50 protein-coding genes and 3 riboswitches (2 of these 53 only partly in view) are annotated in these 56,776 nt (G+C 63.9%); of the genes, 32 read left to right on the top strand and 18 right to left on the bottom strand.

The features are described from left to right. Positions 1–187, bottom strand: partial view of a sugar porter family MFS transporter gene (locus tag HGQ17_RS05165; RefSeq protein ID WP_168886906.1) — the 5' end (the start) only. It extends 1,256 nt beyond the left edge of the window; only the first 187 of its 1,443 coding nucleotides appear in the window; its start codon is at positions 185–187; the stop codon falls past the left edge of the window. Positions 188–383: 196 nt separating this feature from the next. Here HGQ17_RS05165 and HGQ17_RS05160 point away from each other — a divergent pair, with 196 nt between their 5' ends. Next, positions 384–524, top strand: coding sequence for a hypothetical protein (locus tag HGQ17_RS05160; protein WP_168886905.1), 141 nt, complete (start codon positions 384–386; stop codon positions 522–524). Here the strand turns inward: HGQ17_RS05160 and HGQ17_RS05155 are convergent. Beyond that, positions 508–999 carry a flavin reductase family protein gene (locus HGQ17_RS05155; protein WP_324615192.1) on the bottom strand — a complete coding sequence of 164 codons (492 nt, stop codon included), beginning with the start codon at positions 997–999 and terminating at the stop codon, positions 508–510. The two genes, HGQ17_RS05160 and HGQ17_RS05155, sit on opposite strands and share 17 nt — an antisense overlap. Positions 1,000–1,039: 40 nt before the next feature. Then, a riboswitch (SAM riboswitch) is annotated at positions 1,040–1,139 on the bottom strand. 85 nt (positions 1,140–1,224) lie between these two features. Here HGQ17_RS05155 and HGQ17_RS05150 point away from each other — a divergent pair. Together HGQ17_RS05150 and HGQ17_RS05145 are read left to right on the top strand one after the other, a co-directional pair. Next, positions 1,225–2,007 (top strand): hypothetical protein, encoded by a 783-nt coding sequence (locus HGQ17_RS05150; protein ID WP_168886903.1) that lies wholly within the window; start codon positions 1,225–1,227, stop codon positions 2,005–2,007. A 35-nt stretch (positions 2,008–2,042) separates the two neighbouring features. Then, positions 2,043–3,263, top strand: a complete 1,221-nt coding sequence (locus tag HGQ17_RS05145) for a hypothetical protein (RefSeq protein ID WP_168886902.1) — start codon at positions 2,043–2,045, stop codon at positions 3,261–3,263. 11 nt (positions 3,264–3,274) lie between these two features. Here the strand turns inward: HGQ17_RS05145 and HGQ17_RS05140 are convergent, their stop codons facing one another. Beyond that, entirely contained in the window at positions 3,275–3,715 is a 441-nt protein-coding gene (locus HGQ17_RS05140; protein ID WP_168886901.1) for a hypothetical protein, read from the bottom strand. 179 nt (positions 3,716–3,894) lie between these two features. Between HGQ17_RS05140 and HGQ17_RS05135 the strand changes: the two genes are divergently transcribed. After that, positions 3,895–5,292, top strand: a complete 1,398-nt coding sequence (locus tag HGQ17_RS05135) for an aspartate aminotransferase family protein (RefSeq protein WP_168886900.1) — start codon at positions 3,895–3,897, stop codon at positions 5,290–5,292. A 1-nt stretch (position 5,293) separates the two neighbouring features. On the opposite strand, the gene HGQ17_RS05130 is transcribed toward HGQ17_RS05135, so the two are convergent. Further along, entirely contained in the window at positions 5,294–6,490 is a 1,197-nt protein-coding gene (locus tag HGQ17_RS05130; RefSeq protein WP_168886899.1) for an MFS transporter, read from the bottom strand. A 247-nt stretch (positions 6,491–6,737) separates the two neighbouring features. Here HGQ17_RS05130 and HGQ17_RS05125 point away from each other — a divergent pair, with 247 nt between their 5' ends. The 11 genes from HGQ17_RS05125 to HGQ17_RS05075 all read left to right on the top strand — a co-directional run bounded on the left by HGQ17_RS05125 (position 6,738) and on the right by HGQ17_RS05075 (position 21,049). Then, positions 6,738–7,964 (top strand): ABC transporter substrate-binding protein, encoded by a 1,227-nt coding sequence (locus HGQ17_RS05125; RefSeq protein WP_168886898.1) that lies wholly within the window; start codon positions 6,738–6,740, stop codon positions 7,962–7,964. Continuing rightward, positions 7,964–9,091, top strand: coding sequence for an ABC transporter ATP-binding protein (locus tag HGQ17_RS05120; protein WP_168886897.1), 1,128 nt, complete (start codon positions 7,964–7,966; stop codon positions 9,089–9,091). The genes HGQ17_RS05125 and HGQ17_RS05120 overlap by 1 nt, the downstream gene beginning before the upstream one ends. Continuing rightward, entirely contained in the window at positions 9,091–9,996 is a 906-nt protein-coding gene (locus HGQ17_RS05115; protein ID WP_168886896.1) for an ABC transporter permease, read from the top strand. Before HGQ17_RS05120 ends, HGQ17_RS05115 begins: the two co-directional genes overlap by 1 nt. Next, positions 9,996–10,811, top strand: a complete 816-nt coding sequence (locus tag HGQ17_RS05110) for an ABC transporter permease (protein ID WP_168886895.1) — start codon at positions 9,996–9,998, stop codon at positions 10,809–10,811. Before HGQ17_RS05115 ends, HGQ17_RS05110 begins: the two co-directional genes overlap by 1 nt. A gap of 136 nt (positions 10,812–10,947) precedes the next feature. Then, positions 10,948–12,363, top strand: coding sequence for an NAD-dependent succinate-semialdehyde dehydrogenase (locus HGQ17_RS05105; RefSeq protein ID WP_168886894.1), 1,416 nt, complete (start codon positions 10,948–10,950; stop codon positions 12,361–12,363). Between the two features lie 119 nt (positions 12,364–12,482). Beyond that, the gene (locus HGQ17_RS05100) at positions 12,483–13,874 is read left to right on the top strand and encodes a flavin monoamine oxidase family protein (RefSeq protein WP_168886893.1); all 1,392 of its coding nucleotides are present in this window, start codon (positions 12,483–12,485) and stop codon (positions 13,872–13,874) included. A gap of 8 nt (positions 13,875–13,882) precedes the next feature. Further along, positions 13,883–14,956 carry an agmatine deiminase family protein gene (locus HGQ17_RS05095; protein ID WP_168886892.1) on the top strand — a complete coding sequence of 358 codons (1,074 nt, stop codon included), beginning with the start codon at positions 13,883–13,885 and terminating at the stop codon, positions 14,954–14,956. A gap of 14 nt (positions 14,957–14,970) precedes the next feature. Then, positions 14,971–16,725 carry an amidase gene (locus HGQ17_RS05090; protein ID WP_211090448.1) on the top strand — a complete coding sequence of 585 codons (1,755 nt, stop codon included), beginning with the start codon at positions 14,971–14,973 and terminating at the stop codon, positions 16,723–16,725. 128 nt (positions 16,726–16,853) lie between these two features. Next, positions 16,854–18,464: an amidohydrolase gene (locus HGQ17_RS05085; RefSeq protein WP_168886891.1), complete on the top strand. Its 1,611-nt coding sequence runs from the start codon at positions 16,854–16,856 to the stop codon at positions 18,462–18,464. A 51-nt stretch (positions 18,465–18,515) separates the two neighbouring features. Beyond that, complete coding sequence (locus tag HGQ17_RS05080; protein WP_168886890.1) at positions 18,516–19,853, top strand: APC family permease; 1,338 nt, start codon at positions 18,516–18,518, stop codon at positions 19,851–19,853. Between the two features lie 8 nt (positions 19,854–19,861). Further along, a complete protein-coding gene (locus HGQ17_RS05075) occupies positions 19,862–21,049 on the top strand; it encodes an MFS transporter (RefSeq protein ID WP_168886889.1) in 1,188 nt (395 codons plus the stop codon). Here HGQ17_RS05075 and HGQ17_RS05070 read toward each other — a convergent pair. Next, a complete protein-coding gene (locus tag HGQ17_RS05070; RefSeq protein ID WP_168886888.1) occupies positions 21,046–22,458 on the bottom strand; it encodes an aspartate aminotransferase family protein in 1,413 nt (470 codons plus the stop codon). The genes HGQ17_RS05075 and HGQ17_RS05070 overlap by 4 nt on opposite strands. A 131-nt stretch (positions 22,459–22,589) precedes the next feature. On the opposite strand from HGQ17_RS05070, the gene HGQ17_RS05065 reads away from it, so the two are divergent. The 3 genes from HGQ17_RS05065 to HGQ17_RS05055 are packed head-to-tail and all read left to right on the top strand — an operon-like array spanning position 22,590 to position 25,958. Next, on the top strand, positions 22,590–24,029 hold the full coding sequence (locus tag HGQ17_RS05065; protein WP_168886887.1) for an aminobutyraldehyde dehydrogenase: 1,440 nt from the start codon (positions 22,590–22,592) through the stop codon (positions 24,027–24,029). Next, positions 24,029–25,453 carry an NAD(P)/FAD-dependent oxidoreductase gene (locus HGQ17_RS05060; RefSeq protein ID WP_168886886.1) on the top strand — a complete coding sequence of 475 codons (1,425 nt, stop codon included), beginning with the start codon at positions 24,029–24,031 and terminating at the stop codon, positions 25,451–25,453. The genes HGQ17_RS05065 and HGQ17_RS05060 overlap by 1 nt, the downstream gene beginning before the upstream one ends. Positions 25,454–25,487: 34 nt before the next feature. Next, positions 25,488–25,958: an Lrp/AsnC family transcriptional regulator gene (locus tag HGQ17_RS05055; protein WP_168886885.1), complete on the top strand. Its 471-nt coding sequence runs from the start codon at positions 25,488–25,490 to the stop codon at positions 25,956–25,958. A 23-nt stretch (positions 25,959–25,981) separates the two neighbouring features. Here HGQ17_RS05055 and HGQ17_RS05050 read toward each other — a convergent pair whose 3' ends face one another. From HGQ17_RS05050 to HGQ17_RS05030, 5 genes are all read right to left on the bottom strand, one after another. Then, the gene (locus tag HGQ17_RS05050) at positions 25,982–26,419 is read right to left on the bottom strand and encodes an MBL fold metallo-hydrolase (RefSeq protein ID WP_168886884.1); all 438 of its coding nucleotides are present in this window, start codon (positions 26,417–26,419) and stop codon (positions 25,982–25,984) included. A gap of 418 nt (positions 26,420–26,837) precedes the next feature. Then, the gene (locus HGQ17_RS05045) at positions 26,838–29,453 is read right to left on the bottom strand and encodes an HAD-IC family P-type ATPase (RefSeq protein ID WP_168886883.1); all 2,616 of its coding nucleotides are present in this window, start codon (positions 29,451–29,453) and stop codon (positions 26,838–26,840) included. Positions 29,454–29,483: 30 nt separating this feature from the next. After that, positions 29,484–30,641: a hypothetical protein gene (locus tag HGQ17_RS05040; protein WP_168886882.1), complete on the bottom strand. Its 1,158-nt coding sequence runs from the start codon at positions 30,639–30,641 to the stop codon at positions 29,484–29,486. An 8-nt stretch (positions 30,642–30,649) separates the two neighbouring features. Then, positions 30,650–31,228: a dCTP deaminase gene (gene dcd, locus HGQ17_RS05035; RefSeq protein WP_168886881.1), complete on the bottom strand. Its 579-nt coding sequence runs from the start codon at positions 31,226–31,228 to the stop codon at positions 30,650–30,652. A gap of 64 nt (positions 31,229–31,292) precedes the next feature. Then, a complete protein-coding gene (locus HGQ17_RS05030; RefSeq protein WP_324615198.1) occupies positions 31,293–32,651 on the bottom strand; it encodes an MFS transporter in 1,359 nt (452 codons plus the stop codon). On the opposite strand from HGQ17_RS05030, the gene HGQ17_RS15205 reads away from it, so the two are divergent. From HGQ17_RS15205 to HGQ17_RS04995, 8 genes are all read left to right on the top strand, one after another. Beyond that, positions 32,578–32,769, top strand: a complete 192-nt coding sequence (locus HGQ17_RS15205) for a hypothetical protein (protein WP_229503325.1) — start codon at positions 32,578–32,580, stop codon at positions 32,767–32,769. The genes HGQ17_RS05030 and HGQ17_RS15205 overlap by 74 nt on opposite strands. 73 nt (positions 32,770–32,842) lie before the next feature. Then, positions 32,843–35,869 carry a Na+/H+ antiporter subunit A gene (locus HGQ17_RS05025; protein WP_168886879.1) on the top strand — a complete coding sequence of 1,009 codons (3,027 nt, stop codon included), beginning with the start codon at positions 32,843–32,845 and terminating at the stop codon, positions 35,867–35,869. Continuing rightward, positions 35,866–36,363, top strand: a complete 498-nt coding sequence (locus tag HGQ17_RS05020) for a Na(+)/H(+) antiporter subunit C (RefSeq protein WP_168886878.1) — start codon at positions 35,866–35,868, stop codon at positions 36,361–36,363. The genes HGQ17_RS05025 and HGQ17_RS05020 overlap by 4 nt, the downstream gene beginning before the upstream one ends. Then, positions 36,363–38,123, top strand: coding sequence for a Na+/H+ antiporter subunit D (locus HGQ17_RS05015; RefSeq protein ID WP_168886877.1), 1,761 nt, complete (start codon positions 36,363–36,365; stop codon positions 38,121–38,123). Before HGQ17_RS05020 ends, HGQ17_RS05015 begins: the two co-directional genes overlap by 1 nt. Then, on the top strand, positions 38,123–38,782 hold the full coding sequence (locus HGQ17_RS05010; RefSeq protein WP_168886876.1) for a Na+/H+ antiporter subunit E: 660 nt from the start codon (positions 38,123–38,125) through the stop codon (positions 38,780–38,782). The genes HGQ17_RS05015 and HGQ17_RS05010 overlap by 1 nt, the downstream gene beginning before the upstream one ends. Then, positions 38,779–39,297 carry a monovalent cation/H+ antiporter complex subunit F gene (locus tag HGQ17_RS05005; RefSeq protein ID WP_229503324.1) on the top strand — a complete coding sequence of 173 codons (519 nt, stop codon included), beginning with the start codon at positions 38,779–38,781 and terminating at the stop codon, positions 39,295–39,297. Before HGQ17_RS05010 ends, HGQ17_RS05005 begins: the two co-directional genes overlap by 4 nt. After that, the gene (mnhG, locus tag HGQ17_RS05000; RefSeq protein ID WP_168886875.1) at positions 39,294–39,689 is read left to right on the top strand and encodes a monovalent cation/H(+) antiporter subunit G; all 396 of its coding nucleotides are present in this window, start codon (positions 39,294–39,296) and stop codon (positions 39,687–39,689) included. The genes HGQ17_RS05005 and mnhG overlap by 4 nt, the downstream gene beginning before the upstream one ends. A gap of 24 nt (positions 39,690–39,713) precedes the next feature. Next, the gene (locus HGQ17_RS04995; protein WP_168886874.1) at positions 39,714–39,881 is read left to right on the top strand and encodes a hypothetical protein; all 168 of its coding nucleotides are present in this window, start codon (positions 39,714–39,716) and stop codon (positions 39,879–39,881) included. Positions 39,882–39,891: 10 nt separating this feature from the next. On the opposite strand, the gene HGQ17_RS04990 is transcribed toward HGQ17_RS04995, so the two are convergent. Next, positions 39,892–40,155, bottom strand: coding sequence for a DUF4235 domain-containing protein (locus HGQ17_RS04990; protein ID WP_168886873.1), 264 nt, complete (start codon positions 40,153–40,155; stop codon positions 39,892–39,894). 106 nt (positions 40,156–40,261) lie between these two features. Here HGQ17_RS04990 and HGQ17_RS04985 point away from each other — a divergent pair, with 106 nt between their 5' ends. After that, a complete protein-coding gene (locus HGQ17_RS04985) occupies positions 40,262–41,080 on the top strand; it encodes a carbon-nitrogen hydrolase family protein (protein ID WP_168886872.1) in 819 nt (272 codons plus the stop codon). 37 nt (positions 41,081–41,117) lie between these two features. Here the strand turns inward: HGQ17_RS04985 and HGQ17_RS15680 are convergent, their stop codons facing one another. Continuing rightward, complete coding sequence (locus HGQ17_RS15680) at positions 41,118–43,496, bottom strand: ATP-binding cassette domain-containing protein (RefSeq protein WP_168886987.1); 2,379 nt, start codon at positions 43,494–43,496, stop codon at positions 41,118–41,120. A gap of 20 nt (positions 43,497–43,516) precedes the next feature. After that, positions 43,517–44,158: an ECF transporter S component gene (locus tag HGQ17_RS04975; protein WP_168886871.1), complete on the bottom strand. Its 642-nt coding sequence runs from the start codon at positions 44,156–44,158 to the stop codon at positions 43,517–43,519. Further along, positions 44,149–44,255, bottom strand: a riboswitch (TPP riboswitch). Its footprint overlaps the gene before it by 10 nt. Positions 44,256–44,354: 99 nt before the next feature. Next, a riboswitch (TPP riboswitch) is annotated at positions 44,355–44,469 on the top strand. 14 nt (positions 44,470–44,483) lie between these two features. Here HGQ17_RS04975 and HGQ17_RS04970 point away from each other — a divergent pair. Then, the gene (locus HGQ17_RS04970; RefSeq protein ID WP_168886870.1) at positions 44,484–45,278 is read left to right on the top strand and encodes a 3-oxoacyl-ACP reductase; all 795 of its coding nucleotides are present in this window, start codon (positions 44,484–44,486) and stop codon (positions 45,276–45,278) included. A 55-nt stretch (positions 45,279–45,333) separates the two neighbouring features. Here HGQ17_RS04970 and HGQ17_RS04965 read toward each other — a convergent pair whose 3' ends face one another. Then, positions 45,334–46,290, bottom strand: coding sequence for an aminotransferase class IV (locus tag HGQ17_RS04965; RefSeq protein WP_168886869.1), 957 nt, complete (start codon positions 46,288–46,290; stop codon positions 45,334–45,336). An 80-nt stretch (positions 46,291–46,370) separates the two neighbouring features. Between HGQ17_RS04965 and cls the strand changes: the two genes are divergently transcribed. Next, a complete protein-coding gene (gene cls / locus HGQ17_RS04960; protein ID WP_168886868.1) occupies positions 46,371–47,879 on the top strand; it encodes a cardiolipin synthase in 1,509 nt (502 codons plus the stop codon). Between the two features lie 20 nt (positions 47,880–47,899). Continuing rightward, positions 47,900–48,760, top strand: a complete 861-nt coding sequence (locus HGQ17_RS04955; RefSeq protein WP_168886867.1) for a hypothetical protein — start codon at positions 47,900–47,902, stop codon at positions 48,758–48,760. Positions 48,761–48,835: 75 nt separating this feature from the next. Here HGQ17_RS04955 and HGQ17_RS04950 read toward each other — a convergent pair whose 3' ends face one another. Next, a complete protein-coding gene (locus tag HGQ17_RS04950; protein WP_168886866.1) occupies positions 48,836–51,637 on the bottom strand; it encodes an MMPL family transporter in 2,802 nt (933 codons plus the stop codon). A gap of 116 nt (positions 51,638–51,753) precedes the next feature. Next, positions 51,754–52,455, bottom strand: coding sequence for a TetR/AcrR family transcriptional regulator (locus tag HGQ17_RS04945; RefSeq protein ID WP_229503323.1), 702 nt, complete (start codon positions 52,453–52,455; stop codon positions 51,754–51,756). On the opposite strand from HGQ17_RS04945, the gene HGQ17_RS04940 reads away from it, so the two are divergent. Next, the gene (locus HGQ17_RS04940; protein ID WP_229503322.1) at positions 52,454–53,890 is read left to right on the top strand and encodes an anthranilate synthase component I family protein; all 1,437 of its coding nucleotides are present in this window, start codon (positions 52,454–52,456) and stop codon (positions 53,888–53,890) included. The two genes, HGQ17_RS04945 and HGQ17_RS04940, sit on opposite strands and share 2 nt — an antisense overlap. A gap of 5 nt (positions 53,891–53,895) precedes the next feature. On the opposite strand, the gene pdxR is transcribed toward HGQ17_RS04940, so the two are convergent. Beyond that, a complete protein-coding gene (pdxR, locus tag HGQ17_RS04935; RefSeq protein ID WP_407670752.1) occupies positions 53,896–55,323 on the bottom strand; it encodes a MocR-like pyridoxine biosynthesis transcription factor PdxR in 1,428 nt (475 codons plus the stop codon). A 104-nt stretch (positions 55,324–55,427) separates the two neighbouring features. Here pdxR and HGQ17_RS04930 point away from each other — a divergent pair, with 104 nt between their 5' ends. Next, complete coding sequence (locus tag HGQ17_RS04930) at positions 55,428–56,186, top strand: GNAT family N-acetyltransferase (protein ID WP_168886862.1); 759 nt, start codon at positions 55,428–55,430, stop codon at positions 56,184–56,186. Here the strand turns inward: HGQ17_RS04930 and HGQ17_RS04925 are convergent. Beyond that, on the bottom strand, positions 56,178–56,776 hold the 3' portion of the coding sequence (locus HGQ17_RS04925; RefSeq protein WP_267873141.1) for a DMT family transporter. It continues 343 nt past the right edge of the window; 599 of the gene's 942 nt are visible here — the last part of the coding sequence; its start codon lies beyond the right edge, outside the window — the gene reads right to left on this strand; the stop codon is at positions 56,178–56,180. The genes HGQ17_RS04930 and HGQ17_RS04925 overlap by 9 nt on opposite strands.

The raw sequence follows: 56,776 nt of genomic DNA, 5'->3' as shown, positions 1-56,776 counted from the left end.
GAGCGGAGGAGACCACGAAACCGGTCACCAGCCCGCTGAGCGCAAACTCGGTCTCGATGGAATCCACCGCACCATTGATCACGGCAGTGTCGAAACCGAAGAGGAAACCGCCGAAGGCGGCCACAATGACAACCCAGGCAACAGTGCCCACGGCGGGGTCCTGCATGCGGGCAGCAGGTGAGCTCATGATGAAGAAGTCCTTTTGTGCTGAGAATAAGAGCCTGACCTCGCTCATCTGAGCCAAGGCCGGGATAGATTATGCGCGGTCACGTCGCCCAACACAATTCCGGCGGGTCAGAGCACTCTGAAGCGGCAGAACCGCCTCCTGAAGCCGCACAGCAACCATCCAGAGACCAGAGAGCCGCCAGGAAAGCAGCGATGCGTTGTGGGAAGAGGGCAAGCAGGTCTTCGAGTCCGAGGATCTGACCGGATTCCACCATGAAGCCTTCATCGAATACGGTGGCTTCCAGCCCAATTCGGTGATCATGCGTGTGGAGGACACACGGACTAGGGCAGAGGTGTGAAGCTGCTGCGGTGGAAGACCAGACCGGGAACCGTCTCATCCACTCCCAGATCCAGAAGTTCCAGAACCACGATGTCGTGGTCCCCGGCGGTGAACTCGTTATACACCCGGGTTTTCAGCCACAGGGGAGCATGATCGAGGACCAGAGAGCCGTCGTCGTCGGCGGTGTAAGCCACCCCCGCGAAGCGCTGGGTCCGATCCTTACCCGCAATCTGACGGGCCAGGGGGCCGCCCTCTGACCCCAGCAGTGAAACCCCCAGATGGGTGGCACCATCCCGAAGGCGCGGCCAGGTCGAGGAGCTGTGCTGAACCGCAAAGGTCACCAGCGGCGGCTCCAGGGAAACCCCCGCAGTGAAAGTTGAGGCGACCAGCGCCTCCGGGGCGCCGTCAACCTCAGCACCCACAATCACCACCGGCTGGGGGACCTGCGCAAAGGCAGCCCGCAGGCTCAGCGGTTCCAGTGCTGAAGTGCTCACATCAGGCCTCGTCAGTGTGGCAGTGGCTGAACTCATAACGCTCCCATCGGTCCTGGCGTTAGCACCCGGCAGAACGACTCGGCACCCCCGGGTTGCTGCGGCGTCAACAAGCCAGATCTCTCGGCCGCTCGGGATGGACTCTCCCCACGCTACGCCGCACCGATTAGGCCCAGCAAGGGCGATGTCACATTTCGAGATATTCAATCCAGCTATCCTTGAGGAGCTATGCCCACCGAAGACGCCCCTGTTGCGGAGACTCCTGAAGAGCAGCCCCTGACGCCGGCCGCCCTTGCCGCTGAACTGCGCAGTCTGCAGCAGCAGGCTCCAGCCCGACCCCAGCCACTGCCGACCTCGGCCGCGCTGCTGGGCCGGGCCCTGTCCACCCGACGGATCACCACACGGAAGGTCACCGAGGGACGCTGGGTCTTCGAATTCGCAGGTACGGTCATCGGCGGCTACTCCACCATCCGGCGGCCCGGACAGGAGGAGGACAGCCAGGGCGGAGTCACCACCCTGGTGCCGGCCCACGCCCGGCGGGTACTGGATGACCCGGCAGCAGCCTGGGCCCATCTGGATCTGATGGAAATCCCCCATGCCAATGCCGGAGCCTCAGCCGAGGACCCCGCGCAGCCGATGCTTCCCTTCGAAGTCAACCCCGGAAAAGGCCCCGCCGGAGAACTGAAACTCCAGGCCTACTGTGTAGGCAAAGAGCCCATCAGCGTGCTGGCCGTCCTGCCCGAAGGGGAGAGAACCGTGATTGCCGATGTCACCGCGCACGCCACAGAAGACCTCAAGGACCTCGCCGTGGACGCCATGCGCGCCATCCCCGGACTGATGGCCGCCGGGGTCAATATCCAGGCCCGTGCCTTAGATGCGGCCGAAGGCGCCTTCGTGGTCGGCATCGATGAGACTGCCAGCATTCGGCTGCACCACTATCCACCCCTGGGGCCGGGCCAGCCGGTGGCAGAGGCCCTGGCCGAACAGATCCTCTTCACCGCCGCGTTATAGGCCGATAACCGGTTCCACGCGCTATCCTGACACCCATGCCCGAGCGATACTTCCCGGCCGGCAAGAGGCCCGGCCGCACCCGGCCACAGGCCCCGGCGCCTCCACCGCCGCCGGCCAGGACATCCTCGGCGACCACCAGCGCGCAACCCGCGGTTGCGCAGGGAGCGGCGCAGCAGGTGCCACCACGGGCGAAGGTGAAACTGAGCAAAGAAGCCTCGGCCACCGAACGGTTCATCGCCGAATACGTTGAGCCGCAGTACGATCAGCTGCGGAAATGGTCATCCACCCTCTCCCACGCCGACCTCCTGCAACGGGCAGCGCGGCGTAAACGGATGACCCTGAAGAAGATCACCGAATCCAACCAGCTGTTCTTCCTCTCCGGAGTCCTAGTCGGCGGTATGGACGGGATCATCACCTCACTGGTCAGCCACCAGGCACGCAGGGTCTCCCGATCTAAGGCGATGACCAAGCGCTATCTGAACTCCGCGGAGATCCCTACCCCCAAGGGCAAGGCGATCAACCCCACCGACTTCGCCCGAGCGGTGAAATACATGAAGTCCCTGGGCAAAGAGGTCACGGTCAAGCCCTCCTCAGGGCGTGCGGCCAAAGGCATCACCGTCAATGTCACCCGGGAGTCGGAACTGCGGGCCGCCTGGCAGGCAGCAATGGCCGCCCGATCGGCCACCAGTGACTCCCGCTACCTCATCGTTCTGGAGGAATACGCCCCCGGACTGGATGTGCGCTGCTATGTAGTCGGCGGCGAGGTCGTCGGCGCGGTGGCGCGGTTGCCGCTCTACATCGTCGGCGACGGGGTCACCAGTGTCGGTGCGCTGGCCGATGCCGAACTGGCGCGGCGGAAGAACAGCGAATACCTCAAAGCCCGGCAGTCGGAGATCACCGATGGGTTCCTCTCCGCTGTGGGACTGACCCGCGCGACGGTACTGCCCGAAGGCCAGCTGCAGCCGCTGACCCCCATTGCCGACACCACCCGAGGAGGCGGCATCGCCGTCGATGTCCTCGATGAACTCAGCGAGGAGCTCAGAGAACTCGCCGTCGAGGGGCTCTGGGCAATCCCCGGGCTGGGGGCAGCCGCCGTGGACCTCCTGGTCCCGGACCTGACCACCCCAGAGGGCGCAGTGGTCCTGGAGGTTAACCCCTACGCCAACATCATGCAGTTCCACTACCCCAGCTACGGGCAGCCGCGGAAGATCAATGACGCGGTGATGGAGGAAATCCTGGAACGCGCCTCCCGGTAGGCAAGCGGAGCTTAGGGCTTCGCCCCGCCCTCATTGGCCCAGTCAGTGCCCTTACGCTCAGTGGACTGACCGGGATCGGAGATCACATCCCCGTTATAGGTCGTCTTAGTCTGCGGGGCCCGGAACTCCTCAGCCTTCTCGGCAACGGTCTCCTCGGCCTCATCGACGACATCGGCAACCTTCTCCTCGGCGTCGTCGGCCTTCTCCGCAGCCTTCTTCAGAGAGTCCGATGCCACCGAGGCGGCCTTCTTCGCACTCTCGGCCACATCATGGCTGACCTTGGTGGCCGTATCCGAGGCCTTGGCCACGAAGTCCTGGACATCTTCACGCTCCCAGGTCTGCTGTGCAGTCTGCTTTGCCCGGTCGATGCCGGCGTCGAGCTTTTCCTTACCGGTCTTTGTGCCGAGGAAATAGCCGATGGCAACTCCGGCGCCCAGTGAAACCAGTCCCATGTTGCGCTCCTGTCCTTGATGAAGTGACGTCCTGTCACGTTGAGCCAGTGCTTCAAACCTAACGGGGCCATACCCGCTCTGTCACGGGGGTGATGCCCTGAATCAACCCTGAAAACGCTCTGAAACCACTGAAGGGAGAGCCCCTGACATGGCCCTGATTCCGTCGTATAGTAATTGTCATGACAAACTCAGCTGCGGGGAACCAGAAGGACAGCCGGATCAGCGAAGAACAGATCGCAGCCGGGCGCAAAGCCTATGAACTGGACCGGGCCCATGTCTTCCACTCCTGGTCTGCCCAGGGGTCCCTGGACCCGATGACCGTGCTGGACGCTGAAGGCTCCTGGATCTGGGACGGTGACGGCAATAAGCTGCTGGACCTCACCGGCCAGCTGGTCTTCACCAATGCCGGACATAAGCACCCCAAGATCGTCGCGGCGATCAAAGAGCAGGCCGAGAAACTGCCCACTATCGCCCCACAGCATGTCAACGAGGCCCGCTCCGAGGCCGCAAGGCTGATCACCGGACTCGTGCACGAGAAGCTCAACCACGTCTTCTTCACCAATGGCGGGGCTGATGCCAATGAGCACGCCGTGCGTATGGCCCGGCTGCACACCGGCAAACGCAAAGTCCTCTCCGCCTACCGCTCCTATCACGGCGGCACCCAGCTGGCCGTGAATCTCACCGGCGACCCCCGTCGGATCGCCAATGACGACGACGCCGGGGTCACCCACTTCTTCCCCGCCTACACCTACCGCTCCCATTTCCGTCCCGCCGACGCCCAGGAATGGACCGAAGCCCAGGAGGCCGAGCGCGCCCTGGCCCATCTGCGCGATGTCATCCAGCTAGAGGGCCCCGCCCAGATCGCCGCGCTGATCCTAGAGGCCATCCCCGGCACTGCCGGAATCTACGTGCCCCCGGTGGACTACATCAAGGGCGCCCGCGAACTCTGCGATGAGTTCGGACTGGTGCTGATCATGGATGAGGTCATGGCCGGATTCGGCCGCAGCGGCAAATGGTTCGCCCACCAGCACTTCGGCGTCGAACCGGATCTGGTCACCTTCGCCAAGGGCGTCAACTCCGGATACGTGCCCCTAGGTGGTGTGATCATCAGTGATGAGATCTACGCCAGCTTCACCGACCGGGTCTACCCCGGCGGGCTGACCTACTCCGGCCACCCCCTGGCCGCTGCCGCCGCGGTGGCAACGATCAACGCGATGACCGAAGAGTCCATGGTGGAGAACGCCGCACGGATCGGCGAGGAGATCATCGGCCCCGGCCTGGAGAAGATCAAGGCCAATCACGCCAGCGTCGGCGATGTCCGGGGCGTCGGGGCCTTCTGGGCCATCGAGCTGGTCCGGGACAAAGCCACCCGGGAGCCGTTGGCCCCCTACGGCCAGACCCCGCCGATCATGAACGAGCTGGTCTCCGCGGCCAAGGCCAAGGGAGTGCTGCCGTTTATGAATATGACCCGGCTGCACCTCTGTCCGCCACTGAACGTCACCGAGGATGAGATCCGATTCGGCCTCGAGGTGCTCGATGAGGTGCTCACCCTGGCCGATGAGCATATCGGAGCCTGACTCAGCGCAGCTGTCGGTTCCGGCTGGCCAGATGACCTGAGGTGCCCAAGAGCAGCACGATGCCGACCACACACCACAGCACCGGTGTCCAGGAGTCGGCGGCCTGATACAGGGCACCGGCGGCCAGGGGGCCGCAGGCAGCCAAGAGATACCCGACACCCTGGGCCATCCCAGAAAGCTTGCCGACCTTTTCGATACTGCCTGCCCGCACGGAGACCAGGGTCAGGGCAAGCAGCAGTGACGTACCGGTGGACAGGCCCAGACAGACGGCCCATACCGGCATCAACGACGGCGCAAACATGATCCCCAGAATTGCGGTGAGCATAAAGGCTGTGATCACTGCGGAGAACAGACGCTGATCGGGCATACGCTGAAGCACCGGGCCGATCAGCAGATTCGCCACAACTCCCACTGCCTGGAAGATGCCCAGCCACATACCGGCACTGGCCTCCGGGATGCCATGGGAGGTCTGAATCGCCGGGAACCAGGTCAGCATGATGAAGAAGACTGTGGACTGCAGGCCGAAGAAGGCAGTGACCTGCCAGGCCAGCGGCTGCGACCAAACCGAATTGGGCACGCTGTGCCCACCGGGCAGCGGCACTGACGTGTGCTGATGCCGGTCACTGCGCCTGCTGCGGCGCATCAGCCATGCAGCAATGGCCAGCAGGGTCAGCGCGGCCGGGGCCGCCAGCGTGTTCTCCCAGCCCAGAGTGTCAGCCACCGGAACAGCGACCCCGGAGGCCAGGGCGGCCAGGGCGATCATCACCGAGGTATAGAGCCCGGTCATCACCGCGACCTTATCCGGGAAGTCACGTTTGACCACTGCCGGAACGAGGACGTTGCCCACGCCGATAGCCGCCGCCAGAAGGGCGGTTCCGGCATACAGGGAGATCCAGGTCGGCATCAGAGCCTCGCCATAGGAACGCAGCAGGGTCCCACCGGTGAGAACCAGCAGGGCGGCGAAGATCGTGCGGTCCAGGCCAAGCCTCGTGCCCATCAGATGCACAAAGGGAGAGACGAAGCCGAAAACGAAGATCGGAATCGAACCCAGGGCGCCCAGGGCCAGGGGATTGAACCCGGTATCGACCCCGATCCGCTCCACCAGCGGGCCCACCACGGTGATGACTGAGCGGAGATTTGCCGCCACCAGCAGGACTGTGACAAGCAGCAGAAGCCTGCTGGAGCTGCGCGAAGACATGGATATCAGCTTAGTCTGATTCCGCACTGCGGATGTTCTGCGAAAAAAGCGGCATCTCACCCTTCCAGAACTTCTGAATCTGTCGTATTGTGTGACTCTAACTACGGATCGAGTTTCGTGAATGTAAATTTTTCGCGCAAAACGTGCATTCCAGAGCTTGAAGGAGGTTTACTGGATTTCACGCTCGACCAGCCCTGGGCCATCGCACCGCCACAGGGACCAACGCCTTGAAGGAGCTACGACCATCATGACACCCCGCAGACTCCATAAGCCGCTTCCCGCCGATCCCAGGGTCCGGCGTCTTATCACCTCCCGACTGGCCAGCCGCCGCATCTCCCGGCGCAACCTGCTGGCCGCCGGCGGAGCAGCCGGCCTGCTGGGCACTCTGGCCGCCTGCGGAACCCAGGGCACCGGCACCGGTGGAGGATCAAATGGCGGAGGCAATGGCGACTCCGATGAACTCTTCTGGGCCAACTGGAGCCTCTACCTCGACTACGACGCCGACACCGGCAGCTACCCCACCCTGGACCGCTTCCAGGAGGAGACCGGCATCAACGTCACCTATGCCGAGGACATCGACGGCAACGAGTCTTACTACGGCACCATCCAGGGGCAGCTGGCCCAAGGGCAGAACTTCGGCCAGGACCTCATCTGCTTCACCGACTTCATGGCCGCCCGGCTCATCCAGGACGATCAAACCCAGGAACTTGACCACGGCAATATCCCCAACCTCGGAAATCTGCTGCCCAGCCTCCAGGAGGTCGAATTCGACCCGGGCCGCAACCACACGGTGACCTGGCAGTCCGGTCTCACCGGTATCGCCTGGAATACCGATGCCGTTCCCCAGGGGGTGCACAGTGTCGAGGATCTGCTCACCGACCCCGAACTGCACGGACGGGTTCTGGTCCTCGGCGAGATGCGCGACACCGTCGGGCTGATCATGATGGACCAGGGTGTGGACATCACATCCTTCGACGACGACGATTTCGAAAACGCCCTGGACAAACTCTCCGCGGCGCTCTCCAGCGGACAGATCCGCCAGGTGGAGTCCAGCTATATGGAACACCTCGTCTCCGGTGACGCCCTGGCCTGTATGGCCTGGTCGGGTGATATCACCCAGCTGAACTTCGAAGAAGGCGACCGCTGGGACTTCGCCATCCCCGAGGCCGGAGGCAATCTCTGGTCAGATAACCTCCTGATTCCCTCCGGGGCGGAGAATAAAGCCAATGCCGAGGCCCTGATGAACTTCTACCTCGACCCCGAGGTCGCCGCCGAGGTGGCTGCCTATGTCAACTACGTCTGCCCGGTCGAAGGCGCCCAGGAGGCCATGGAGCAGATCGATCCCGAACTGGCTGAGGATCCGCTGATCTTCCCCACTGACGAGACCCTCTCCAATGTCCAGGTGATCCGCTCCATGGACGTCGAGGAGGAGAACGAACTCCAGAGCCGTTTCCAGTCGGTGATCGGCAACTGATGGCAGCAAGCGGCAAAGATCTGGTCCTAGAAGGCATCACCAAACGCTTCGGGGACTACACAGCAGTCGATGACCTCAGCCTCCATGTCCCCGCCGGTCGGTTCTTCGCCCTGCTGGGGCCCTCCGGATGCGGAAAGTCCACCACCCTGCGGATGATCGCCGGTCTGGAACACCCCACCTCAGGGCGGGTCTACATCGGCGATGAGGATGTCACCGCCACCAAGGCCCATCAGCGTGAGGTCAACACCGTCTTCCAGTCCTATGCGCTCTTCCCGCATCTGAGCATCCTGGAGAATGTGGCCTTCGGACTGAAGCGCAAAAAAGTCCCCGACGCCGTCGAACAGGCCAAAGCCGCCCTGGAGCTGGTGGAGCTGGCGCATCTTGCCCAGCGCAAACCCGCACAGCTCTCCGGCGGCCAGCAGCAGCGGGTCGCCCTGGCCCGAGCAGTGGTCAACCGGCCTCATGTGCTGCTGCTGGATGAGCCACTGGGCGCATTGGATATGAAACTTCGCCGGCAGATGCAGACCGAGCTGAAGACCATCCAGGACGAGGTGGGCGTGACCTTCATCCACGTCACCCACGACCAGGAAGAAGCCATGACCATGGCCGATACCGTCGCGGTGATGAACGCCGGGCGGATCGAGCAGATCGGGCCCCCGGATGAGCTCTATGACCTACCGGCAACAGCCTTCGTAGCTAACTTCCTGGGCAAATCCAATCTCTTCGAAGCAACAGTCACCGAATCCAACGGCGACTGGCTCTCGCTGAGCTTCGCCGGGACCACCACCGGCCTGGCCGCCTCCAGAGCAGTCCAGACCACCGGAACCATCGTGGCCGGGATCCGACCGGAGAAGATCATCGCAGCCCCTGCGGGTCAGCCCCCGGCATCAGCAGGGAGCGGCTGGGCAAAAGTCCCCGGCGGACGGGTCACCTCAGTCTCCTATACCGGTGTCTCCACCGAATACGAGATCGCCGTGCAGGGCCTCGGTGAGTTCACCGTCTTCGCGCAGAATCTGCACAGCACCGGCTTCACCGAAGGGGACCAGGTGGACCTCTGGTGGGAGGAGTCGAACCTCTTCGGCCTGGCCGGAGACGCCGATACCGAGGCCGGCATCGAGGAGGTCTGATGAGTACTGCAGTCCAGACCTCCGCCGAGGAGAAGAGAGCCTGGCGGCTGCGGGGCCGGATGGGCATGCTGCTGGTGCTGCCCGGCTTCCTGTTCATCGTGGTGTTCTTCGCCATCCCGGTCTTCTCCATGCTCTCGATGTCGCTGTACACCCAGCCGGAGGGAGCAGCCACCGGAGTCTTCGAACCGGGACTGAACTTCGGCACCTACAGCGCGATGATGAGCACCTACTGGGACACCTTCATCCGCTCCTTCGGCTTCGCGCTGATCGCTACAGTCGCCGCGCTGATCATCGGCTACCCCATGGCCTATCTGGTCGCCGTGCGACTGCGCGGCCGGCCGCTACTGCAGGGACTGCTACTGGTGGTCATCATCGCCCCCTTCTTCTCCAGCTTCATCCTGCGCGTGCAGTCCTGGCGGTTCATCCTCGCCGATGAGGGATTCGTCGTCTCCACCCTGGAGACCCTGTCGATCCTTCCGGAGGGAACCCGGCTGACCGCCACCCCATTCGCCGTCGTCGCCGGTATGACCTACCTCTATCTGCCACTGATGACCCTGCCGATCTACGCCAACCTCGAACGCATGGACTCCCGGCTCATCGAAGCCGGCGGGGATCTCTACGCCAGCGGCTCACAGACCTTCATGCGGGTGACCCTGCCGCTGTCGATGCCCGGAATTATGGCCGGGACCCTGCTGACCTTCATTCCGGCAGCCGGTGACTATGTCAACGCGGTCATGCTGGGCAATAACGTCAACACCACCATGGTCGGCCAGGTCATCGACTCACGGTTCTTCCAATCCGTGGACTACCCCGGGGCCGCGGCCCTCTCCTCGGTGCTGATGGTGATCATCCTGATCGTGGTGATGGCCTATGTGCGCCGCTTCGGCACCAAGGAGATCGTGTGATGAAACAACTGGCACACCGTATCGATATCAGCCGATGGTTCGTACCCGTCGTCGCCGGTCTGAGCTTCTTCTACCTGCTGGTGCCGATCGTCTACATCCTGATCTACTCCTTCAACGACTCCGGGCGGACCAACCTCACCTGGCGCGGCTTCACGCTGAGCAACTGGCAGAACCCCTGCAGACCCGCCGGGCTCTGCGATGCCTTCATCAACTCCCTGCAGGTGGCCCTGATCGCCACGGTGGTCGCCACCGTGCTGGGCACGATGATCGCCTTCGGCCTGGAGCGGTTCCGGTTCAAATTCGCCGGATCCGCCAACCTGCTGGTCTTCCTGCCGCTGACTGCACCCGAGGTGGTCCTCGGGGCCAGCCTGCTCTCCCAGTTCCTCAACCTCGGGGTGCAGCTGGGGATGACCACCACCGTGCTGAGCCACATCATGTTCTGCATCAGCTTCGTGGTGGTGACCATCCGGGCCCGGATCGCCACCCTGGATCCCAAACTGGAGGAGGCCGCTGCCGATCTCTACGCATCAGCCAGCACCGCATTCTGGAAGGTCACCTTCCCGCTGCTGATCCCCGGGATCGCAGCCGCGGCCCTGCTGAGCTTCGCGATCAGCTTCGATGACTTCATCGTGGCCAACTTCAACTCCGGGTCCTACACCACCCTGCCGCAGTTCATGTACGTCGCCGCTCGCCGCGGAATCCCCGCTGAGGCCAATGTGATCGGCTCCTTCATGTTCCTGCTGGCGGTCAGCCTGGTAGTTGCCGTCCAGGTCTGGCGCTACTGGCGGCGGCGGTCCCTGGAACGCGCCGTCTGAACGCGCCCTGTGCACCCCGCCGGCCGGACCGGAATCCATCAGCCGACCTCAGCGGGTGGTTCCGGTTATCCGGCAACGGTGAAAGACTGGTGAGTACGGCAGATGTCCGTAACCCCAAGAGAAGGAAAGGCATTCGATGACGACTGCAGTAGACCCCGCGGCAGAGACCGGTTTCCGCACCCAGAACCCGGAGTCCAATGAAGTCGAGGAACGCTTCGACTACATCTCCGACGCCGAGGTGGAACAGGCCCTGGCCGCCGCCCACCAGGAATACCGCAGCTGGTCCGCCCGGCCGATGTCCGAGCGGGTAGAGATCGCCCGGCGGATCGCGGACACCTTCGAGGAACAGCGCGGTGAGCTGGCCGAGATCATCTCCACCGAAATGGGCAAACCGCTCAACGAGGCCAAGGCTGAGATCTGGACCTGCGTGAGCATCTTCCGCTACTACGCAGACAACGGCCCAGAGCTGGCCGCCGATAAGGTCATCAAGCATGAGGGCGGGTTCAAAGCCGTTCTGCAGTCCCGCCCGCTGGGAGCACTGCTGGGCATCATGCCCTGGAACTTCCCCTTCTACCAGATCGCACGCTTCGCCGCCCCGAACCTCATCCTGGGCAACACCATCCTGCTGAAGCATGCAGAGACCTGCCCCCAGTCCGGACTCGCAGTGGAGCGGGTCTTCCGGGAGGCAGGCCTGCCCGATGGCGCCTACCAGAACGTGTTCATCACTCACGACCAGGTGGAGCCGATCATCGCTGACGCCCGTATCCAGGGCGTCTCCCTGACCGGTTCCGAACGTGCCGGTGCCGCCGTGGCTGAGATCGCCGGACGCCACCTGAAGAAGGTTGTGCTGGAACTCGGCGGCTCCGATGCTCATATCTACCTCAACGCCGATGACGCCCGGGCGGCAGCCCAGAAGGCCTTCGGCAAGCGGATGTACAACATGGGCCAGGCCTGCACCTCCAATAAGCGGCTGCTGGTGGCCGAGCATCTCTACGATGACTTCCTCGATGAGGTCACCCGGGCTGCCGGCGAACTGGTTCCGGGCAATCCCCTCAAACCCGCCGAGGGTAACTACTACCCGCTGTCCTCCGAAGCTGCTGCGGTGCGGCTGAATGAGCAGATCCAGCGGGCCGTGGACCAGGGAGCGACCCTGCATGCCGGCGGCGGACGGCCTGATCAGCCCGGTGCCTATGTGGAGCCCACCGTGCTCTCCGGGATCACTGAGGAGATGGATGCCTACCACGAGGAACTCTTCGGTCCGGTGGTGATGGTCTATAAGGTCAAGAACGCCGAAGAGGCCCTGGCCATCGCCAACAGCTCTCCCTATGGCCTGGGCGGTGCTGTCTTCTCCTCCGACCGGGATGAGGCCCAGGCAGCAGCCGAGCAGCTCGAGACCGGTATGACCAATGTCAATGTCGGCGGCTCCGAGGCAGCCGATATGCCCTTCGGCGGTGTGAAGCGCTCCGGTATGGGCCGCGAGCTGGGACCCCTGGGAATGGACGAGTTCGTCAATAAGCGACTGCTCTACATCAACGAGAACGAGACTCCCTGATCTCGCCGCGGCGAGGGATTTCGAACACCAACGTAACTTTTCCGTGACGATACGTTAAATATCTGCGATATTCGTAGCGTTAGGAAGAATTTGCAACGAAATACGCATATGCTGCTGCTATGAGTGAGTTGCGAACCATTGGTAGTCCGGAATCCCTCCGCCGTGATGTCGTCGTCGTAGGAGCCGGACCCGCCGGTCTCATGGCCGCCCGCCGGCTCTATGAGGCGGGCCAGAGTGTGGCAGTCCTGGAAGCCCGCGATAGGGTCGGGGGCCGCACCTGGTCCGCCGAGGTCGACGGCGCCTTCCTGGAGCTCGGCGGCCAATGGGTCTCACCCGACCAGACCGAGCTGCTGGGCCTGCTCGATGAACTGGGCAAGGAGACCTACCCCCGCTACCGGGACGGGGCCAGTGTCTATATCTCCCCGGCAGCCGGTGAGCGCCATGTCTATGAGGGGGAGTCCTTCCCCGTGACGGAGTCCACCGCCGCGGAGATCGACCGGCTCACCGAACTGCTGGACGAACTGGCCGCCGAGATCGGCGCCGAACAGCCCTGGGCCCACCCCCGCGCACGGGAGCTGGACACCGTCTCCTTCCAGGACTGGCTGCGCAGCCACTGCGATGACGAGCTGGCCTGCCGCAGCGTCGGCATCTTCATCGCCGGAGGCATGCTGACTAAACCGGCCCACTCCTTCTCCGCCCTGCAGGCAGTGCTGATGGCCGCCTCTGCCGGATCCTTCACCAACCTCACCGATGAAGACTTCATCCTCGACCGCCGCGTCATCGGGGGTATGCAGTCAGTCTCCCAAGCCCTGGCCGCCGAACTGCCTGAGGACACTGTCATCCTCAACAGCCCCGTCCGCACCATCAGCACAGAGCCCGAGGGTGGGGTCACCGTCTGGTCCGATAACGCCACCGTGCACGCCGAACAGGCTGTGATCGCAGTGCCGCCGAACCTCTACAGCAGGATCACCTTCGAACCCCCGCTGCCCCGGCTGCAGCACCAGATGCACCAGCACCAATCCATGGGGCTGGTGATCAAAGTCCACGCCGTCTACGACCGTCCCTTCTGGCGTGAGAAAGGCCTCTCCGGCACCGGCTTCGGCCCCGATGAGCTCTGCCAGGAGGTCTACGACAACACCAACTACGGGGATGAGCGCGGAACCCTGGTGGCCTTCGTCAGTGACGAGAAGGCCGACGCCGTCTTCGCACTCAGGGAGTCCGAGCGTCGCAGGAAAATCCTGGAATCCCTGGCCAACTACCTCGGTGCCGAAGCCCTGACCCCGGAGGTCTACTACGAATCCGACTTCGGTTCCGAGGAATGGACCCGGGGAGCCTATGCCGCCAGCTATGACCTCGGCGGACTGCACCGCTACGGAGCCCACCAGCTGGAACCGGTCGGCCCCCTGCACTGGGCCTGCTCGGACCTTGCCTCCGCCGGTTACCAGCATGTCGACGGCGCCCTGCGCCAGGGCCGCCGCGCAGCCGAGGAAATCCTGGACAAAACCACCTAAGGAGATCGATGCTGGACCCCACAGTGCAGCCCCAGGGCGTTATGCCCCCGGAATGGGCACCCCATAGCCGCACCTGGATGGCCTTCCCGCCGGCCAATGGGACCTTCGGCCAGCCCGGCTCAGAAACCCTGCAGCGGGCACGGCAGGCCTGGGCGGCAGTGGCCAATACAGTCATCGGCTATGAACCGGTCAGTCTCCTGGTAGACCCCGCTGACCTCGCCGTCGCTGGTGAACTGCTCCACCCGAACATTGAGATCCAAGAGGCCAATCTCGACGACGCCTGGCTGCGCGACTCCGGACCCACATTCGTCCACACTGCCGAGTCTGACGGAGCTGGCGTGGCCGCAGTGGACTGGGTATTCAACGGCTGGGGCGCACAGAACTGGGCCGAGTGGGACAACGACAGCCGGCTGGCCAGCCATATCGCGGAGCTGACCGGGGCCCCGATCAGCAGCAGCAAGCTGGTCAATGAAGGCGGCGGCATCCACGTCGACGGCCGCGGCACAGTCCTGCTGACCGAGACAGTCCAGCTGGACCCCGGCCGCAATCCCGAACTGAGCAGCTCAGCCACCGGCAAAACCGAGGTCGAAGCCGAGATCCACCGGCAGCTGGGGACAACCAAGGCCATCTGGCTGCCCCGCGGACTCACCCGCGACTACGACGAATTCGGCACCAAGGGGCATGTGGACATTGTCGCGGCCTTCACCGGCAGTGGAGCCCTGCTGCTGCATACCCAGCAGAACCCCGACCACCCCGACTACGAGGTGTGTCGCGAAATCCGTCAGGCCCTGCAGAACAGCACCGACGCCGAGGGCAATCCCCTGCGGATCGTAGAGGTGCCGGCACCGGCGGTGCTCCAGGATGAGGAGGGCTGGGTCGACTACTCCTATATCAACCACTATGTGGCCAATGGCGTAGTCGTCCTCTGTGCCTTCGGCGACCCCCAGGACGAGGTGGCCGCAGAGATCCTGGCCCAGGAATACCCCGATCGCAGCATCGAATTGGTAGAGGCCCGGGATATCTTCGCCTTCGGCGGCGGTATCCACTGCATCACCCAGCAGCAGCCGGCCCCACTGCACTAAGAAGGCACTCCATCATGATCGACGTCGTCGAAACTGGAATCCGGCAACTGCGTGAGGCCCTGGAGCGCGGGGAGGCCACCAGTGAGCAGCTGGTCACCGAGTATCTGCGCCGCATCGTTGCCTACGACCGGCCCAGTACGAATGACCCCAAGCTCGCCCCGGCAGGTGGGATCCCGCTGAACTCAGTCATCGTGGACAATCCCGAGGTCTTGGCCGAGGCCCGGGCCTCCGATGAACGACGACGCCGCGGAGAGACCCTGGGGCGACTGGACGGTATCCCCTATACCGCCAAGGAGAGCTTCCAGGTCCGCGGACTGACCGTCTCAGCAGGCTCCCCGGCCTTCGCCGAACTGGTGGCCGGACAGGATGCCTTCACCATCGAACGGCTCCGGGCAGCCGGGGCTGTGCTGATCGGACTGACCACTATGCCCCCGATGGCCAACGGGGGGATGCAGCGGGGGCTGCGCGGCCGGGCAGAGAGCCCTTATAACCCCGCTTACCTCACCTCCGCCTTCGCCTCTGGATCCTCCAATGGCTCCGGAACCGCAACTGCGGCCAGCTTCGCCGCCTTCGGCCTGGGGGAGGAGACCTGGTCCTCCGGCCGGGCCCCGGCCTCCAATAATGGGCTCTGCGCCTACACCCCCTCCCGCGGGGTGATTTCCGTGCGCGGGAACTGGCCGCTGGTGCCGACTATGGACGTCGTCGTTCCCCATACCCGCACTATGGCGGACATGCTCGAGATCCTGGAGGTGATCGTCGCCGATGACCACACCAGCCGCGGCGATTTCTGGCGGGCCCAGCCCTGGGTGAGCCTCCCCAAAGCATCTGAGGTCCGACCGGCCAACTACCTCGCATTAGCTCCGGAGAGCCCCGAGGCTGCCACTGAGACCCTGGCCGGACTGCGCCTGGGGGTTCCCCAGATGTACATCGGCACCGATCCTGAGGCAGGCATCGGGGACAGCCCCGGGATCGGTGGTGCCACCGGCCAGCGGATTGAGGTCCGCCCGAGTGTGCTCGAGCTTTGGGAACAGGCCCGGGAAGCATTCACGGCGGCCGGAGCCCAGATCACCGAGACCGACTTCCCCGTGGTCTCCGGCTACGAGGGGGACCGGCCGGGAGTCCCCAATCTCACCACCCGGGGTCTGGTCAGCAAGGAGTATCTGCAGCGTGAGATCCTCGATCTCTCCGCCTGGACCTGGGATGATTTCCTGGCCGCCAATGGGGACCCGCAGCTGAACCGGCTCGCCGATGTCGACGGCGCCCAGATCTTCCCGCATCCCGAAGGTGCCCTGCCCGACCGTTACACAGGGTTCGACGACGATATTGCCAACTATCCGGAGTTCATGGCCGAACGCGGGGACTTCAGCCTCGAGGAGATCCCGGAGCTTCCGGAGGGGCTCGCCGGCCTGGAGCGGACGCGGGTGGAGGACTTCGAACAGTGGTTGGATGCCCTGGACCTGGATGCCGTGGTCTTTCCTGCCGTGGCCGATATCGGCCCAGCGGACGCCGATGTGAACCGTGAATCTGCGGATCTCGCCTGGCGCAATGGGGTTTGGGTGGCCAATGGAAACCTCGTCATCCGACATCTGGGGATCCCAACAGTCACCGTGCCGATGGGGACTATGCCCGATACCGGAATGCCGGTGGGGCTGACCTTCGCCGGCCGGGCCTATGACGATGCCGCACTGCTGAGGATGGCCGCCGCCTTTGAGCAGACCGGCAGCCGGCGGAGCATCCCGCCCGGGACCCCGCCGCTTCCAGCAGATTGAAACGTCACAAACCCGAAACCTTCTAATTTCATGTAAAAAGTTTGTTTCAGGTGCTGATTTCGAAGGTTGTCTCGGGTTAGTGTGTCCATATGGTTGAAACGATCATTCATGGCGCGCGCCTTCGGACTATGACAAAGGAGTCAGAGACCGGCGCAGCAGACACCAACCCACCAACGGCAGTAGCCATCGAGGGAGGAATGATCTCCCAACTCGGCAGTGACGCTGAGATCCTGGCTCTGGCGACAGAGACCACACGCGTTATCGATGCAGCTTCAGCGGTGCTGACCCCCGGGCTCATCGACTCCCATATGCACCCGGTCTGGGGAACTGAACTCACCGTCGGCCTGGACCTCGGCGGCAAAACTGAGGCCCAGGAAGTCCGCGAGGCGCTCGCCGAGGCCGCCGCCAGTCTCCCTGAGGGAGCCTGGGTCCGCGGCTGGAACCTCGACTACAAAGTCTTCGACCCCGAGGGCACCGGTGCACCCCAGATCCGTGGGGATATCTTCGACGATGTCCTCGACGGCCGGCCCCTGGCCCTGGTCTTCTTCGACCTGCACACCGGATTGGCCAACCCCGCAGCCCTGGCCGCAGCAGGGATCGACGGGACCGAGGAATTCACCGACGCCAGCGAAATCGTCCTGGACGCCCAGGGCGTGCCCACCGGGGAACTGCGCGAGATCCCCGCCTATATGATGCTGCTGGATGCGGCACCGCAGGAAGCCGTCGAGGAGATCGTCGGCCGGGTCCAGCAGACCCTGGCCCGCAGTGCCGCCAGCGCAGTCACCAGCGCCTCGGTGATGGACGGACGGCCCATCACCCTCGAGATCCTGGAACAGGTTGAGAAACTCGACGGCGGCCTGCCGGTCCGGCTGCATATCGCCATGTGGCACCAGCCCGGAGATGACGATGACGCGGTAGCCGAACGCATCCGCCTGCTGGGCACAGCAGGGGAGCGCTACCGGGTCTCCATGATCAAAATGTTCATCGATGGGGTCATCGACGCCGGAACTGCCTGGCTGCACGAACCGGACAGCGAAGGCGACTCCCATGAGCCCTTCTGGCACTCCGTGGAGCGCTACGCCGAGGTCTGTGCGGCCTACCATGAGGCCGGTTACCAGCTGGCCACCCACTCCTGCGGAGACGCTGGGGTCGCCGAGGCCGTCAAGGTCTACCGCCAACTGGGCCAGGGCAAAGCGCTTTCCCGCAACGGAGCCCCACACCGAGTCGAACACTTAGAGACCCTGACCGATCAGGATGTGGCCGATCTGGCCGAAACCGGCACGGTGGCCTCCATGCAGCCGCTGCATATGCAGTGGCGAGAAGCCGACCACTCCGATTCCTTCGCCGCAAGACTCGGCGCACAACGTGCAGCACACTCCTTCCGGGTCAAAGATGTGCTGACCGCCGGCGGCCGGATTGCCCTGGGCTCAGACTGGCCGGTGGCCCAACAGGACGCCCGGCTCGGTATGGCCTGGGCACGGCTGCGCCGCCTGCCCGGATCCCCTGAGGCCCATACCTTCGAACCCGAACAGCGGCTCACCGGAGAAGAGACCCTGCTGGGCTACACCCGCTGGGCAGCCGAGGCGCTGGGACGTGAGGACCTCGGTGTCATCCGCCCAGGCGCCATCGCCGATCTCGCCCTCTGGTCCCAGGACCCCGTCGAAGCCGATCCCGACCAGCTCACCGAGATCCCCGTGCTGCTGACCCTGGTGGGCGGCACCGTCGTTCACACCGACTGAGCCCGGCTCCGCCGGGCCTCCACTGCCACTTCTGACCGAAAGGGGACATCGATGTCCCAGACACCCACTACCCTGAAGCGCACCCTCGGGCTGCCCTCGGCCGTGTTCTTCGGCCTGGCCTATATGGTGCCGCTGACCGTGTTCACCACCTACGGCATCGTCACCCAGGTGACCTCCGGGCATCTGCCCATGGCCTATATCTTCACCCTGGCGGCCATGTTCGTCACCGCACTGGCCTATGCCAATATGGTCAAAGCCTTCCCGATCGCCGGATCCGCCTATACCTACACCCAGCAGTCCTTCGGCCCGAATATCGGATTCATGGCCGGCTGGGCACTGCTGCTGGACTATCTCTTCCTGCCGATGATCAACTTCATGGTCATCGGGCTCTACCTCAATGCCGCCATCCCGGGGCTGCCGGTCTGGCTGATCATCATCGTCACCATCCTGTTGGTGACCGCCATGAATGTCCTCGGCATCAAAGTCGCCGCCAGCCTCAACAGCGCCCTGGTCGGCATCCAGGCGGTCTTCATCCTGGTCTTCGCCGCGATGAGCTTCGCGACCATCTCCGGCTACGCCGAGGTGATCAGCCCCCTGGAGCCCTTCCGCAACGCCGATTTCGAATTCACCGCCATCGCCGCCGGCGCGGCCATCCTCTGCCTGTCCTTCCTCGGTTTCGACGCCGTCTCCACCCTCTCCGAGGAGACCAAAGAACCGAAGAAGACCATCCCACGCGCCATCGTGATCTGCACCCTCTCGGCAGGTGCAGTCTTCGTCTTCATCTCCTGGATGGGCCATATGGTTTTCCCCGACTACGACTCCTTCACCGACGCCGATACCGCAGCAGTCGATGTCATGACCCAGGCCGGCGGGGCATTCCTGGCCGCCTTCTTCACCGCGGCCTATGTCTCCGGAGCCACCGCCTCAGCGATCGCCTCCCAGGTCTCGGTCTCGCGCATCCTGTTCTCCATGGGCCGCGACGGTGTGCTGCCCCGGAGGGTCTTCGCCGTACTGCATAAGCGGTTCCGTACCCCCTATGTCGCGGCACTGATTGTCGGCGGCGTCTCCCTTCTGGCCCTGGTCTTCCCCCTGGAGCTGGCCTCCTCCATGATCAGCTTCGGTGCACTGATCGCCTTCAGCTTCGTGAACCTCAGTGTGCTTAAGCACTACGCGATCAACCAGGGCCGCTACCGCGGATACGACGGGGTCAAATACGTGGCCCTGCCGGTGATCGGCGTCGGACTCTGCCTCTGGCTGTGGACCTCGCTGACCGCTGAGACCTTCATGGTCGGCCTGGGCTGGGTCGCCGTCGGCTTCACCTGGCTGCTGGTGATCACCCGAGGCCTGCGTCAGCGGGCACCCCAACTGGACCTCACCGAAACCACCTGAGAGGACCCATGAACTCCACCTTCCCGGCACTGAACCCGCGCATTGTCATCGCCTTCGTCGGCACCTGGGTTATCGCCCTGCTGGCAGCCAATCTCGTGCCGGTGCTCATCGGGGCGCTGGTGGAGGACCTGGGCATGAGCCTCACCGCGGCCGGAACCCTGGCCACAGTGATGTCCCTGGGAACAGCCGGGGCAATGTTCGCCACCAACCGGTTCGTGGCCAAAGGGGACCGGCCGAAACTGGCCAGACTGGGTCTGGGCATCATGGCCGTGGGCTTCGGCGGAGCCGGACTGAGCCTGCAGACGATCCCGGTTCAGGCCGGCATCATCCTCGGCGGAATCGGCTGCGGCATCGTCATCGCCGCCAGCACCGCAGCCTCCTCAGCGACCCGGAACCCGGATAACACCACCGGCACGGTCATGATCGTCAACCGGGCCGGGGCCGCGGCCCTGCTGGCCGTAGTGCCGCTTCTGGGCAACGATCTCAGGGCGATCCTTTTTGTGCTGGCCGGGCTCGGCATCGCCGGCATCCTGATGGCCGGGGGCCTGCCGAATCTGCCGGTGGAACTGCCGGCGAAGGACTCCCGGGAACCACTGGGGGCGATGGCGATCCTGCTGGCCTTCATCTTCGGTCTGTGGTCGCTGACCGAGGAAATGGTCTACACCATGACCGAGATCGTGGCCGTGGAGAACGTCGGAATGAGCGCCGGGGAACTCTCCAGCTGGCTGTCGGTCAGCATCATTGGCGGACTGGCCGGGGCCGTGCTCGCACCGATTGTGCTGCGGGTCATCGGCCGATCCTGGTCCCTGGTCGGCATCGTGGTAATCAGCACCATCTGCAAATTCCTACTGGTCACCACCGATATCTACTGGCTCTACGCCTCAGCACTGGTCACCTGGGGCGCGATGTACGGAGCAGTGCTGACCCTAGTCTTCGGCCTGGCCGCCCGGATGGCAGTCTCCGGCCGCGTCGTCGTCTTCGTCACCAGTGTCTATATGATCGGCATCGCTCTGGGACCGATGGCCGGCAGCTGGCTGGTCGCCTATGTCACCCCGTTGACCTTCGGGCTGACCGTGGCGATCCCGAGTGTGCTGGCCGGGCTGATCCTGCTGTGGATCTCACGCAGAAGCGGGGTCCCGGAACACGGTGAGACTACCGTGGACCAGAACCCCGCTGAGGTCGTCACTGCTGGTTAGAGCTTCGCCGAAGCCTGGCTGAGCACATTGCGCAGGATCTGCTCGATCTCTGCGAAGTCCGCAGGCCCGGCGATCAGCGGCGGGCTGAGCTGGATGACTGGATCCCCGCGATCATCAGCCCGGCAGTAGAGCCCCTCTTCGAAGAGCTTATTGGAGATGAACCCGTGCAGCAGGGTCTTCGACTCCTCGGCGGTGAAGGACTCCTTGGTTGCCCGGTCCTTGACCAGTTCGATGCCGTAGAAGTAACCCTCGCCGCGGACATCGCCGACAATCGGCAGATCCAGCAGCTTCTCCAGGGTGGAGCGGAAGGTCTGGGCATTGCTGCGCACATGCTCCAGAAGGTTCTCCTCCTCGAAGATATCGAGGTTCTTCAGCGCCACTGCCGCAGAGACCGGATGGCCGCCAAAGGTGTAGCCGTGGCCGAACATCGCGCCGGGGGTCAGGAACGGCTCCATGATCCGGTCGGTGGCGATGACCGCGCCCAGCGGGGAGTAGCCGGAGGTGATCCCCTTGGCGGTGGTGATGATATCGGGCTGATAGTCGAAGTGAGTGGCCCCGAACATCTCCCCGAGCCGGCCGAAGGCGCAGATGACCTCATCGGAGACCAGCAGCACATCGTATTGATCGCAGATCTCGCGCACCCGCTGGAAATACCCCGGCGGCGGCGGGAAGCAGCCCCCGGCGTTCTGAACCGGCTCGAGGTAGACCGCGGCCACCGTGTCCGGACCGGCGTTCTCAATGGCCAGGGCGATCTGATCTGCGGCCCACAGCCCGAAACGCTCCAGGCTCTGCTCATCGGTGACATCGATGGCACCGGCGGTGAGCTCCTTGGCCCGGTAGGCATTGGTGTTGGAGACCTGAATGGTAGAGGGGACCAGGGGTTCGAAGTCCTGCTTCAGCCCGGCGATCCCGGTGATGGACAACGCCCCATGGGTTGTTCCGTGATAAGCGGTGGAGCGGCTGATCACCTTATGCTTACCCGGCTTGCCGGTGAGCTTGAAGTACTTCTTGGCCAGCTTCCAGGCCGTCTCCACGGATTCACTGCCGCTATTGGTGAAGAACACCCGGTTGAGGTCACCGGGGGCGTAGCCGGCGATCCGTTCGGCCAGCTGGACCGCGGCCGGATGGGCATAGGACCACAGCGGCATGAACTCCAGTTTGGCGGCCTGCTCGGCGGCGGCCTGGCCCAGCTCAGTACGACCATGTCCCACCTGGGAGGTGAAGAGGCCGCCGAGCCCGTCGATGTACTTCTTCCCCCGGTCGTCGAAGAGGTTGATCCCCTCGCCACGGACGATCATGGGGATATCGACGTCGTCGTTATATGTCCCATGTTGGGTGAAGTGCAGCCAGAGATGATCCTTGGCCGCGGACTGTAATCGGGCGGATTCTTCAGCAGTGTTCTCTCTCATTGCTCCATAGTGCCCCACCCGAACACAGCGTTCAAGGGAATCCAGTGTTAAATGCAGGATAAAGCTACGAAATCAGTTATTAACATGAAAAACCATGGTGTAAATAGTGTGTGGTGTGTAGGATCACGATTATGAGTCACACAGAGTTCTTCAACATCATCGACGGTAAGAAAGTGCCGGCAGCATCCGGGGCAACCTACGAGGTCATCGCCCCGCACACCGGGGAGGTCTACGCCACCGCGCCCCTGTCGGGTAAGGAAGATATCGACGCCGCCTATGCCGCCGCCGAGCGGGCCTTCACCAGCTGGAAGCGCACCACCCCTAAGGAACGCGGCGAGGCCCTGCTGAAGATCGCCGATGCGCTGGAGGCTCGATTCGACGAATTCGTCGACGCCGAATGTCAGGACACCGGTAAGCCCAAGCACCTCACCGCCGAAGAGGAGATGCCGGTCAATATCGACCACTTCCGCTTCTTCGCCGGGGCCGGTCGCATCCTCGAGGGCAAGGCCGCGGCCGAATATAAGGAGGAGCACACCAGCTTCGTGCGCCGCGAGCCCGTCGGCGTCGTCGGGCAGGTCACCCCCTGGAACTACCCGCTGCCGATGCTGATCTGGAAGGTGGCACCGGCCCTGGCCGCCGGCAACACCATCGTGCTCAAACCCTCAGACACCACCCCGGCGACCTCCACCCTCTTCGCCGAACTCTGCGCCGAGATCCTGCCCGCTGGCGTCTTCAACGTGGTCTGCGGCGACCGGGACACCGGACGGACCCTGGTCTCCCACGACACCCCCGCCATGGTCGCGATCACCGGTTCGGTCCGCGCCGGAATGCAGGTGGCCGAGGCCGCCAGCCACGACCTCAAGAAGGTCCACCTCGAACTGGGCGGCAAAGCCCCGGTGATCGTGCATGCCGATGCCGATATCCCCTCCGCCGCCGAGGGGATCGCCGCCGCCGGATTCTTCAACGCCGGTCAGGACTGCACTGCCGCGACCCGCGTGCTGGTGCATGAGTCCATCCACCAGGAGTTCCTCGCAGCACTCAAGGAGCAGGCCGAGAACACCACAACCGGCGGACCCGATTCGGATGCCGATGTCTGCCCGCTCAACAACGCCGACCAGCTGGCCAAGGTCAGCTCCAAGGTCGACTCCCGGCCCGAGCACGTCACCCTGGTCACCGGTGGTCACCAGGTCGGCGAGGCCGGATACTTCTACGCCCCGACCATCCTTGACGGCTGCCGGCAGGATGATGAGCTCATCCAGGAGGAGATCTTTGGTCCGGTGATCACCGTGCAGACCTTCTCCAGTGAGGCCGAGGCCCTGGAGAAGGCCAATGACGTCAACTACGGGCTGGCCTCCAGTGTCTGGACCACCGACCACGGCAAGGCGATGCGCGCCTCGGCGGAGCTGGACTTCGGCTGCGTGTGGATCAACACTCATATCCCGTACCTCTCCGAGATGCCCCATGGCGGGTTCAAACACTCCGGCTACGGCAAGGATCTCTCGATGTACGGCCTGGAGGACTACACCCGGATCAAGCATGTGATGAGCTATATCGGTGGCGTGGAGAGCTGATGAACCCCACGACGACGCCGCCGGCCTCCTCCGCGACAGTCGCCTCCTGGAAGGCCTCCCGATTCGACCCGCTGTGGCTGGATACTGATCAGCGGCCGCAGCCCCGGGAGAGTCTGCAGGCGGATACCAGCACCGACCTCCTGGTGGTCGGTGGGGGTTTCGCCGGGCTGTGGACCGCCCTGCGGGCTGCCGAACGGAAACCTGGCAGGCGGATCCTGCTGGTGGAGGCCGACCGGCTCGCCGAACATGCCACCGGACGCAATGGTGGATTCTGCGAGGCCAGCCTCACCCATGGTGAGGAGAACGGTAAGCAGCGTTGGCCCGATGAGTACGAGACCCTGCACCGGCTTGGACTGGAGAACCTCGACGGTATCGAACAGACGGTGCAGAAGTATGGGATCGAGTGCGGCTTCGCACGCGGTGGAGTCCTCAATGTGGCCACCCGTGAGCATGAGATCGAGTACTTCAAACCCGGTTCGGAGGGCTTCCTCGACGCTGAGGCAGTGCGATCCATGGTGGACTCACCCACCTATCTCGCCGGCGGCTATGACCCCATCGGCTGTGCGGTGCTGGACCCCGCCCGGCTGGCCTGGGGGCTGGCCGATGCCTGTGAGTCCCTGGGGGTACAGATTGCTGAGCACAGCCGGCTGGAGTCCGTAGCGGAGGAGGGGGACGGCGTCGTCGCTGTTATCTCCACCCCTGAAGGGCATCGGAAGGTGACCGCGCAGAAACTGGCGATCGCCACCAATGCCTTCCCGAATCCGCTGGGGAAGTCCCTGCGGCATCTGCGGGCCCGGTATGACACGGTGCCGGTCTTCGACTATGTGCTGGCCACCGAACCGCTGACCGAGGAACAGCTGGCGGAGATGGGCTGGGATCCGAGTATTGGGGTGGCCGATGCAGGCAACCAGTTCCACTATTACCGGGTGACCCCGGACCGGCGGATCCTCTGGGGCGGCTATGACGTGATCTACCACTTCGGCCGGGCGGTGAAGCCCGGGCATTATGACCGGGCGGAGACGTTCCAGAAGCTGGCCGAGCATTTCGCCGAGACCTTCCCTCAGCTGGAAGGGATCCGGTTCACGCACCGCTGGTCAGGGGTTATCGACACCTCCACACAGTTCTGCGCCATGTTCGGGCGGGCCTATGGGGACCGGGTCGTCTACGCCACTGGGTTCACCGGGCTGGGGGTGGCGGCCACCCGGTTCGCTGCCGATACGATGCTGGACCTACTGGCCGGTGAGGACACTGAGCGCACCGGGCTGGAGATGGTGCGGAAGAAGCCTCTGCCCTTCCCGCCGGAACCGATTGCATGGGTGGGCATCAAACTGACCACCTGGGCGCGAGCCCGCGAGGATGCGACCGGTAAGCGGAACCTATGGCTGAAGACCATGGATAAGCTCGGCCTCGGATTCGACTCATAGGGGGCCCAACCGGGGCTGTGGGAGACTCTTAAACATGGCGAAGAAAAAGGCGACGGCGGCTACGTTGGATGATGTCTCCAAGGCGATTATTGAACAGCTCCAGCAGGACGGGCGCAGATCCTATGGCGCGATAGCCAAGGCGGTGGGCCTCTCTGAGGCCGCGGTGCGCCAACGGGTGCAGCGCCTACAGGACTCCGGGGTCATGCAGATTGTCGCTGTCACTGACCCCTTGGAACTCGGCTTCCCCCGCCAGGCGATGGTGGGCATCAAAGTTGAGGGGCCGATGGAGCCGGTGGCCGATGAGCTGGCCACCTATGAGGAGATCATCTACGTGGTGATCGCCGCCGGTGCCTATGACCTGTTGGTCGAGGTGGTCTGTGAAGACGACGACCATCTGCTCGACATCATCTCGCAGCGGATCCGCACCATCCACGGTGTGATCGCCACCGAGACTTTCATGTACCTGAACCTGAAGAAGCAGACCTACTCCTGGGGCGTCCGGTAGGGGTCTGCCTTCGGCTGGGCAGCTCAGCCGAGATCGAAGGTCATGGTGGGTTTGGCCATGGTGATCCTGCCCTCGAAGCGTGTGGCAGCCTCGGCGTGGATGTCCTCCATATGATCGGGATCCGCCAGATGCGTGATCACCAGGTGCTCCACTTCAGCCTGGGCGGCGAGGTCAGCGACACTATGGCCATCGAGATGGCCGTGGCCGCTGACATCGACACCATCAGCAGCACGGTAGGTCGCTTCGGCCAGGAGCAGTTTCGCCCCCTGGGACAGTTGGACCAACTCATCAGTGAAACCCGTGTCAGCGGTATAGACGAAACCGAGTTCCGGGACCCTGATCGTCAGGGTCGGGACCGGATGAAGCGCTGGAATGGTCTCAATCAGCAGACCGTCTACAGTCACTGACTCCCCGGGATTCACCACAGTCAGGGGAAGTCGGGACTCCACCGGGGAGCGCATAGTCTCCAAGGTGGGAAACCGGCTGAAGGGCGACGGAGTCAGCGGACTCCGAACCGCGGACCGGAACTTCTAGGCCTGGAACCACCGTGGCCAGTTCCTGATCCGGGCGGATGAGAATCGGCAGGACAGTCGCCCCGCCCAAGAACTCCGCAGTCCAAGCCTTCTGAGGATGAGACCACACCTCGGCAGGTGGGCCCGCGGTCACCACCTCACCGGAGCGCATCACCACCAAATGATCAGCAACAGCCAAAGCCTCATCCTGATCATGCGTGACGATGATTGTGGTGACACCGGCCGCCCGGATCATCTCCGCCAGATCAGCACGCAGCTTCCCCGCAGCTGAGGATCCAAAGCCGCCAAGGGCTCATCTAGCTAACAGCAGGTGAAGCGACTGTGAACTATGACCGAAAAGCGCCGATCAGCGCGACACCGGCGGGGGAGTGGGCGCTGCCGGTGAGGCCGGGGATTTGGAGGCCCCCGGACCGGAGGCGGCGTCCTCCTCGGAACGGGGCTTCTCCACCAGAGCCACATAGCCGCGGTGGCCCAGCTCCACCAGACCGCAGCCCATCAGGGAGGCCACGAAGGTCGCTGCCAGCAGTTCGGCGCTGGGCATGGCGAAGAGGTGGTACTGCTGAGAGATCGGGGTCAGCAGGACAACAGCCAGCAGAAGGTACATACCGGCGATCAGGGCAATCCGGCCCGCGTTCAACGGCCGCAGAGCGGCATTGAGCACCCAGAGGCCCACCAAGGTCAGACAGATGAAACTGGCGGTCTGGATCTCCGAGGCCCCCTCATCGAAGCGGCGCCCGAAGGCCGAGACCACAACCAGGGGTATGACCGTAGCCACCGCCATCGGCAGCGAGAATAATGCGGATCGTCGCAGGAATCCGCGGCGGTACCGCTGCACATTCGGCATAATCGCCAACAGGAAGGCGGGGAAGCCCAGCATCAGGAAGTCTGCAGTGGAGAACTGGCGCGGCAGGAACGGGAAGGACCAGAAGGCCAGGGCGAAGAACAGCCCCAGCAGGATCGCATAGGCGGTCTTGGCCAGGAACAGATGCGCCAGACGTTCGGTATTGGCGATGACCTTACGGCCCTCATCGAGGACTCCCGGCAGTCGGGAGAACTTGCCGTCCAGCAGCACCATGCGTGAGACCGCCTTGGTGGCCGGGGCGCCGGAGCCCATGGCGATGCCGAGATCCGCGCGTTTGACCGCAAGGGCGTCATTGATACCGTCACCAGTCATCGCCACCACATGGCCATTGGCCTGCAGGGCCTGGACCAGGGCCGCCTTCTGCTCGGGGGCTACCCGGCCGAAGACCTGATTGCTGGCCACTGCAGTGCGCAGGGCATCGGGGTCGCTGGGCAGAGTGGAGGCGTCCACGCCGTCGCCGGTGAATTCCATGCCCACCTCCCGGGCCACCGCAGCCACGGTTTTGGGGTTATCCCCGGAGATCACCCGGAGGTCGACCTCCTGCTCGCGGAAGTAGTCCAAGGTGGCCGCGGCATCCCGACGCACATTCTCCTTGAAGGTCACCAGACCCACCGGGCGCATATCCCGGGGCAGCTGCTCACCGCGGCGCAGCGGCAGAGTTGAGGCCTCATCCAGCGGACCGTCCAGCGGGGCCCAGGCCAGCAGGAGAGTCCGCAGACCCTGGGCGGCAATACCGTCGGTATGGCGCAGCAGCTGAGGAACATCGATCTCCGAGGAGACCGGGGCGCTGGTCAGGATCTCCGGGGCGCCGAGAATCCAATGCCCGGCCAGGGAACCGGCTGAGGCATCGAAGGTCACCGCTGACCAACGGCGCATCGAGGAGAACTGAACCTGATAGGCCGGCCGGTGTTGAGGCAGGGCGCTGAAGGGTACGGTCAGGGCCGCAGCGGTGGGATTGGCGGCTTCATCGTGACCGAAATAGGCCAGAACCTGCTGCCAGGCCTCAGCGCCCCCGCGCAGGGTCGGATCAGAATCCATCATCCACCCGGTGGGCAGTCCGGCCTCGTCCAAGGAGGTCGAGCCATGGAAGACGATGGTGCCGTCGGTCAGGGTGCCGGTCTTATCCAGGCAGACCACATCCACCCGGGCCAAGATCTCCACGGCAGGCTGCTCCTGGATCAGCACCTGGTTCTGGGCCAGCTTCACCGCTGCCAGGGCAAAGGCGATTGTGGTCATCAGGGCCAGGCCAGCCGGGATCATCGCGGTCACCGAGGCCACCGCGGTCACCAGGGCTTCACGCCACTCCCCGGAATCCCAGGCCTCCGACCAGCCGCCATGGGCGCGCATCTGCCCGTTGAAGACCACTGCAGTGATCGGGATCAGCGCAATCGAGAGCCAGAAGGCGATCCGCTCCAGGGCCCGGCGGATCTCCGAATTGATCTTCAGGTACTTCTTCGCCTCCGCGGCCAATTTCACCGCATGGGCCTTCTCACCCACGGCAGTGACCACGAACCGGCCCGAACCGGCCAGCACAGCAGTCCCGGAGAGGATGGTCTGCCCCCGGGCCTTGCCCACCGGCACTGACTCCCCGGTGAGCATAGACTCATCGATATCCATGTCATGGGAGCTGAGTACCACGCCATCGGCTGGGACCTGGTCACCGCGGCGGAGTTCGACGACGTCGTCGAGCACTACTTGTTCACGGTGGATACGGGTGATTGCCCCGTCCCGTAAGACCCGGATGTAGTCCTGGTGCAGTAAGGCGATGGCATCGAGTTTCCGTTTGGCGCTGTACTCCTGGATCAGACCGATGATCACATTGCCCACCGCGGCGATGGCGAAGAGCAGGTCCAGCCAGCGGCCCAGGATAATGATGATCAGCGCGCAGACCCCGATGATCAGGTTAAACAGGGTCATCAGGTGGGTCCACAGGATCTCTGTGATCGACCGGGATGTGGTGTGCGGCTGGACATTGGCCAGCTGCAGATGCATCCGCTCGGCCACCTGGGCGGCGTTGAGCCCTTTGGTCTCCAGAGTCCTGGGGTCAGGCGCCGACCTCAACTCCGCGGGGTCGCGGTCCTCTGTCTTCGCCCTAGCCACAACGCCCAAGTCTACTGGCGCAACAGGAAGTTAGCCGCCAGTTTCTTCACCGGTGACAGAGACGATGAGGTCTTCGCCACTGGCGCCGACCTGAACGTCCATCTCAAAGGGGACCTGCTCAGTCTCGGTGAGCTGCTCGCCGGTGTGGAAGTGCACAGCCTCGAAGCTCACCTCGGCCACGGGCTGCTCGAAATTGACCTCCCAGCCGTCGGCGTCGAAGCTCAGGGTGAAGTCCTCGGGGGCCGGGAAGTTCCACTCGATGGAATCGGAGTCCACCCGGTGGGTGGTGCTGATACCGACCGGGCAGCCCGAGGGCATCAGGACCTGCTGGTCGCATTCGGCGAAGTAGTCGGCGATCTCGGCGTGCAGAAGTTCATTCGCCGCCTCTGAGGCCTCCAGCTCCATGACGACCTGTTCGGCTGTCTCACTGGGCTCATCCCCGGCAGTCACCACATGCTCGGCACTGCCGGTCAGCCACTGGCTGTCGATGCTGATCTCGGCGGCGGTGGGCACGAAGGCGGCAAGCCGGGCTGTCTCGCCCTCGAGGTTCACCGGTTCGCCGTTGACCTGAATCTGGCCGATGCCGCCCTCAGGGGCGCCTGGGACGGCGACTTCGAACCAACTGACAGCGGCAGGGGAGACTGCCCACTCATCAAAGAAACCCCAGGTGGTTCCGGTGTTCTCCAGGGGAAGCTGGGTGTTGTGGGTCTCTCCGGCGGCGGTGAACTCCACGGTGCTGGAGTCCTCATCGGTGGCCAGTTCGGCTGATTCCAGCAGTTCGGCGGAGCGGGCCAGGGGTTCACCCGAGAGCAGGAGGTTGTCCAGCTCTGGTTCGGAGAGGAAATCCGGGACTGCGCTGACCAGTCCCAGGGCCTCGGCGCCATCACCTGACTCCACGGCCTCCCAGTACTGCTCAGCGGTGGCCTCGGGGGAGTAGACCTGCTCATTGACCTGCCAGATGGCAATACCGGCAGCCGCAATGCTCAGCAGCAGGCCAGTGGCCCAGCCGATGAGAGGCACAGCGGAGGACTTATTCTCCTGGGGTTCCTCTTCAGCAGGTGCCGGCCGCTGGGTGCGGTGTTCCTCCTGACGGGGGTTCAGGATCGCTGGGCGCTGCTCGGAGGTGGACTGACTCCACCCCGGGTAGTTGGGGTGGTTATTCGGAGGTGGTGGTGAAGGCTGTGTCATCTACAGGTTCAGGAAATCCGTGTGCGGTGGAAGTTCTCGTGACTGCGGGAAGCTGTGGGCCCGCGCTGTCCCTGGTACCGGGACTGGTGAGTGGTGGAGCCGTAGCCGTGGGCTGCGGGGGAGGAGAGCCGGAAGAAGCACAGCTGCCCGATCTTTGAACCGGGCCAGAGCTTAATCGGCAGGGTTGCCATATTCGACAGCTCCAGGGTGACCTGACCGGAGAACCCGGGATCGATGAACCCCGCCGTGGAGTGGGTCAACAGGCCCAGGCGTCCCAGGGAGGACTTGCCCTCCAGGCGGGCGGCGACGTCGTCGGGGAGGGTGACCGTCTCATAGGTGGCACCGAGCACGAACTCCCCGGGATGAAGGACGAAAGGCTCATCGGGGTCAACCTCCACCAGACGGGTGAGGTCTGGCTGCTCCACGCTGGGGTCGATATGGGCGTACTTGTGGTTGTCGAAGAGCCGGAACATCCGTTCCAGGCGGACATCCACACTGGAGGGCTGGATCATGGAGGTATCCAGGGGGTCCAGCTGAATGCGGCCGGCGTCGAGCTCGGCACGAATATCAGTATCGGAGAGCAGCACCGTACAAAACTACCACCAGCTCCTGCCTCTGTGGTGGTGCTGTCCTCATGATGAGCCCCGGTGATCAGCCGTCATTCAGGGAATGTTCATGCATCTTCGCCGGGCCGGTGGGGTCGCGGACGAGGATCAGCAGCAGGGCCAGGCCGGCGCCCAAGATGATAATGATGCCGGGGATGGCCATCACCTGGCCGCCGAAGAGCGCGATCAGCAGGGCGATCAGTCCCGGGGTCAGGAAGCTCATACCGCGTCCGGCGGTGGCGTAGAGGCCGAAGAGCTCACCTGCCCGGTCCGGCGGGGCCAACCGGCCCAGGAACGCGCGTGAGGAGGCCTGGGCGGGACCCACAAACAGGCATAGCAGCAGCCCGAATAGCCAGAACGCCTCCACCGGGCTCACCGAGATCCCGCCGATCTGACGCTCGTCGACGAAGATCCACATGATCACCGCAATGACCAATAGGCTCCACAGACTGGTGGCGATCACCGCGCGGGGGCCGATCTTGTCATCGAACCAGCCGCCAGCGATCGCCCCCAGGGCAGCAACCACGTTGCCGGCGATTCCGAACAGCAGCACACTGCCGGCGATCTCCGTGAACGGGATGGTGCTGTCCTCGATCCGATATACATGCACACCCAGCACGGCGCCCCAGGTGAAGATCGCCGAGAGCCCATCGCGGTAGGCCGCCGAGGAGATCAGGAACCACAGTGTATTCCGGTCCTTGTGCCACAGCCCTGCAATCACCCGGAACAACCTGAGATAGGACTCCCGAACGGTGACCTTCTCCTCCGTCGCATGCTGATCAGCGGTGTTCACCTTGGTCAGCAGCAACGGCAGAGCGAAGAGCAGATGCCAACCGGCGGCCACCAGGGCCACAGTGCGGATATTGACCGCATCATCCCCGCCGAGGCCAAGCAGATCGCCCTCGATCAGCGTCACATAGCAGATCAGCAGCAGCACGATCCCGCCGAGATACCCCGCACCCCAGCCGATGCCGGAGACCCGGCCCATCCGCTGATGGTCACTGATATCAGTGATCATCGCGTTGTAGTTGAGGTTGGCGAACTCATCGAAGATCCCCATCAACGCCATCAAGGTGACCCCCAAGAGCAGATAGCCTTCCTCAGGGCGGACAAAGAAGCAGGCCGCCACCATCACCAGGATCATCACCGTATTGATGGTCAGCCACAGCCGGCGCCGGCCGGCTTTATCCGTTCGCTGCCCGATCACCGGGGCCGTCAGGGCCACTACAGCACCGGCAATAGCGGTGGCCACAGCCAGATACTGGGCCCCGCGGTCCCCGGACTCAGCCTCCGGGGTGCCCGGGAGGTCGAAGACGCCCGAGGTCAGATACGTGCCGAAGACGAAGGTGGTCATCACCGCCGAGACAGTGGCGTTTCCCCAGGACCACAAACTCCACTTGGTGATCAGCCATTTGTTCAGCGGCTCAGAGGACGACGACGGCGCAGCACTGCCCCTGACCGGTTCAGTAGGCTCCGCAGATGTCCCGGTGATCTTCGTCATTGATATCCCCTGTCAAGTGTGACTCGATGCGCGGATCGTACCCCAATCCTGTTAACATATAGAGGATCGTCAACAGGGAATGAAAGGGTTGCTCCGTGCTCATCGTGCTCGCTGTGCTCTTTGCAGTGAGTCTGGCAGCCCCGTTGATGTATTCCTGGTGGGGACGCAGCACCTTTTATGTGCTGGCCGGGGTGCTGACCGGTGCTTTTATCTGGGGCCTGGCCCATATCCCGTATGTGGTGGAGGCTGAGCAGTCCGCGCCGCTGGGAACCGCAGATGGCCCCCCGGGGGAAGTCTTCGAATGGATCCCGCAGCTGGGCGTGGAACTGGCCTTCCGCATGGATGCCCTCAGCCTCGTGCTCTCCCTGCTGATCAGCGGAGTCGGAGCCCTGGTGATGCTCTACTGCGCCCGGTACTTCGCGCCCCGGGAGACTACTGCGGGCGCCTTCGCCGCCCAGCTCTTCGCCTTCGCCGCGGCCATGCTGGGCCTGGTGCTCTCCGATGACCTGGTCATGCTCTTCATCTTCTGGGAGCTGACCACCATCCTGTCCTTCCTGCTGATCGGCTACTCTGCCCACCGCATCTTCGCCCGCCGTTCCGCAATCCAGGCACTGATCGTCACCACCTTCGGCGGACTGGCCATGCTGGTGGGCCTGCTGTGGATCGGACAACTGGCCGGCAGCTACCGGCTCTCCGAGATCCTGGCCCACCCCGAGCTCAGTGGCACGGCAGTGGACCTCGCTGTGGTCCTGATCCTCATCGGCGCGATCTCCAAATCCGCACTGGTGCCCTTCCACTTCTGGCTGCCGGCCGCAATGGCCGCCCCGACCCCCGTTTCGGCCTATCTGCACGCGGCAGCCATGGTCAAAGCCGGTGTCTATCTCGTGGCCCGTTTCGCCCCCGGTTTTCACGACACCACCTACTGGTTCGGACTCACCGTGCTGCTGGGCCTGGCCACCATGCTGATCGGGGCCTACCGTGCGCTGCGTCAGACTGATATCAAACTGGTGCTGGCCTACGGAACCGTCTCCCAGCTGGGCTTCCTGATCATGGTCAACGGGCTGGGCACCCGGGATGCGGCCCTGGCCGGAATCGCCATGCTGCTGGCCCACGGGCTGTTCAAGGCTGCCCTGTTCATGATCGTGGGCATCATCGACCACAAAACCGGAACCCGTGACCTGCGCACTCTCTCCGGTATCGGCTGCAACCAACGACCCCTGCTGATCGTGGCGATTATCGCCACCGCTTCTATGGCCGGACTGCCCCCGCTATTCGGCTTCGTGGCCAAGGAAGTGGTCTTCGAATCCTTCTATGGCTACGCCGAGGTCAACGGCAGCCTGGGCTGGGCTGTGATGGCCGGGGTCATCCTGGCTTCGGCCCTGACCGTCGGCTACTCCGCCCGGTTCCTCTGGGGCGCCTTCGCCACTAAACGCCATCCGGCAGGACACGAGAACGCGGGCCAGCCGCTTCCGGTCACCGAATTCCACGGCAAACCGGATGCCGTCTTCCTGGCAGCACCGGCCATCCTGGCCGCCGGAACCCTGCTCTTCGCCGTGCTGCCGCTGCCGATCGAACACCTCGTGGAACCTTTCGCGGAGCTCTTCCAACCGGCAGATCCAGATATCGCACCCACCTATCTGGCCCTCTGGCACGGTTTCACCCCGGTACTGGGACTCTCAGTGCTCACCTGGGCCCTGGGCGCCGCCGCCTTCTGGCTGCTGGGCCGCAGGGGAGCCCCCGGCCTGGTGCCAAAAGAGGTCGACGCCGAACGCGCCTACCGGTACAGCATCCGTACCCTGGACGACTTCGCCGGCTGGGTGACCTCCAAAACCCAGCGCGGTTCCCTGGGCTGGTACCTGTTCATCATCGTTGCGGTGGCAACAGCCACCCCTGCTGGGGTCATCGCCTTCACCGGCCACACCGTGCCCGAGCACATCATCCTGGCCGAGGAGCCCATGCAGGTGGTGCTGGCCGCGGTGATCATCGCCGGAGGCCTCGGTGCGGTCTGGGCGCCCAAGCGATTCATGGCCGTGCTGATGGTCAGCCTCTGCGGCTGGGGGATCGCCGGCCAGTTCGCCCTCCAGGGCGCCCCCGATCTCGCCCTGACCCTGCTGCTGGTGGAATCCATCATCCTGGTGGTCTTCGTGCTGGCCCTGCGTACCCTACCGGCCGGAATCTGGACCCAGAATGCGGCCCGGCAGAAGATCGGCCGAGCTCTGCTGGGTGCCGCCTTCGGCCTGGTGGTGATGATCGCGGTGGCCATCTCCATGGACCGGCGCACCGCCGAACCGGTCAGCGTCGAATACCCGTGGATGAGCTACGAGATCGGCCACGGAGCAAATATCGTCAACGTCACCCTGGTCGATATCCGGGTCTGGGACACCTTCGGGGAGATCACCGTGCTGGCCGCAGCGGCCACCGGCGTGGCCAGCCTCATCTTCGTCAAACGCCGCGATGTCCAACGCCGGGCCCTGCACGAGGTGCCCACCGGATCAGTCGGTCGGGTGCTCTCCGATAAAGCGCTCTCCCCACGTCAGGCCAAAGAGGTCCAGGTGGCCCGCTCCTTCGCCACCGTCGCGCGAGAAGCCTGGCTGGTGGCCGGGCGCACCCTGGCCCCTGAGCACCGCAGCATCGTCTTCGAGGTAGTCACCCGGCTGATGTTCCACGCGATCATCCTGCTCTCGGTCTACCTCCTGCTGGCCGGCCACAACACACCCGGCGGCGGTTTCGCCGGCGGCCTGCTGGCCGGTCTGGCCTTTGTGCTGCGCTATCTGGCCGGTGGCCGTTATGAGCTCGAGGCCGCTATCCCGTTCTCTGCCGGGGCGCTGATGGGCTGGGGCCTTGCGGTGGCCTGCTTCACCGGTGTGCTGCCGCTGTTCGCCGGCGGCCAGGCCTTCCAGTCCTTCATTGTGGACCTCGACCTCCCGGTGCTCGGTGAGCACCACCTGGTCTCCTCAGTGCTCTTCGACGTCGGGGTTTACCTCGTCGTCGTCGGTCTCATCGTCGATGTGCTGCGCAGCCTCGGTTCCGAGATCGACGTGCGCTCGGAACAGGAATCCCGGGCCTCCTCCGGAACCGGCCACGGCGTCCACTCCCAGACCTCCCTGGGGGTGGCCCGGTGACAATCAACCTGACCCTGCTCGTGGTGATGGGCGCGATGCTGGCCATCGGTATCTACCTCATGCTCGAGCGTTCCCTGACCCGGGTGCTGCTGGGCATCATCCTGATCTCCAATGGGGTGAATCTGCTGATCCTGCAGACCGCAGGTCGGGCCGGTGAAGCTCCGCTGTACAACGAGGATCTCGAGGCCGGCGACTACCTCGACCCCCTGCCGCAGGCCCTGCTGCTGACCGCCATCGTCATCGCCTTCGCCATGGTGGCTCTGGTGCTCGCCCTGATCTACCGCTCCTGGGTGCTGGCCCGCCAGGATGAGGTCACCGATGACGAGGAGGACCGCCGCGTGGCCCAGAGCATCGGCGCCCATGATCCCGAGGAGGACGACGAGGTCAGCACCGAGACCAGTGAGTTCATCGACTCCATGGACCCCGCCACAGGTTCCATCCGCCAAGTGGACCCCAGTGAACGGGCCGAAGGCCCCGGGGAGGTGGAGCGCTGATGGAGGTCAACCTCCTGGAATTCGTCCCCCTAGCAGTGCTGCTGCCGTTCTTCGGGGCGGCCTTCGCCTTCGCGTTCTACCGCAACCAGGCGACCCAGAAAGCCATCACCATCGGCACACTGATCGCCACGGTGACCCTGGAGATCGTGCTGCTGACCGAGGTCTGGCACGGCGGGGCCCATGCGGTGCACCTGGCCGGCTGGCCGGCACCCTTTGGCATTGCCATGGTCATTGACCGGTTTGCCGCACTGATGCTGGTGGTCTCCTCGATCATCACCCTGGCGGTGCTGCTCTACGCGGTGGGACAGGGTGCCGCCGAGGAGCGCAACGACTCGGGTCCAGTCTCGATCTTCTACCCCACCTATCTCATCCTGGTCGCCGGTGTCTCCAACGCCTTCCTGGCCGGTGACCTCTTCAACCTGTACGTGGGCTTCGAGATCTTCCTGACGGCGTCGTACGTTCTGCTCACCCTCGGCGGCGGCGAGGCGCGTATCCGGGCTGGAGTGACGTATGTGGTGGTCTCCATCCTGTCCTCGATGCTGTTCCTGATCACCATCGGGCTGATGTACGCCGCCACCGGTACGGTGAACCTCGCCGATCTGGCCCTGAAGCTGACCGAACTCGACCACGGCACCCAGCTGATGCTGCATGTGATGCTGCTGGTGGCCTTCGGAATCAAGGCCGCGGTCTTCCCCCTGGCCTTCTGGCTGCCGGACTCCTACCCCACCGCCCCGGCACCGGTCACCGCAGTCTTCGCCGGACTGCTGACCAAGGTTGGCATCTACGCGATGATCCGCACCGAAACCCTGCTGTTCCCGGGGGAGCGGATCAACACTGCGCTGATGATTGTGGCCGCACTGACCATGATCGTGGGCATCCTCGGCGCCCTGGTGCAGGCTGATATCAAACGTATGCTCTCCTTCACCCTGATCAGCCATATCGGGTATCTGGTCTTCGGGTTGGCGCTGAGCAGCATCATCGGCATGGCCGCAACGATCTACTATGTGGCTCACCACATCACCATCCAGACCACGCTCTTCCTGGTCACCGGGCTGATCGAACGCCGGGCCGGGACCGCCAATGTGGACAGGCTGGGCGGATTGGCCCGGATCTCACCAGTGTTGGCCGTGCTGTTCTTCATCCCGGCGCTGAACCTTGCGGGAATCCCGCCCTTCTCCGGGTTTGTGGGCAAACTGGGCATGATGCAGGGGGGTATCGCGGAGAACACCTGGATCACCTGGACCCTGGTCTTCGCGAGTGTGTTGACTTCGCTGCTGACCCTGCTGGCCATCGCCAGAATCTGGGCCAAGGGCTTCTGGCGCAAAGCGGAGGATGTGGAGAACCCCGAACGGATCCTGAAGCAGAAGACCCTGGCCCACGCCCGGGCTGCCAATAAGCGGCTGCTGCCCAGCACTATGGTGGCCCCCACTGCCCTGTTGGTGGGGATGAGCCTGGCTTTCACCATCTTCGCTGGTCCGCTGATGAACTTCTCCCGGGTCGCAGCCCAGGATATGTACGAACGCACCCCCTACCTTGATGCAGTCCTCGGTGAGGAACGGGTCGACGGGGTGCGCGAGGACCTCGTGGACTTCACCACCGGCCACCTCATCGATCTCGACACCGGCGACGACGGGGCAGCGGAGTTTGCCCCGGTGGAGACCTCCCTGCAGCCCAGTATGGAGACCGATGACCAGGGCTCCACAAGTGTGGACGACCCCGCTGGGTCTGAGGGCCCCGAAGACCTAGGCGGTGATGACTGATGCGCAGACCACGGACTCCGCTGAAACTGGAACTGCCGCTGATCCTCTTCCTGGGCGTGTTCTGGATGGCGGTCTGGCAGAGTTTCGACCTGGGCACTTTCATCATCGGCGTGGTCTACGGGACCATCGCCGTCCGGGTGTTCTACCTTCCGCCGCTGCGCGGAACTGGCCGGATCAACCCGATCTGGCTGCTGGTGCTGGTGCTGCGCTTCTTGGGCAAGATGGTCTACGCCAGCTTTCAGGTCTCCTGGATCATCCTGGTGAAGGGACCGCGGGTGCGGAACTCGATCATCTCCATCCAGCTGCGCAGCCATGATGACCTCATGATCACCCTGGTCACCCATCACCTGGGACTGGTGCCGGGTTCGGTCTTGCTGGATGTGGACCGCACGACGGCGACCCTCTACCTCCACGCTCTCAACGTCACCGACGATTACCGGGCGGAGAAGATTCGGCAGGATGCCCTGCGTACCGAGGCGCTGCTCATCCGTGCCCTGGGCAACCGCTCGGATCTCGCGGTGATCAAGGCCGAACGCCGCCTGGGCCGGATGGCCGGTTTCTCCAAGACCGAACGGGAATCGCCGATTCCGGCTCATTCCAATGCCCCGGCCGCCGGACTGACCTCCGGTCGGACGAAGGGTGGGGGGAAGACATCATGATGCTCGACTACGCCTACTGGATCACCCAGGTGCTGCTGGCCTTGGGTGCACTCGGCGCGGTCTACCGGGTGTACAAGGGGCCCTCAGTATTGGATCGGGTGATCAGTGTCGATGTCATCCTGATCATCGTCGGTTCGATCATGTTGGCCGATATGGCCTACGGTCGGCACCAGGACTACATACTCTTTGTGGTGGTCACCGCGGTGATCGGGTTCCTAGGTGCAGTGGCCATCGCCCGCTATGTGGCGGTGCGTACCCCCGATTCAGAGGACACCGTCCGTCAGGCCGAGGCTCAGGCCCGGGCGATCACCGGGGAATCGGCCCCCGAGGAGCCGGAAGCCCCCACCGCCACCTCGAGCCCGGGTGCAGCGGATGAGTCCACTTCCTGGTTCGCGGCCCTGGCCCGTTCCGGATTCGTGCCCAAGCGCAATAAGGACGATGACGAAAACCCCACCGGTGAGGACAATCCCGCCCCGGGGACATCCTCGAACCCCGGCGGAGGTGAGCAGAAATGAGTGAACTGACCCTGGATACCGTCCTGGACGGCATCGCCGCAGTCTTCCTGGTGGTCGGCGGGCTGATGTCCCTGGCGGCAGGCCTGGGGCTGGTGCGCTTCCCCGATCTGCACTCTCGGATGCATGCAGCCACCAAACCTCAGGTGCTGGGACTGCTGATGCTGGTGCTGGCCGCCTCGATTATGTGGCGCTCCTGGGCCTGGGTTGCTATCGCCCTGCTGGCCTGGGGACTGATGATCCTCACCGCCCCGGTCTCAGCACATGTGGTGGGCCGGGCCGGTTACCGTACGAAACATATGCGCACTGATCTGCTGACCCATGATGAACTGGCCAGCACAGTGGACCGGCTCTCCCGCCAGCGCGGAGTCCGGCGAGAAGTCACCGACGATTGAATTGGGACCAGGTAGGCTGGTTCCATGATTCTCAAGATCGCCTTCGGGGTTATTACGATCCTGTCCGTCATCGCTGGCATTATCGCGCTGACCGGCGATCCTGCGGCTGCCTCCGCATTCGCATTTGGCGCCGCCGTGATCTCCGGGATCAGTCTGGCCTACCTCATCGGCCGCGACGGCAAATCAGACTGACCCCTGAAACTCACACCTCGGAGCGGTTGTTCTTCAGCCGGTTCATACCGGCCTTGGCGCCGCGCTGAGAGAGCACCTGCACTGCGGCGCTGACCGCCGCGGAGGTCACACCGAAGACCAGGGCGCGCTTGATGTCCACCGCGTCGATCTCGTCGTTCTTCGGCGGCTCTTCGCCGGTGACCTGCTTCCAGGTCAGATCAAAGGCCTTGGAGGCCACAAAGCCGGCCCCCAGGGAGATGGCGACAGTCAGTCCCTTTTCCATCAGCTTGTCCATGGTGCTTCACTCGCTTCCTCTGCGGGGTCTGTGAACTCTCTGCCAGCCTATCGGGTTCCGAAGCTTAGGGGCACATCTTTCGGGCGTGAATGCGTAGCATGGGACTATGCGTATCGCAGCAGCTCAGATCGTCACTGACGAGGACCCGCAGCAGAACCTCCAACTTGTGGAGGAGTGGGCCACCAAGGCCGCAGATGCCGGGGCTGACCTGGTGGTCTTCCCCGAAGCCACCCAGCGGGCCTTCGGCCACCCCCTGAAACCCATCGCTGAAACAGTGGACGGGCCCTGGGCTGATCAGGTGCACCTGATCGCTCAGCGCCTCGGGATCGTCATCGTGGTCGGAATGTTCACCCCCGGCGAGCCCAACGAGGAGGGCAAACCCCGGGTAAAGAACACCCTGCTGGCCACCGGCCCATCAGTGTTCGTCAGCTACGACAAGCTGCACCTCTACGACGCCTTCGGCTTCCAGGAGTCCAAAACCGTCCAGGCCGGCGAGAGGGCCGTGCGCTTCGACAACCGGGGGCTGCGCCTTGGCCTGGCCACCTGCTACGACATTCGGTTCCCCCAGCTTTTCCAAGCCCATGCCAACGACGGCGCCCAGGCCACCATCCTGCCGGCCTCCTGGGGAGCGGGACCCGGCAAGGTCGAACAGTGGCGCACCCTGGTCACCGCCCGTGCCTTGGACTCCACGCAGTACATCATCGCCTGTGGTCAGGGTCTGCCTGATGCGGCCGGTGTCCAGGCCCCCGAGGGAGCACCCACCGGGGTGGGGCATTCGATGATCGTCTCACCGACCGGGCAGGTTCTCGCCGAGGCGGGGGAGGCCCCCGAACTGCTGGTGGCCGATATCGAGGCCGACACTGTGGAGAAGGCCCGCAAGGTCCTGCCAGTCCTAACCAACGCCCGCAAAGACATCACAGGCTAAGCAAGCAGACCCAACTGGTTGCTGGTCTGGCAGAGCGTCAGCTCTGCCACACGAGGTTCCACGTTCCTAGTGTCATAGCTAGGGCCGTGGCGCCGGCGGCGATGAGCAGGCCGCCGAGAACCACCAGCCCATCTGCACCGGTGAACCGCGCGGGCCTTGCCCAGCTGCGCTTACCGGCCCCGAAGCCGCGGGATTCCATGGTCACCGCCAGCCGGGTGGCGATCCGAATGGCCTGAACCAGCAGCCCGAAAGCCTGCGAGAAGAACCGGCTGCCCAGCCCACGAGCCCGGCGGGCATGGCCCAGGGTGGTCCAATGTTCGGCCATCAGCCCCAGCAGCCGCATCGCCGCCAGCGCACCGAGAACAAACCGGGCGGGCAGCTTCAGCTGCTGGGCCAGGGAGTCCGCGAGATCCGTGGGATCAGTGGTGGAGAAGATCAGCACACTCGGCAGCACAATCGCGAAGGCACGGGCCCCCAGGGAGACACCCATCTCCAGGGAACCGGTGGAGACCGTGGTGACCCCGAGATCCAGCAGCACCCGCCCGGACTCCTCCGCGGCGATGGCCGCTCCCCAGACCGCCACCAGAGAGGCCACGGCGAAGATCCAGATCCGGCGTAGGAAGACCAGAAGCCGGATATCAGCAATGGGCAGCAGCAGAAAACACACGACGGCGACCACCGCCGCTGAGACGGGGTCGATGGTGGCGATCAGTGCCAGGGTGATGAAGAACAGGGCGATCAGCTTCGCCAGGGGACCCCGGCGGCCCAACCAGGAGGTGTCCCGCACCGCTGAGAGCAGGGGAGTGCCGCTGTCCCGCCTGTTTTTCGCGTCGTTGTTGGTGGGCCGCGTACCTATAGGGACACGATTTTCCAACACCGACGCGGCAGATGGTGTGGGGGTGAGGTCAAAACGCTGGGCGTTGAGCGCGGCCAGGAAACTCTCGTCATGGGTGACCGCCAGAACAGTGCCGCCGGAGCGCAGATGATCACCCAGCAGACCGATGAGTTCAGCGAAGGTATGAGCATCCTGCCCGAAGGTCGGCTCATCCAGCATCAGGACCTGAGGACCGGCAGCCAGGGCGGTGCCCACCGAAAGTCTGCGCTTCTCCCCGCCGGAGAGAGTGAAAGGATTGGCCTCTGCGAGATGCTCCAACCGCAGCCGGCGCAGCAGATGCTCCACCCGGGCGGTGACCTCATCCTCGGTGAAGAGCGGATCCCGGGTCCCGGGGATCCGGGCCTGGACTGCAGAGAGCCGCAGCTCCTCGGACACCGTGCTGCGGACAAACTGGTGCTCCGGCTCCTGGAATACGGTCCCGATCCGGGAGGTGAGATCTGCGGAGCGCCACAGATAAGGGGAATCAGGCAATTGGGCGCCACGCTCACCCTTGAGCTCGCTGCCTGCGGTGAGTTCACCGGCATGAGCCTGCAGAAGCCCACCCAAGGTCAGCAGCAGGGTGGATTTCCCAGCCCCATTGCGCCCGGTGATTCCCACCGCGGTTCCGCTGCGCAGGCTCATATCCACCCCGGAGAGCACCGGCTGGACGCTGTGGCCCCGCCGCCAGGACTTCTTAGGACTCTGCCGGTGGACAGCCAGCCCCCGGGCCGTGAGAAGTTGATTTTCGCCTGTATCAGCGGGCAGCAGGTCAGCGGCCACGGGCGCGGTATCGGCGTCCACCCAGAGACCGGCTGCGGTCAGTTCGGCACGTAGATGCTGATCGGTGTGGAAGTCAGCAGCCGGAACCCGGTGCCGGACCCCACCGCCGGGCTCGAGGACCACCAGCGTATCCACATGATCGACCCAGGTGGACAGTCGGTGTTCGACCACCACCAGGGAAGACCCCGTGGTGGTGACGGCATCGACGACGGCGTCACGGACCTGCAGGGTGCCCTCGGGGTCGAGATTCGCAGTGGGCTCGTCCAGCAGCAGCAATCCTGGCTGCATGGCCAGGATTCCGGCTAGAGCCAGGCGCTGTTTCTGCCCGCCGGAGAGTTGACTGGAGGGATGGTCCAACGGCAGGTGATCCAGTCCCACCGCGGCCAGGGCCTGCTGCACCCGGGATGGGATTTCCTCGGGATCAACGGCCATATTCTCGCAGGAGAAGGCCACGTCATCGCCGATCCGGGAGAGCACCACCTGGGATTCCGGGTCCTGCTGCATCAGACCTGCCCGGCCGCGGGCCTCGGCGGGTGGATTCCCATCGATGAGCAGCTGGCCGGTGGAGTCGGCGTCGTCATCGTGCAGAACCCCGGCCAGCGCGTGCAGCAGGGTGGACTTCCCAGCTCCGGAGGCCCCGGCCAGCAGCACTTTCTCCCCGGGAGCGATATGCAGATCCAGTCCCGAGATCGCAGGCGCGGGGCGGTCGGCGTGCTGGTAGCTGAATCCCGCCGCGGAGACCTCGACCCCGGTGCTCGTCATCGTGCTCATCGCAGTCGAACTCAGCTGGTGGATCGGGATTCCGGAATCCGGCCGCTGAAGGCGGATTCTCGGTGCGCCTTTCTGGACTTCAGTGGTCCCAGAGCCCCTGTGGCGGCCAGTCCCCGAGTGCCCAGCCAGGGCAGCAGACCGGCGATGATCGCCCCGGAGAGGGTGAAGGTTCCGATATGCACCACAGTGCCCACAGTGTCGTACTGGTAGTAGGCGGCGATGAAGTTCTCATTGATACCACCGGCAAGACCCGCGGCGGCACCGGCCAGAATCGCCACATCCACGGTGAACCGGCGGTAGAGGAACAGCAGCAGGATCAGTTCAGCACCCAGACCCTGCACAAAACCGGAGAGCAGAACACCGAGCCCCCACTGCGAGCCCAGCAGGGCCGAAACTGCTGCGGCGACCATCTCGCAGTAGATTGCAGCCCCGGGTTTGCGGATGATCATCGCACCCAGAACGGCCGGGAAAAGCCACATGCCGGCGACAATCCCGGCAGTGGGCGGATAGGCGGTGAACAGGGTGCTCACCGCGTGATAGGAGAGATTCCATCCCCAGAAGATCACCCCGGCGGCCACAGCGAGTGTGGAGGCGACCACAATATCGCTGACCGACCAGGTGAAAGGTGTGCGCGCAGAGGCGGAAGAGTTCATCAAGGACTTCCTTCGCAGGTTCTAACCTGTGCAGGTTCTAGGGTCAGGGCGGTGTGCCCACTCTCAGCGCCGAAGAGGCGCTCCCCTGTCGTATAGAGCCATATTCAGTTGTACTGCATCAGTTCAGCCTACCCCTGTTGCGGGGATCAGGGGTGACAGTTCAGTTGTTCGGCATCTTCTGCCGTGTTCTGATTGGGGGAGTGACACGGGGTGCCTGCCTCGGGACCGAGTGGTCCCGGGTGCGGCTGAGACAAGACCCGTTGAACCTGATCCAGTTAGCACTGGCGAAGGGAATGTCCGGCCCCGGGCTGCCTTCGCCTCTGAGATGAAAGAGGCCCAGCACGTGAACCAAACTCCCACCTCTCTGGCAGAGCAGCTTGTTATCGTCACCGGCGCCGCCCGCGGACTCGGTGCCGCCATCAGCCGAGCGTTCCTCGGTCAGGGCGCCAAAGTGGTGATCAACTACAACACCTCCCGCGAGGCCGCAGAGGCCCTGGCCGCCGAATACCCTGCACAGGCCCTGGCCGCACAGGCCGATATCCGCGATCCCGAGGCTGTTGCCACGCTGATCCGCACATCCGCTGACCACTTCGGCCAGCCGGTGACCACAGTGGTCAATAACGCGCTGGTGGACTTCGTCTTCAATGGAGACGCCCGCTCGAAGGCCGATGAGATCAGCTATGCGGAACTGGCCGGGCAGTTTGAGGGCTCAGTGAAGGGCCCGCTCAATGTCATCCAAGCCGCTCGGGCGTCGATGGCCGAGATGGGATTCGGCCGGATCATCAATATCGGCACCAACCTCTTCCAGCATCCGGTGGTGCCCTACCACGACTACACCGCGGCCAAAGCGGCGCTGCTCTCGCTGACCCGCACCTTCGCCGATGATCTCGGTCCCTCGGGTATCACGGTGAATATGGTCTCCGGTGGTCTGCTGCAGACCACCGATGCCTCGGCTGCGACTCCGCAGGAGGTCTTCGACGGCATCGCCGCCGGAACCCCGCTGCGGAAGGTCACCACACCGGAGCAGCTGGCCGATGCGGTGCTGTTCTTCGCCTCTGACTGGGCCCGCGGCGTGACCGGTCAGAACCTGATCGTCGATGGCGGACTGGTCAAGGGCTGACTCTGCCTCGGGGCTGAATCTGCAGGCTGAATCTAAACCCGGCTGAGCCGGCGGCTCAGCCCTCCTGCGGGTAGGAGGAGGCCAGATCCTCCTTCAGGAAGTCCAGCAGCTGAGCGGTGTAGTCCTCGTCAGTGGCGAACTCGGTGTCATCGATGCGCTCGATGGGTGAGACCAGCCGCAGCGAGGAGGCCAGCCATAGGTGATCGGCGGCTTTGAGGTCCTCCGGGGTGATGGGGCCATAGCCCAGCTCCCAGCCGGCCCGCTCCGCAGCGGCGAAGATCGATCCCTGGCTGGTGCCCGGAAGGATCCCGGTCTTCAGCGTCGGGGTAGTCAGTTTCGGGGTGCCATCAGCGGTCTTAGTCAGCAGCAGCACAGTGGAGGTTGGAGCCTCCAGAACCTGGCCATCGCTGGTGTAGAAGATGACGTCGTCGAACCCGTGCTGGGCCGCCCAGCGGTAGGCGGCCATATTGACTGCGTAGCTGAGCGTCTTGGCCGAGAGCAGTAGCCAGGGGGCGCGCTCGGAGGCCTTGGAGTCGTATCCGCGGTCAAGCAGGGTCACCGAAATTGGCTTAAGCCGGTTGGCCATGACCTTCTCCGGCACCGGGGTCAGCAGAACCCAGTAGGTGCCGGCCCAGCGGGGGTCCTCACTGGCTGGTTCGCCGTCTACACCGCGGGTGGCGGTCAGCCGGACCGAGATATTGTCGCCACCGCCGCCGCGGGTTTTGAACTCCTCCAGGCCGCGGTCGATGGCCGCCCGCCAGGACTCCTCGGGCGGGATGCCGATCTCAGTGATCTCCGCAGAGCGGGCCAACCGGTCCAGATGGGGCTGGAGCTTCCGCAGCTTGCCGTCCAGGACCAGCATGGTCTCGAAGATGCCGTCGCCGCGCACCGAACCGAGATCGGTGACCCGCAGCTGAGGCTGGTGGGGGTCGAAAATGAAACCTTCGGGGTGCTCGGCGTCGATCCGGACACCAACGGCCTTCAGGGAGTGTTCACCAAAGCGTTCAGCCATGATTCCCACTGTATACCCCGCAACTGGGCGGGGCTTATCCCGCATAGGATGGTGGGGATGACGATGACATGTGGGTTCCTATGCTCTGGCCGCTGAGTGGGCTGGGCATCGATGGGCTGCCCGGGTGGATCGTCTCCTTGGTCTTAGTGGCTGAGATCACCATTCGATTGGCTGTTATCGGCATTATTCCGGGCAACCGACGGCCGAATACGGCCATGGCCTGGCTGCTGGCGATCTTCTTCATCCCCTTGGTGGCCCTGCCGCTGTTTCTGCTGATCGGCAATAATAAGCTCTCCCGGAGGCGGCAGGAACGTCAGCGCCGGATCAATGAGGCTCTGCTGGAGGCCACCAGCCATATGGACCTCACCGACCAGCTGCGCGATCATGACGAGCAGCTTGGAGCCACCGCAGCCCTGAACCGGAAACTCGGCGCCTTCCCCATCCAGGAGGGCAATAACGTCACGCTGCTGCCCGATTACAAGGAGTTCTTCACCGAGCTGGCCGCAGAGATCGACTGCGCCGAGGAATACGTCCATGTGATCTCCTACATCATCGGTGAGGACCCCGAATACACCGACCCCGTGCTCTCCGCCCTGGAACGGGCCGCGGCCCGCGGGGTCAGGGTCCGGCTGCTCTATGACCACCTGGGCACCCTTCGGGTGCGCGGCTATAAGCGACTGCGCAAACGCCTGGAACGGGCCAGCGAGACCTACCCCGACTTCCAGTGGGCGCGGGCGCTGCCGGTGCGTCCTCTGAAGCGCCGGTTCTCCCGGCTGGATCTGCGCAATCACCGCAAGATCGTCGTCGTCGATTCCCGCACTGCCTTCACCGGTTCGGCCAATCTCATCGAACCCCACTACCAGCGCCGCTCGGCGGTGCGGATGAACCGTCACTGGGTCGAACTCAACGCGAAACTCAACGGGCCGGTGGTCACCGGTCTGGACATCGTCTTCGCCTCCGACTGGTACACCGAAACCGGGGAGAACCTCGGACCCGAACTGCTGGTGGACCTCGAGGCTGATGAGGAGGCCAGGGGAGGGACCCTGGTCCAGGTGGTGCCTTCGGGGCCGGGCTTCCCGGATGAGAACAACCTGCGGCTGTTCAACGACCTCATCTACCAGGCCACCGACCGGCTGGTGATCTGCACCCCCTATCTGGTGCCGGATGACTCCCTGCTCTACGCGGTCACCAATGCCGCCCACCGGAATGTGGATGTGGTGCTGCTGGTGACCAAGAAGGCCGATCAGTTCACCGTCCAGCACGCCCAGCAGTCCTACTACCAGGCGCTGCTGGAGGCAGGGGTGCGGATCTACCGCTACCCGGAGCCGGATGTGCTGCATGCGAAATTCATGATCGTCGACGACGACGTCGCAGTGCTGGGCTCATCCAATATGGATCAGCGCAGTTTCTCACTGAACCTTGAAGTGACTCTGATGCTGGTGGATGACCGCACGGTTGGCGAGATGGCCCAGATCTTCAAGGACTACTGCGCGATCTCCGAGCCCCTGGACCTGCAGGCTTGGGTTCGCCGGCCCTGGCATGTGAAGTATCTGGATAATGTCTTCCGTCTCACCTCAGCACTGCAGTAGACCTTGCTACCCTGTCCTACGTGCTTTCTTCCTCGATACGGAGGCCTGCTGCCCTGACGCCGGTGACCTGCTGTGCCGTCGTGGCCTTAGGCCTGCTCACCGGCTGTGTGGAGCCCGAACCGGATTCCCAAGAGCCGCCTGCCGAGACAGCCACTGAAGAAGCCGCCCCGCAGACCTATGAGGGCACAGAGGGCGCAGAGCCCGATGACGAGGACGGCGAGGGGGATACGGCAGAGGAAACTGAGAGCATCGGCCCCCTGGACGAGGAGCAGATGATGGAACTGCTGCTGGCTCCCGGGGAACTGCCCGAATCCGCAGAAGGTCATTCCACCTACTCCGGACTGGGGTACTTCGAGGAGTACATCGCCGTTGAACGCAGCGAATACCAGGACGCCTTCGGGCAGAGTGAATGCGCCCAGGACATGGACCGGGTCAACCTCGAACTGGTCGGTGAGGACCCCCAGACCGGAGTGATGCATGAATACCGGCTGCCCACCGCCTCCGGGGCCAGTGGAGTGGACGCATCCGCGGAGGTCTACGTGTGGATGCTCAGCTACCCCGAGGGCACCGGGGTGGAGTCCAATGGCATCTGGGAGAACATCGCCGAACATTGCGCGGCCAGCCCCCTTGAAGCCGAGGGCGACCAGATCGAGATCGAAGCCTTCACTCTGGACTCAACGGAATGGCCCATGAGTGGGATCAGCCGACAGATCGAAATGGAGGATCCTGAGGACGGTGACCTCCAGGTCATTGAGGGCTACTCAGTCACCGCTGATTTCGGCAGCAACCTCCTGATGATGACCGCCGTAGCAGTCGATGCCGAGACCTTTACCGAGATCGCCGAGGCCCAGGCGGAGAAACTGGCCCAATACGAAGACTGACCCCCGGCGTGGACCTCATATGGTCCGCCGCCAGGGGCCAGCCGTGGAGCGTGTGAGCCAGGGAGCTGGCCGGGGTCAGATCCCAGCGCCCTCCTGATCCTTCGCACGGCTACGTTCCAGCTTTGCGCCTTCGACGTCGACATCGGGCAGGATCTTATCCAGCCACTTCGGCAGCCACCAGGCGGCCGGTCCGCAGAGGTGCAGCACTGCTGGGACCAGCAGCAGCCGCACCACGAAGGCATCGAGTAGTACACCCACCGCCAGGCCGAGGCCGATTGAGGCGACCATGGGATCCGGGGTGAAGATGAAGCCGGCGAAGACACTGGACATGATCAGTGCCGCGGCAGTGACCACAGCGCGTCCGGCGTGGAGGCCCTGGCGTACTGCCAGTCTCGGTGGGGAGCCGTGTGCATAGGCCTCCCGCATTCCGGATGCGGTGAAGAGCTGATAGTCCATGGCCAGACCGAAGAGGATGCCGACCATCAGGATCGGCAGGAAGGTCATAATCGGCCCCGGACGGGAGACGCCGAAGATATCGCCCAGCCATCCCCATTGGAAGACTGCGACCACCACACCGATGGCGCCGGCCAGGGATCCGACGAAGCCCAGGGTGGCGATCACCGGCAGCAGGATGGAACGGAAGACCATCACCATCAACACCAGGGAGAGTCCCACTACCAGACCGAGGTAGAGCGGCATGGCATCGGCGATCACATCGGAGATATCGATTTCGGCGGCGGTCATACCGGCCACCGAGAGTTCGACATCAGAGACCTCAGTATCGGCCAGGGGATTGCCATCACGGAACTCATGGACGAGGGACTCGGTGGATTCCGCTGCCGGACCATCCACCGGAACCACCTGGTAGGCGGCCATGTCATTGGCCTCGGAGAGCGCGATCGGCATCACGGTGTCGATGTATTCGTGTTCGACCAACTCTTCGGCCACATCCAACTGGTAGTCGGTGGCCTCGGCCTCGGAATCGAAGCTCTGTGGGTAATCGGCAAGAACCACCAGGGGGCCGTTCATTCCCTGGCCGAAGCCCTCCTCGGTCTCCACATAGGCCTGGTAGGCAGTGGAGTCCTCGGCCTCGGAGCTGGCATCGGGCAGACCCAGGCGCAGGTCGAAGGTCGGGATCGCCAGTACGGCCAGACCGGCCAGGGAGACCACGGTGAGCACCACAGCTTTGAGGCTGCCCATCGGAGTGGTGACCTTCTCTTCGGCAGTCTCGCTGAAGCCGATATAACGGCGTTCCTTGCGCCGCAGGATCCGCCAGCCCACCAGTTTCAGCAGGGCCGGGGTCATCGTGGTGGCCATCAGCACCGCGATGGTCACACAGAAGGCGCCCACTGTACCCATCAGCCCCAGGAAGGGCAGACCGGTGACGTTCAGCGCCAGCAGCGCGATGACCACGGTGGCACCGGCGAAGACCACCGCGTTGCCGGCGGTGCCATTGGCCAGGGCGATGGATTCTCGCATATCCATGCCGTCTTTGAGCTGTCGTCGGTGCCGGTTGATGATGAACAGTGCATAGTCGATACCCACTGCCAGGCCTAGCATGAGGCCCAGGATCGGGGTCATCGACATCATCTCCACCACATCGGAGAGGGCCATTGCGCCGGCTACACCGATTCCCACACCGATCAGGGCGTTGAGCAGCGGCAGACCGGCACCGATGAAGGTGCCCAGCATCACCAGCAGCACCACGGCGGCGACCATGAGGCCGATCACCTCAGCGATGGAGAACAGATGCGGCATCTCGAAGCTGATATCGCCGCCGGGCAGGACCTCCACGCCGTCGATCTCTGCCTCCAGCAGCTCATCGGAGACAGCCGAAAGCGCGTTCATCTCCACCTGCTCGAGGGGATCGTGGAAGCCGATCATCAAGATGGCGACGTCGCCGTCTTCGGAGATCATCTGCGCGCCCTCGGTCAGGGCCAGCAGCCGCTCATTGCGTTCGATGAACTCTGCCGGATCCTCCCCTCCGGCGGTGGCTTCCTCCATCTCAGCAAGTCCGGCTGCGCCTTCTTCGAGCTCGGCCTCAGCGGCTTCCAGTTCGGCAAAGCCTTCCTCGATCTCAGCCTCCCCGGCCTCGATCTCGGCGAGTCCGGCCTGGGCCTGCTGCAGCTGGGCGAGCTGGGGCTCCAGAGTGGAGCGCTGGGAGACGATCTCGGCACGGGCGGCGTTGAGCTCGCCCTCTACCTGGGACCAGTAGCCGCCATTGACGGCAGCCTGGACCTCGGCGTCGAGTTCGGCATCGGCGGCATCGAGTTCTGCCAGTCCGGCTTCGACCTCCTCAATGAGGCCGGGCAGCTCATCGGAGCTGATGTCCATCTGGGAGAGTCCGGCCTCAGCCTGTTCGCGGCCCTGGGCCAGTTCTTCCTCGGCGGCCTCGAGCTCGGCCCGGCCAGCTTCGAGTTCCTCGCGACCGGCCTCGATCTCAGCCTGAGCCTCGGCGGGGTCGAAGTCCTCGGGGAGCTCATCGATCATCTCCCGGGCCTCGGCCAGCTCCTCGGCGCCGGCGTCCATCTCCGCCTGGGCGTCGAAGGGGTTGGTGACCTCGTCGACAATCTCATGGGATTCGAGATCGGCGATGAGCTGATCGACCTGTTCCTGCTGCTCTTCGGTGAACTCGGCGCCGTCGTCAGTACGCAGCACTGCAGTGCCGGATCCGCCCCCGGCGTCGGGAAGTTCATCGGCCAGCCGGTCGGCCACCTCAGTGGTCTCGAGATCCGGGACGTCGATCTGGTCGGTGAGCTGTCCGCCGAAGCCGGCGAAAGCGGCAACAGCTGCCAGCAGCAGTACGAACCAACCAGCGATGACAGTCTTGGCGCGGCGCGCGGCGAGCATACCGAGCCGGTAGAGCATTCTGGCCATAGGGGTGGGGGTCCTCGTTGTGGGTAGGGGAGTCTCAGGCGATACTATTAATCATAAACGGAACGCAACGTCTCACAAATGCTGCGGGCCTCCCATCAGGGGTAATGTGCTTAAAATCACTCCTGTCGCAGTGCGCCGGAGAGTACGACGTCGACAAGTCCCTGCATCCACTCCACTCCGGGCCGGCCGGTGGTGATCGTTCGAAGGATTACAGGGTCCATCAGTGCGGCGGCGACATGTTCGGGATCCAGCCCCTCGCGCAGTTCACCGGATGATGCAGCCGCCCGGATCCTGGCAGTCAGATGCATGTCCTCCCAGAGGGCGCTGTTATGCAGCAGTTCCTGGGTCTCCTCGCTGCTGGTGGACAGTGCCGCGATGAGGCTGCGGGCCATGATGGTCGAATCCCCGAGGCCCTGTTCTCGCTCATTGGCATCAGCCAGTTCGATCCAGGTCATGAGGTCAGCGCGCAGATCCCCGGTATCCGGAACTGGGGCAAAATCCAGCTTCACGTAGCCGCTGAGCAGGGCCTCCAGGACCACGGCGGCCTTATTGTTCCACCACCGGTAGACCGTCTGCTTGCCCACGCCGGCGACGGCGGCAATGCGCTCGATCGTCAGTTCCTCATAGGTGCAGCCCTGGGTGTTGAGCAGTTCGGCCACTGCCTCCAGGACTGCGCGGTGGGCCGTCTCGCTGCGCGGCCGCCCCCGTTTGCCCTCACCATTGCTGGTCTCATTCTGCCCCGCCTCAACCATGGTCAACATGGTATCGGTGCCGCATCTCGGTGCTGCCGGTGGCTTGGCCATAGACTTTTCCATCATGGTTGAGAAGGTGCCGGCCCCCCAGGTGCAGCGTAAGGCTGTGGCCTTCCCGCAATGCCAGGATGCGGCGGCTGAGCTCTTCGAGATGCTCGCCGAGCCCCGCACTGGTTCCCCGGCAGCTTTTCTCGACAGCAGCGACCACGGCAGCTCCGGTCAGCTCGGTGGGCCCGCCCCTCAGCGCCGCCGCTACAGCATCCTGGCCTTCTCACAGGGGCCCCATACCGAGGCTGTGCACCTGGGGGAGGGTGCCTTCGGCTGGTTGCAGCGGCACTGGCCCCACCGGGGGACGCCGACCGGAGGGGCAGGGGAGACCAGCACAGCACAGGGACCACCCTTTCAACTGGGCTGGGTGGGCTGGATCGGCTACGAGGAACAGGCACAGCTCTTCCGGGCCACCCATGCCGTCGTCGTCGACCATCACCATGCATCGGCGCAGATTCAGACTCTGGGGCAGGACTCCATCTGGGTGGGGGAGGTCGAAACTGCAATAGCGCAGCTCTTCTCGGGGGCGCAGCAGGGTGACAAACAGGTCATGCCTGAGGGTGCAGACTCCGTATGGCTGGAGAAGCTGAAAGTGCGTGATCAGGAGGCCGAATACCTCCAGAAGATCCGCGCAGCCCAGGCTCAGATCCGGGAGGGGAACTCCTATGAGATCTGCCTGACCACAGCCGTCGAGGGCACCTTCCACGGCAGCCCCTTGAGCGCCTATCGGAGGCTGCGTGAGGCAAACCGGGCGCCTTTCACTCAGTACTTCAACTTCCCAGCCACCGAGGACAGTGCGGCCACCGTACTGCTCTCGACCTCACCGGAGCGGTTTGTCTCCATCGATGCCGAGGGGATGATCCGTTCCGAACCGATCAAGGGAACGCGCCCCCGGGGCAAAACCCCGCAGGAGGATGCGGCCCAGATTCGGGACCTCGAGACTCATCCGAAGGACCGGGCAGAGAATGTGATGATCGCCGATCTGGTCCGCAATGACCTCTCCATCCATGCCGAGACTGGAAGTCTGCGCACCGAGCGCCTCTGTGCTGTGGAGACCTATCCCAGTGTCCACCAGATGGTTTCCACGGTCAGTGCCCGACTCTCAGCCGAGGCCTCCCGGGCCCGCGCGCTCAGTGATGCCTTCCCGCCCGGCTCAATGACCGGGGCGCCGAAGATCTCCACTATGAACATCCTCAGCGAGCTCGAAACCGGACCACGAGGGCCCTACTCCGGAGTGGCCGGATACTTCAGCACCACCGGAGCCTGCGACCTCTCGGTACTCATCCGTACCGCTGCGCTGACTAGTCCCGGCGGCGGGGGCGAGTGGGACTTTCATCTGGGGCTGGGTGGGGCCATCACCGCGGATTCTGATCCTGCGGCCGAATGGGCCGAGGTCATCACCAAATCCCGAGGTGTGCTCAGTGCCCTGGACACAAGATTTCCAGGTGGGTGAGCTTGCTACTCGCGAATCTCCAAGAGCACTTGTCGGATCTGCTGCAGTGCAGTGCGCAGTTCGAGATCGGTCGGTGCGCCGTAACCGATGACGATACCCTGCTGGTCAGGGCAGTCTGACTCATAGTAATACCGAGAAAGAGGTGTGACGGCGACCCTGAGATGCTTCAGCTGGGCCGTGATGCTCTCGGCGGTGATGCCCGTAGTCCAAGTGAGCGTGGCATGCAGGCCGCCTTCCAGGGCGTGGGTCCGCACCTCGGGTGCCAAATCTTCCGTTGTGGCTAGGACCAGAGCGCGCCGATGAGCATATTCACGGCTGACTCGGCCCAGATGGCGGCGTAGCCCCCCGCTGCGCATGAACTCGGCCAAGACCTGCTGAATGATTCCGGAAACTGGCTGGCCCAGGGCTCTCCGGGTACTTATCATCCGATCACGCAACAGCGGGTCCCTGACCAGTAGATAACCGCAGCGTAGCCAGGGGGTCAAGGTTTTGGAGAAGCTGCCAACCATCACCACACGACCTTCCTCATCAAGTGAGGCGATGGCAGGCAGAGGAGCCGCCCCGTGTCGGAATTCGCTGTCGTAATCATCCTCGATGACCACCGCTTCGGAATTGCGGGCCCACTCCAGGACTGACAACCGCGAGGCCACCGGCAGCCGACCCCCCAGGGGATACTGGTGACTCGGAGTGAGGATCACCGCGTCAAGCGCACCAGAATGATTCGACAGTTCCTCGATATCCATCCCACCGTCAACGAGCGGTATAGGCACAGGCGTTGCGCCCAACTGGTTAAGCACCTCCCGGGCTTTGGTGTACCCGGGGTTCTCAGTGGCCATTCGGAGGCGGTCCCCTCGCGCTCGTAGACCGTGGACCAAGAGCCCGATCGCGTCGCTGGTGCCGGCGGTGACCAGGACTTCCTCGGGATCACAGGCAACTCCCCGAGCAGTGTGCAGATGCTCGGCGATGCGCTCCCGCAGCTCGGCACTGCCCTCTGGAGGCGGCACTAGGGCAGGTAATTTTGCCGATTGGGCACGTCGCCACGCTGCCGTCCAATCGCGGTGTCCTGAGAACGTTGTCGAGGGACTGCCGGGGGAGAGGTTGATAAGCGAATCACCCTCTGAGTCTGAGGCCGGCGAAAGGACGGAATCTGCTGGCGCGGTTTTTATAGAAGTTCGGCCCTCTAGGCTAGGGAGGCCTTCAGCAACGAATGTTCCCGAACCCGGCACTATCTCCACATAACCTTCTCCGGCTAATTCTTCATAGGCAGCCACGGCGGTGCCTCGTGAAATCCCAGCAGCCTGGGCTAAGACTCGAGTCGAGGGCATGGGCTGGCCTGCGTGAAGCTGTCCGGCCAATAATGCGTTGCGCAATTGGTCCACCAGATGGGCGCGTGCACTGACACCCTGGGGCGCTGCATCGATGATCAAATCCATGGGGAAGGCATGACGCATACCCGAACTATACTGGACCACTCGTTTGCCGTGATTCTGGCCTAATGGACGAACCGGAAAAGGTCCTACTGTGAAATGGCGAGGAGATGGGTGCAGTGGCGCGAAGCCCTGGCCACCCCGTTGTGCGTTCGAAAGGAAAAGTGCCTGTGGTGTCCAGTAATGAGTTCGGTCAGCCAGTGGGGGACCCCGTCCCGGATTGGACTCCACGTCCCCTTCCGAGCGCCACGAGGCTGCCTGGACACTGGTGCGCTCTGGAGCGACTTGACTCCTCACGCCATGTTCAAGACCTCTATGACGCATATGCACAGGCGCCCGATGGAAGAAATTGGACGTACCTTGGAGTGGGCCCGTTCCTCTCGGCTTCCGCTTACAGGGAATGGGCCGAACAGGCTGCGCAGAGTGAGGATCCGCGGCATTACGCAGTCATCGAGCAGAGCACGAATAAGGCTGTGGGGACACTGTCCCTGATGCGTCACGACCCCAATAACGGTGTCATCGAAGTGGGGTGGGTGAACTACTCACCGGCATTGCAACGAACCCCTGCCTCCACCGAGGCCCAGTACCTCCTGATGCACCACGTTTTTGAGGATTTGGGCTACCGGCGTTATGAATGGAAGTGCGACAGTCTCAACGAGCCCTCACGCAGGGCCGCGGAGCGCCTCGGTTTCACCTACGAGGGAACCTTCAGACAGGCTGTAGTTACCAAAGGACGTAATAGAGACACCGCCTGGTACTCCATCCTCGACTCTGAATGGCCAGAGTTACGTACACGCTTTGACGCCTGGCTGTCAGCAAGCAACTTCACGTCAGACCATAGACAGATTCAGTCTCTGAGTTCAGTGTGAAGTCCCGGGTTTTGCTGGCACAGACGGTGTAAACGGGCGTGCCATCAGGGTCAACAGTCCGGCAGTAAGGACCAGTGCCAGCCCAAATGTGTCTGCAACGGTCGGTTGTTCAGCCAATAAGACCATAGCGGCAAGCAGGCCGAAGACAGGGACCAAGAGGGTCCCCAGGCCGGCGGTGCTGGCTGGCAGTCGTGTGACCAAATTGAACCAGATGAGGTAGGCGGCGGCAGTGCCCATCACTGTGGTGAACACCAAGCCTGCCCATGCTGAGGACGAAATTTCTGATGGCCAGTTCTGCTGCCATATGACAATTCCGACAGCAGAGACAAGGGCAGCCACGGCCAGATGCCATACAGTGATCATCAGAGGGTGGGCGGGCACTTTCGCCCATTTCAGATAGATCGTTCCGATTGCCCAGCTGATGCCGGCACCTGTAGCTGCCAGCACGCCCGTCATTTCTCCGGCACTGAGGAGGGGATACATCAAGATCACCAGACCAGTGACACCGATCAATATCGCAAGAATCCGCGCCCTACCCAGTCGCTCCTTCAGAATTACCCTCCCCAGCAGGGCTACCCAGACTGGCATGA

The sequence above is a fragment of the Nesterenkonia sedimenti genome (assembly GCF_012641515.1).
Lineage (GTDB): Bacteria > Actinomycetota > Actinomycetes > Actinomycetales > Micrococcaceae > Nesterenkonia > Nesterenkonia sedimenti.
This window is presented reverse-complemented; position numbering and strand designations above follow the sequence as displayed.

What these genes read in the sequence shown, in the direction of transcription:
- HGQ17_RS05090 (WP_211090448.1), top strand. Translation starts at nt 14,971, where the DNA reads ATGATCGACGTCGTCGAAACTGGAATCCGGCAACTGCGTGAGGCCCTG.
- HGQ17_RS05005 (WP_229503324.1), top strand. Translation starts at nt 38,779, where the DNA reads ATGATGCTCGACTACGCCTACTGGATCACCCAGGTGCTGCTGGCCTTG.
- HGQ17_RS04975 (WP_168886871.1), bottom strand. Translation starts at nt 44,158, where the DNA reads ATGAACTCTTCCGCCTCTGCGCGCACACCTTTCACCTGGTCGGTCAGC.
- HGQ17_RS04940 (WP_229503322.1), top strand. Translation starts at nt 52,454, where the DNA reads ATGGTTGAGAAGGTGCCGGCCCCCCAGGTGCAGCGTAAGGCTGTGGCC.
- HGQ17_RS05125 (WP_168886898.1), top strand. Translation starts at nt 6,738, where the DNA reads ATGACACCCCGCAGACTCCATAAGCCGCTTCCCGCCGATCCCAGGGTC.
- HGQ17_RS05075 (WP_168886889.1), top strand. Translation starts at nt 19,862, where the DNA reads ATGAACTCCACCTTCCCGGCACTGAACCCGCGCATTGTCATCGCCTTC.
- HGQ17_RS05065 (WP_168886887.1), top strand. Translation starts at nt 22,590, where the DNA reads ATGAGTCACACAGAGTTCTTCAACATCATCGACGGTAAGAAAGTGCCG.
- HGQ17_RS04965 (WP_168886869.1), bottom strand. Translation starts at nt 46,290, where the DNA reads ATGGCTGAACGCTTTGGTGAACACTCCCTGAAGGCCGTTGGTGTCCGG.
- HGQ17_RS05055 (WP_168886885.1), top strand. Translation starts at nt 25,488, where the DNA reads ATGGCGAAGAAAAAGGCGACGGCGGCTACGTTGGATGATGTCTCCAAG.
- HGQ17_RS05010 (WP_168886876.1), top strand. Translation starts at nt 38,123, where the DNA reads ATGCGCAGACCACGGACTCCGCTGAAACTGGAACTGCCGCTGATCCTC.
- HGQ17_RS05050 (WP_168886884.1), bottom strand. Translation starts at nt 26,419, where the DNA reads ATGCGCTCCCCGGTGGAGTCCCGACTTCCCCTGACTGTGGTGAATCCC.
- HGQ17_RS05135 (WP_168886900.1), top strand. Translation starts at nt 3,895, where the DNA reads ATGACAAACTCAGCTGCGGGGAACCAGAAGGACAGCCGGATCAGCGAA.
- HGQ17_RS05105 (WP_168886894.1), top strand. Translation starts at nt 10,948, where the DNA reads ATGACGACTGCAGTAGACCCCGCGGCAGAGACCGGTTTCCGCACCCAG.
- HGQ17_RS04945 (WP_229503323.1), bottom strand. Translation starts at nt 52,455, where the DNA reads ATGATGGAAAAGTCTATGGCCAAGCCACCGGCAGCACCGAGATGCGGC.
- HGQ17_RS05130 (WP_168886899.1), bottom strand. Translation starts at nt 6,490, where the DNA reads ATGTCTTCGCGCAGCTCCAGCAGGCTTCTGCTGCTTGTCACAGTCCTG.
- HGQ17_RS04995 (WP_168886874.1), top strand. Translation starts at nt 39,714, where the DNA reads ATGATTCTCAAGATCGCCTTCGGGGTTATTACGATCCTGTCCGTCATC.
- HGQ17_RS05095 (WP_168886892.1), top strand. Translation starts at nt 13,883, where the DNA reads ATGCTGGACCCCACAGTGCAGCCCCAGGGCGTTATGCCCCCGGAATGG.
- HGQ17_RS05120 (WP_168886897.1), top strand. Translation starts at nt 7,964, where the DNA reads ATGGCAGCAAGCGGCAAAGATCTGGTCCTAGAAGGCATCACCAAACGC.
- HGQ17_RS05085 (WP_168886891.1), top strand. Translation starts at nt 16,854, where the DNA reads ATGACAAAGGAGTCAGAGACCGGCGCAGCAGACACCAACCCACCAACG.
- HGQ17_RS04985 (WP_168886872.1), top strand. Translation starts at nt 40,262, where the DNA reads ATGCGTATCGCAGCAGCTCAGATCGTCACTGACGAGGACCCGCAGCAG.
- HGQ17_RS05100 (WP_168886893.1), top strand. Translation starts at nt 12,483, where the DNA reads ATGAGTGAGTTGCGAACCATTGGTAGTCCGGAATCCCTCCGCCGTGAT.
- cls (WP_168886868.1), top strand. Translation starts at nt 46,371, where the DNA reads ATGCTCTGGCCGCTGAGTGGGCTGGGCATCGATGGGCTGCCCGGGTGG.
- HGQ17_RS04930 (WP_168886862.1), top strand. Translation starts at nt 55,428, where the DNA reads ATGGGTGCAGTGGCGCGAAGCCCTGGCCACCCCGTTGTGCGTTCGAAA.
- HGQ17_RS05115 (WP_168886896.1), top strand. Translation starts at nt 9,091, where the DNA reads ATGAGTACTGCAGTCCAGACCTCCGCCGAGGAGAAGAGAGCCTGGCGG.
- HGQ17_RS15680 (WP_168886987.1), bottom strand. Translation starts at nt 43,496, where the DNA reads ATGACGAGCACCGGGGTCGAGGTCTCCGCGGCGGGATTCAGCTACCAG.
- HGQ17_RS05015 (WP_168886877.1), top strand. Translation starts at nt 36,363, where the DNA reads ATGGAGGTCAACCTCCTGGAATTCGTCCCCCTAGCAGTGCTGCTGCCG.
- HGQ17_RS05150 (WP_168886903.1), top strand. Translation starts at nt 1,225, where the DNA reads ATGCCCACCGAAGACGCCCCTGTTGCGGAGACTCCTGAAGAGCAGCCC.
- HGQ17_RS05070 (WP_168886888.1), bottom strand. Translation starts at nt 22,458, where the DNA reads ATGAGAGAGAACACTGCTGAAGAATCCGCCCGATTACAGTCCGCGGCC.
- HGQ17_RS04970 (WP_168886870.1), top strand. Translation starts at nt 44,484, where the DNA reads ATGAAAGAGGCCCAGCACGTGAACCAAACTCCCACCTCTCTGGCAGAG.
- HGQ17_RS05040 (WP_168886882.1), bottom strand. Translation starts at nt 30,641, where the DNA reads ATGACACAGCCTTCACCACCACCTCCGAATAACCACCCCAACTACCCG.
- HGQ17_RS05080 (WP_168886890.1), top strand. Translation starts at nt 18,516, where the DNA reads ATGTCCCAGACACCCACTACCCTGAAGCGCACCCTCGGGCTGCCCTCG.
- HGQ17_RS05140 (WP_168886901.1), bottom strand. Translation starts at nt 3,715, where the DNA reads ATGGGACTGGTTTCACTGGGCGCCGGAGTTGCCATCGGCTATTTCCTC.
- HGQ17_RS04950 (WP_168886866.1), bottom strand. Translation starts at nt 51,637, where the DNA reads ATGGCCAGAATGCTCTACCGGCTCGGTATGCTCGCCGCGCGCCGCGCC.
- pdxR (WP_407670752.1), bottom strand. Translation starts at nt 55,323, where the DNA reads ATGGATTTGATCATCGATGCAGCGCCCCAGGGTGTCAGTGCACGCGCC.
- HGQ17_RS05145 (WP_168886902.1), top strand. Translation starts at nt 2,043, where the DNA reads ATGCCCGAGCGATACTTCCCGGCCGGCAAGAGGCCCGGCCGCACCCGG.
- mnhG (WP_168886875.1), top strand. Translation starts at nt 39,294, where the DNA reads ATGAGTGAACTGACCCTGGATACCGTCCTGGACGGCATCGCCGCAGTC.
- HGQ17_RS04990 (WP_168886873.1), bottom strand. Translation starts at nt 40,155, where the DNA reads ATGGACAAGCTGATGGAAAAGGGACTGACTGTCGCCATCTCCCTGGGG.
- HGQ17_RS05110 (WP_168886895.1), top strand. Translation starts at nt 9,996, where the DNA reads ATGAAACAACTGGCACACCGTATCGATATCAGCCGATGGTTCGTACCC.
- HGQ17_RS05060 (WP_168886886.1), top strand. Translation starts at nt 24,029, where the DNA reads ATGAACCCCACGACGACGCCGCCGGCCTCCTCCGCGACAGTCGCCTCC.